Source organism: Vibrio sp. 10N.247.311.49 (genome assembly GCF_041467655.1).
GTDB classification, from domain to species: domain Bacteria; phylum Pseudomonadota; class Gammaproteobacteria; order Enterobacterales; family Vibrionaceae; genus Vibrio; species Vibrio crassostreae_C.
The window spans coordinates 113,179-170,849 of record NZ_JBFSVA010000009.1 but is presented as its reverse complement, the minus strand read 5'-3'; the positions used below and the strand labels follow the sequence as shown (position 1 = coordinate 170,849).

The 57,671-nt window shown below is 43.5% G+C and carries 50 protein-coding genes and 1 pseudogene (2 of these 51 only partly in view); 31 read left to right on the top strand and 20 right to left on the bottom strand.

Features of this window, described 5'->3' with window-relative positions; translation table 11 throughout:
- The 4 genes and pseudogenes from AB6E54_RS11570 to AB6E54_RS11555 all read right to left on the bottom strand — a co-directional run.
- A protein-coding gene (locus AB6E54_RS11570) for an AMP-binding protein (protein ID WP_086775617.1) crosses the window boundary here: on the bottom strand, nucleotides 1-300 show its 5' end (the start). Its footprint begins 1,389 nt before the window's first position; the window shows 300 of its 1,689 coding nt (coding positions 1-300); its start codon is at nucleotides 298-300; its stop codon lies off the left edge, out of view.
- Between the two features lie 93 nt (nucleotides 301-393).
- Nucleotides 394-537, bottom strand: a pseudogene (locus tag AB6E54_RS11565) (helix-turn-helix domain-containing protein); the annotation flags it as partial.
- Nucleotides 538-673: 136 nt separating this feature from the next.
- Nucleotides 674-1,360 (bottom strand): transglycosylase SLT domain-containing protein, encoded by a 687-nt coding sequence (locus AB6E54_RS11560; protein ID WP_157939983.1) that lies wholly within the window; start codon nucleotides 1,358-1,360, stop codon nucleotides 674-676.
- A gap of 101 nt (nucleotides 1,361-1,461) precedes the next feature.
- The gene (locus AB6E54_RS11555) at nucleotides 1,462-2,328 is read right to left on the bottom strand and encodes a LysR family transcriptional regulator (protein WP_017060824.1); all 867 of its coding nucleotides are present in this window, start codon (nucleotides 2,326-2,328) and stop codon (nucleotides 1,462-1,464) included.
- Nucleotides 2,329-2,649: 321 nt separating this feature from the next.
- Between AB6E54_RS11555 and AB6E54_RS11550 the strand changes: the two genes are divergently transcribed.
- Genes AB6E54_RS11550 through AB6E54_RS11485 form a run of 14 tightly spaced genes read left to right on the top strand, consistent with a single transcriptional unit; the run spans nucleotide 2,650 to nucleotide 14,261 of the window.
- Nucleotides 2,650-2,871 (top strand): Flp family type IVb pilin, encoded by a 222-nt coding sequence (locus AB6E54_RS11550; protein WP_065584035.1) that lies wholly within the window; start codon nucleotides 2,650-2,652, stop codon nucleotides 2,869-2,871.
- 34 nt (nucleotides 2,872-2,905) lie between these two features.
- Nucleotides 2,906-3,379, top strand: coding sequence for a prepilin peptidase (locus AB6E54_RS11545; protein WP_065584034.1), 474 nt, complete (start codon nucleotides 2,906-2,908; stop codon nucleotides 3,377-3,379).
- Nucleotides 3,379-4,200 carry a Flp pilus assembly protein CpaB gene (gene cpaB, locus AB6E54_RS11540; RefSeq protein ID WP_065584033.1) on the top strand — a complete coding sequence of 274 codons (822 nt, stop codon included), beginning with the start codon at nucleotides 3,379-3,381 and terminating at the stop codon, nucleotides 4,198-4,200. The genes AB6E54_RS11545 and cpaB overlap by 1 nt, the downstream gene beginning before the upstream one ends.
- Nucleotides 4,200-5,561 (top strand): type II and III secretion system protein family protein, encoded by a 1,362-nt coding sequence (locus tag AB6E54_RS11535; RefSeq protein WP_065584032.1) that lies wholly within the window; start codon nucleotides 4,200-4,202, stop codon nucleotides 5,559-5,561. Before cpaB ends, AB6E54_RS11535 begins: the two co-directional genes overlap by 1 nt.
- Nucleotides 5,558-6,034, top strand: coding sequence for a hypothetical protein (locus tag AB6E54_RS11530; protein ID WP_065584031.1), 477 nt, complete (start codon nucleotides 5,558-5,560; stop codon nucleotides 6,032-6,034). Before AB6E54_RS11535 ends, AB6E54_RS11530 begins: the two co-directional genes overlap by 4 nt.
- 2 nt (nucleotides 6,035-6,036) lie before the next feature.
- Entirely contained in the window at nucleotides 6,037-7,272 is a 1,236-nt protein-coding gene (locus AB6E54_RS11525; protein ID WP_372102534.1) for a CpaE family protein, read from the top strand.
- Nucleotides 7,269-8,546 (top strand): CpaF family protein, encoded by a 1,278-nt coding sequence (locus AB6E54_RS11520; protein ID WP_065584029.1) that lies wholly within the window; start codon nucleotides 7,269-7,271, stop codon nucleotides 8,544-8,546. Before AB6E54_RS11525 ends, AB6E54_RS11520 begins: the two co-directional genes overlap by 4 nt.
- A 2-nt stretch (nucleotides 8,547-8,548) precedes the next feature.
- Nucleotides 8,549-9,451: a type II secretion system F family protein gene (locus AB6E54_RS11515; RefSeq protein ID WP_083190212.1), complete on the top strand. Its 903-nt coding sequence runs from the start codon at nucleotides 8,549-8,551 to the stop codon at nucleotides 9,449-9,451.
- The gene (locus AB6E54_RS11510; protein WP_372102536.1) at nucleotides 9,448-10,302 is read left to right on the top strand and encodes a type II secretion system F family protein; all 855 of its coding nucleotides are present in this window, start codon (nucleotides 9,448-9,450) and stop codon (nucleotides 10,300-10,302) included. Before AB6E54_RS11515 ends, AB6E54_RS11510 begins: the two co-directional genes overlap by 4 nt.
- The gene (locus AB6E54_RS11505; RefSeq protein ID WP_372106439.1) at nucleotides 10,299-11,024 is read left to right on the top strand and encodes a tetratricopeptide repeat protein; all 726 of its coding nucleotides are present in this window, start codon (nucleotides 10,299-10,301) and stop codon (nucleotides 11,022-11,024) included. The genes AB6E54_RS11510 and AB6E54_RS11505 overlap by 4 nt, the downstream gene beginning before the upstream one ends.
- Nucleotides 11,025-11,033: 9 nt before the next feature.
- Nucleotides 11,034-11,522 carry a TadE/TadG family type IV pilus assembly protein gene (locus AB6E54_RS11500; protein WP_372102539.1) on the top strand — a complete coding sequence of 163 codons (489 nt, stop codon included), beginning with the start codon at nucleotides 11,034-11,036 and terminating at the stop codon, nucleotides 11,520-11,522.
- 5 nt (nucleotides 11,523-11,527) lie between these two features.
- The gene (gene tadF / locus AB6E54_RS11495) at nucleotides 11,528-12,058 is read left to right on the top strand and encodes a tight adherence pilus pseudopilin TadF (protein ID WP_065584053.1); all 531 of its coding nucleotides are present in this window, start codon (nucleotides 11,528-11,530) and stop codon (nucleotides 12,056-12,058) included.
- 1 nt (nucleotide 12,059) lies between these two features.
- A complete protein-coding gene (locus AB6E54_RS11490; protein ID WP_372106437.1) occupies nucleotides 12,060-13,571 on the top strand; it encodes a pilus assembly protein TadG-related protein in 1,512 nt (503 codons plus the stop codon).
- Between the two features lie 6 nt (nucleotides 13,572-13,577).
- Nucleotides 13,578-14,261: an OmpA family protein gene (locus AB6E54_RS11485; RefSeq protein WP_241910067.1), complete on the top strand. Its 684-nt coding sequence runs from the start codon at nucleotides 13,578-13,580 to the stop codon at nucleotides 14,259-14,261.
- 68 nt (nucleotides 14,262-14,329) lie between these two features.
- Here the strand turns inward: AB6E54_RS11485 and chrA are convergent, their stop codons facing one another.
- Complete coding sequence (chrA, locus tag AB6E54_RS11480; RefSeq protein WP_229647661.1) at nucleotides 14,330-15,475, bottom strand: chromate efflux transporter; 1,146 nt, start codon at nucleotides 15,473-15,475, stop codon at nucleotides 14,330-14,332.
- 101 nt (nucleotides 15,476-15,576) lie between these two features.
- Between chrA and AB6E54_RS11475 the strand changes: the two genes are divergently transcribed.
- Nucleotides 15,577-16,503 (top strand): LysR family transcriptional regulator, encoded by a 927-nt coding sequence (locus tag AB6E54_RS11475; protein ID WP_372106436.1) that lies wholly within the window; start codon nucleotides 15,577-15,579, stop codon nucleotides 16,501-16,503.
- A 233-nt stretch (nucleotides 16,504-16,736) separates the two neighbouring features.
- Here AB6E54_RS11475 and AB6E54_RS11470 read toward each other — a convergent pair whose 3' ends face one another.
- Complete coding sequence (locus tag AB6E54_RS11470; RefSeq protein ID WP_372106434.1) at nucleotides 16,737-17,810, bottom strand: LacI family DNA-binding transcriptional regulator; 1,074 nt, start codon at nucleotides 17,808-17,810, stop codon at nucleotides 16,737-16,739.
- A gap of 250 nt (nucleotides 17,811-18,060) precedes the next feature.
- Here AB6E54_RS11470 and AB6E54_RS11465 point away from each other — a divergent pair, with 250 nt between their 5' ends.
- Both AB6E54_RS11465 and AB6E54_RS11460 read left to right on the top strand, forming a co-directional pair.
- Nucleotides 18,061-20,163, top strand: coding sequence for an alpha-galactosidase (locus tag AB6E54_RS11465; RefSeq protein WP_102319934.1), 2,103 nt, complete (start codon nucleotides 18,061-18,063; stop codon nucleotides 20,161-20,163).
- Nucleotides 20,164-20,265: 102 nt separating this feature from the next.
- The gene (locus AB6E54_RS11460; protein ID WP_372106433.1) at nucleotides 20,266-21,963 is read left to right on the top strand and encodes a solute:sodium symporter family transporter; all 1,698 of its coding nucleotides are present in this window, start codon (nucleotides 20,266-20,268) and stop codon (nucleotides 21,961-21,963) included.
- A 187-nt stretch (nucleotides 21,964-22,150) separates the two neighbouring features.
- Here AB6E54_RS11460 and AB6E54_RS11455 read toward each other — a convergent pair whose 3' ends face one another.
- From AB6E54_RS11455 to ebgR, 9 genes are all read right to left on the bottom strand, one after another.
- Entirely contained in the window at nucleotides 22,151-22,453 is a 303-nt protein-coding gene (locus tag AB6E54_RS11455) for a DUF1330 domain-containing protein (protein ID WP_050647949.1), read from the bottom strand.
- Nucleotides 22,454-22,845: 392 nt separating this feature from the next.
- Nucleotides 22,846-24,186 (bottom strand): MATE family efflux transporter, encoded by a 1,341-nt coding sequence (locus AB6E54_RS11450; protein WP_017060807.1) that lies wholly within the window; start codon nucleotides 24,184-24,186, stop codon nucleotides 22,846-22,848.
- A 392-nt stretch (nucleotides 24,187-24,578) separates the two neighbouring features.
- Nucleotides 24,579-26,972, bottom strand: a complete 2,394-nt coding sequence (ygjK, locus tag AB6E54_RS11445; RefSeq protein WP_372106430.1) for an alpha-glucosidase — start codon at nucleotides 26,970-26,972, stop codon at nucleotides 24,579-24,581.
- 15 nt (nucleotides 26,973-26,987) lie between these two features.
- Nucleotides 26,988-28,052 carry a protein YgjJ gene (gene ygjJ / locus AB6E54_RS11440; protein ID WP_004734431.1) on the bottom strand — a complete coding sequence of 355 codons (1,065 nt, stop codon included), beginning with the start codon at nucleotides 28,050-28,052 and terminating at the stop codon, nucleotides 26,988-26,990.
- 427 nt (nucleotides 28,053-28,479) lie between these two features.
- Nucleotides 28,480-29,913, bottom strand: a complete 1,434-nt coding sequence (locus AB6E54_RS11435) for an amino acid permease (RefSeq protein ID WP_017069519.1) — start codon at nucleotides 29,911-29,913, stop codon at nucleotides 28,480-28,482.
- A 573-nt stretch (nucleotides 29,914-30,486) separates the two neighbouring features.
- Nucleotides 30,487-31,911 (bottom strand): amino acid permease, encoded by a 1,425-nt coding sequence (locus AB6E54_RS11430; protein ID WP_017063320.1) that lies wholly within the window; start codon nucleotides 31,909-31,911, stop codon nucleotides 30,487-30,489.
- Nucleotides 31,912-32,053: 142 nt separating this feature from the next.
- Entirely contained in the window at nucleotides 32,054-32,506 is a 453-nt protein-coding gene (locus AB6E54_RS11425) for a beta-galactosidase subunit beta (RefSeq protein WP_017066026.1), read from the bottom strand.
- Nucleotides 32,507-32,509: 3 nt separating this feature from the next.
- The gene (ebgA, locus tag AB6E54_RS11420) at nucleotides 32,510-35,626 is read right to left on the bottom strand and encodes a beta-galactosidase subunit alpha (RefSeq protein ID WP_372106429.1); all 3,117 of its coding nucleotides are present in this window, start codon (nucleotides 35,624-35,626) and stop codon (nucleotides 32,510-32,512) included.
- A 324-nt stretch (nucleotides 35,627-35,950) separates the two neighbouring features.
- Entirely contained in the window at nucleotides 35,951-36,934 is a 984-nt protein-coding gene (ebgR, locus tag AB6E54_RS11415; RefSeq protein WP_102393207.1) for a transcriptional regulator EbgR, read from the bottom strand.
- Nucleotides 36,935-37,327: 393 nt separating this feature from the next.
- On the opposite strand from ebgR, the gene galE reads away from it, so the two are divergent.
- The 4 genes from galE (at nucleotide 37,328) to galM (ending at nucleotide 42,165) form a co-directional block, all read left to right on the top strand.
- Nucleotides 37,328-38,338 (top strand): UDP-glucose 4-epimerase GalE, encoded by a 1,011-nt coding sequence (gene galE, locus AB6E54_RS11410; RefSeq protein ID WP_372106427.1) that lies wholly within the window; start codon nucleotides 37,328-37,330, stop codon nucleotides 38,336-38,338.
- Between the two features lie 228 nt (nucleotides 38,339-38,566).
- The gene (locus AB6E54_RS11405; RefSeq protein ID WP_017060800.1) at nucleotides 38,567-39,622 is read left to right on the top strand and encodes a UDP-glucose--hexose-1-phosphate uridylyltransferase; all 1,056 of its coding nucleotides are present in this window, start codon (nucleotides 38,567-38,569) and stop codon (nucleotides 39,620-39,622) included.
- Between the two features lie 191 nt (nucleotides 39,623-39,813).
- Entirely contained in the window at nucleotides 39,814-40,974 is a 1,161-nt protein-coding gene (gene galK / locus AB6E54_RS11400) for a galactokinase (protein WP_372106426.1), read from the top strand.
- Nucleotides 40,975-41,085: 111 nt separating this feature from the next.
- Nucleotides 41,086-42,165: a galactose-1-epimerase gene (gene galM, locus AB6E54_RS11395; protein WP_372106424.1), complete on the top strand. Its 1,080-nt coding sequence runs from the start codon at nucleotides 41,086-41,088 to the stop codon at nucleotides 42,163-42,165.
- 219 nt (nucleotides 42,166-42,384) lie between these two features.
- On the opposite strand, the gene AB6E54_RS11390 is transcribed toward galM, so the two are convergent.
- Nucleotides 42,385-43,383: a substrate-binding domain-containing protein gene (locus AB6E54_RS11390; RefSeq protein WP_017080052.1), complete on the bottom strand. Its 999-nt coding sequence runs from the start codon at nucleotides 43,381-43,383 to the stop codon at nucleotides 42,385-42,387.
- A gap of 197 nt (nucleotides 43,384-43,580) precedes the next feature.
- Between AB6E54_RS11390 and AB6E54_RS11385 the strand changes: the two genes are divergently transcribed.
- Complete coding sequence (locus tag AB6E54_RS11385; protein ID WP_004734420.1) at nucleotides 43,581-43,913, top strand: tRNA-binding protein; 333 nt, start codon at nucleotides 43,581-43,583, stop codon at nucleotides 43,911-43,913.
- Between the two features lie 148 nt (nucleotides 43,914-44,061).
- On the opposite strand, the gene AB6E54_RS11380 is transcribed toward AB6E54_RS11385, so the two are convergent.
- Complete coding sequence (locus AB6E54_RS11380; protein WP_017060795.1) at nucleotides 44,062-44,616, bottom strand: gamma-glutamylcyclotransferase family protein; 555 nt, start codon at nucleotides 44,614-44,616, stop codon at nucleotides 44,062-44,064.
- Nucleotides 44,617-44,904: 288 nt separating this feature from the next.
- On the opposite strand from AB6E54_RS11380, the gene AB6E54_RS11375 reads away from it, so the two are divergent.
- Nucleotides 44,905-46,089: an NnrS family protein gene (locus AB6E54_RS11375; RefSeq protein WP_102331956.1), complete on the top strand. Its 1,185-nt coding sequence runs from the start codon at nucleotides 44,905-44,907 to the stop codon at nucleotides 46,087-46,089.
- A gap of 67 nt (nucleotides 46,090-46,156) precedes the next feature.
- Here AB6E54_RS11375 and AB6E54_RS11370 read toward each other — a convergent pair whose 3' ends face one another.
- Nucleotides 46,157-47,164, bottom strand: a complete 1,008-nt coding sequence (locus AB6E54_RS11370) for an adenosine deaminase (RefSeq protein WP_372106422.1) — start codon at nucleotides 47,162-47,164, stop codon at nucleotides 46,157-46,159.
- Between the two features lie 354 nt (nucleotides 47,165-47,518).
- On the opposite strand from AB6E54_RS11370, the gene AB6E54_RS11365 reads away from it, so the two are divergent.
- On the top strand, nucleotides 47,519-47,836 hold the full coding sequence (locus tag AB6E54_RS11365) for a DUF3622 domain-containing protein (RefSeq protein ID WP_004734416.1): 318 nt from the start codon (nucleotides 47,519-47,521) through the stop codon (nucleotides 47,834-47,836).
- A 194-nt stretch (nucleotides 47,837-48,030) separates the two neighbouring features.
- Here the strand turns inward: AB6E54_RS11365 and AB6E54_RS11360 are convergent, their stop codons facing one another.
- Entirely contained in the window at nucleotides 48,031-49,077 is a 1,047-nt protein-coding gene (locus AB6E54_RS11360; protein WP_108179951.1) for a succinylglutamate desuccinylase/aspartoacylase family protein, read from the bottom strand.
- A 271-nt stretch (nucleotides 49,078-49,348) separates the two neighbouring features.
- On the opposite strand from AB6E54_RS11360, the gene AB6E54_RS11355 reads away from it, so the two are divergent.
- Nucleotides 49,349-49,888: a DUF3332 family protein gene (locus AB6E54_RS11355; protein WP_372106420.1), complete on the top strand. Its 540-nt coding sequence runs from the start codon at nucleotides 49,349-49,351 to the stop codon at nucleotides 49,886-49,888.
- Between the two features lie 138 nt (nucleotides 49,889-50,026).
- Here AB6E54_RS11355 and AB6E54_RS11350 read toward each other — a convergent pair whose 3' ends face one another.
- Nucleotides 50,027-51,499, bottom strand: a complete 1,473-nt coding sequence (locus tag AB6E54_RS11350) for an aminoacyl-histidine dipeptidase (protein WP_017060790.1) — start codon at nucleotides 51,497-51,499, stop codon at nucleotides 50,027-50,029.
- A gap of 1,064 nt (nucleotides 51,500-52,563) precedes the next feature.
- Here AB6E54_RS11350 and AB6E54_RS11345 point away from each other — a divergent pair.
- The 6 genes from AB6E54_RS11345 to AB6E54_RS11320 all read left to right on the top strand — a co-directional run.
- Complete coding sequence (locus AB6E54_RS11345; RefSeq protein ID WP_017060789.1) at nucleotides 52,564-53,853, top strand: NCS2 family permease; 1,290 nt, start codon at nucleotides 52,564-52,566, stop codon at nucleotides 53,851-53,853.
- Nucleotides 53,854-53,937: 84 nt separating this feature from the next.
- A complete protein-coding gene (tet(34), locus tag AB6E54_RS11340) occupies nucleotides 53,938-54,402 on the top strand; it encodes an oxytetracycline resistance phosphoribosyltransferase domain-containing protein Tet(34) (protein ID WP_009847475.1) in 465 nt (154 codons plus the stop codon).
- Between the two features lie 89 nt (nucleotides 54,403-54,491).
- A complete protein-coding gene (frsA, locus tag AB6E54_RS11335; RefSeq protein ID WP_017060788.1) occupies nucleotides 54,492-55,745 on the top strand; it encodes an esterase FrsA in 1,254 nt (417 codons plus the stop codon).
- 144 nt (nucleotides 55,746-55,889) lie between these two features.
- Nucleotides 55,890-56,279 (top strand): sigma factor-binding protein Crl, encoded by a 390-nt coding sequence (gene crl / locus AB6E54_RS11330; RefSeq protein ID WP_017060787.1) that lies wholly within the window; start codon nucleotides 55,890-55,892, stop codon nucleotides 56,277-56,279.
- Between the two features lie 76 nt (nucleotides 56,280-56,355).
- Entirely contained in the window at nucleotides 56,356-57,540 is a 1,185-nt protein-coding gene (gene proB / locus AB6E54_RS11325) for a glutamate 5-kinase (protein ID WP_012604650.1), read from the top strand.
- Nucleotides 57,541-57,606: 66 nt separating this feature from the next.
- On the top strand, nucleotides 57,607-57,671 hold the beginning of the coding sequence (locus AB6E54_RS11320) for a glutamate-5-semialdehyde dehydrogenase (RefSeq protein WP_017060786.1). Its footprint extends 1,186 nt past the window's final position; the window shows 65 of its 1,251 coding nt (coding positions 1-65); its start codon is at nucleotides 57,607-57,609; its stop codon lies off the right edge, out of view.

Here is a 57,671-nt window from a genome sequence, read left to right as displayed (position 1 = left end):
GATTGGGACGCTGACAAAATCTCCTAACATCATGGCAAGATCGCAGATGAACCACTCTGCACAGTTTTTCGATACGAGAGCGACTCGATCGCCAGGTTGGGCTCCGAGTCCTTCTAATGCTGACGCCAGTTTCAGAGCTTTGTCGGCTACTTCTTTATAAGTAAACTCGACAAATTGGCGGTTAATAATCTGTTTCAAATAGACTTCATCTGGGCGTTCTTCTGCCCATTTTAAAATCATGTCATTGGGTGTAGGGAGAGCTGTTGCTTGTTCTTGGCTAAACTCGTTAGGCTGAATCATTGTCTAACTCCATGTTTTTCGCTAAGTTATTTTTGGTTGTTTTTGTTAAAATCATGTTAAATGTACCATGATTTTTTCTTTTAGGGAGTAAAATTAGCGTTTTCTGTTATCTGTGCAGGCACGTCTGTAGCTTGCAGGGGTTACGCCCGTCCTTTTCTTAAAAATTCTTGAAAAATACGACACATCCTTGTAGCCACATTGATAAGAAATTACAGCTATTTTTGATTCGGTATCCGCTACGTGTAAGTCCACGGTTTATTATAAGATATTATCGAAACAACCCTGCCACTGTATTCAATTACCAGAGCTGTTATCAATTCAAATTTTAGGTTAGAAATTTAATGATCGCCATCGCCATATAAGAATATATGCATCAGTTGAGCAAGGCTTGGTATTGCTTGTTTAGTTTGTACACTTTTGCTACGTAAGTTCTTGTTTCTGCAATACGTAATTGTGTTGTTAGCATTGTATATAACTCATCAACTGATAACTTATTGATATTTTTGGAGAATGAACTGATGTCTTTATCACCGAAGGAGTATTTCATTAGATTAGATAAGCCACAGTTATAGGAAGCAATTGCTAGTAGTCTTCTCGCGCTAGAGGAGCGAATGTTGTTGAGATACTTCGTCTCCAAGAGATGCAAATAAGCGGTCCCTACATCAATATTGAATTCAGGGATAAAGAGATCTTGTGCTCTGATAGGTCTATTGTCATAAAGTTCGCGTGAAACTTCAGCAGCCCCACCATTAACAAGAATTTGCATTAATCCAATAGCAGAGGCGTGGGAAACAGCATTTGGGTCGAAGAAACTTTCGGCGTGTATCATAGCAACGATTAATGATGATGGAATTTCCCACTTTGTTGCAGAACGCTCAATGTGAGTTTGATATATTGTATATTTATTGCTGACGCTGTCAGTGATTTTATGGGATAGAAGTACGGGTGGATCGGTCTTGGAAGCTCGTATTTCGTGTATTCTTTTGCTTTTCGGAACCACAATTCGCTGCAATCTTTGATTTTCTTGCAGTTCTTCATAAGAGTTTATCGAGTCTCTCATATAAGTCACTTTCGCTGAGATCTCACTATTAAAACTAATTAATATCAATGAAGCTGAAAGACAGAGATACTTCATATTTTAATAGAGCTGTTGTTCATGTTTCATAGGTGATAGGTACTTCTTAGTCTGTTATGAATCCACTGATGATATTTTCCAAACTCACTGTGCAATGGCCAGATCATGGACGCATATATTTGCTTACCAAACAATTGAGTATCACTGGGTATTTTTATTAATTTGTTCATTACTGTTTTGGTTTCAATGATATGCTGTGGAAGAAGGGCTATCCCTTTCCCTGCGCTACAGAGTTCAAGGATAGTACTAATATCATCCAATACCCAAATGTTATGGCTTGAAATGATGGAATAATCAATAATATCTTTATATCCATCAAGCAATAACAATCGATTGTTTTTTGAATTGAATTTTGAGTTTTGAACGACTTCTTTACTCGCCACCCAAATGCAATTAACTAAAAATAATTCTTCTATATTAAAGTTATAGATGGTTTTGTGATAGGGGTTTCCTATCGCGATATCAATTTTCTTACGATTGATATAATCACCTAAAATATAGCTTGGTTTTGTTACAACGTTTATCTCAACTTCTGGAAACTCCTCAGAAAATTCAATAAGAGCATTTCTTACATTTGAATTTAGCATTAGTAGGTCAATACCTACTTTTATTTTTGTTAAATTTGAATTTGATAGATTTTTAGCAATGTTACTTAACTCTTTATGTTTGCTTATTATTGGTGTGGTTAGCGCATATATTTTTTTTCCTTTATCGGTTAATGATACCGTGTGACCACCTCTATCAAAAAGAAAATATCCTAAATCTTGTTCTAGATTTTTTATCGCTCCACTTATCGTTGATTGCGATTTACCTAGTTTCCTCGCAGCACAACTGAACGAACCTTCAGAGGCAACAGTATGAAATGAGATTAAATTGTCTAAAGTGAGCCTCATATATCCCTCCTGCAGACTTTGCACCGTAAGTATTAGGCTAATACTAATAATTTGAATTGGCATTATTTGAAATTAAAATGTGACGAAGATCACACTTTGACTTTAGGTGCAATAAACTTAATTTTCAAGGATAAATATTAATTTAGAAGCTAAATCCCTTTAAATTAATTAGATAGGTAATATGAAAAAATAACCACTTTTAAATCGCGTGTATTTTGGGTTTGGATATCGGGGAAACCGATAGTAACCGAATGTGAGAAAGTGATCTGATTACTAAGATCTAATTGCTTTGCACTAGAAGCATGAAAAAAGGATGGCATCATGATTACTAAACTTTACGTGTATACGACAAATTTTATTGCTGATCTAAGAAAAGACGAGAGAGGTGTGACAGCTATTGAATATGGTTTGATTGCTATTGCAATGGCTGTTTTGTTAGTGACAGCTTTTTTCAGCGATAAAGGTTTCGTTGATGAACTGGCTCTTGGGTTTAAAAACTTGGGTACAGAATTAGGGCAGGAAGCGAAGCTTCTTAAAGAATAATTAACCTAATATTAGTCCTTAAGAAAAATTATTTATGGGACAGATTAAATACACAGAGCACATGCTTTTGTGCTCTTTATTATTATTGCTTTCATATGTTGTATTTTCAGATTTAAAGTTTCGTCGGATTAGTAATAAAGCAGTTGGGTGTGCTTTGTTTCTATCTATGTTAATTGGTCATAATCATTTCTCTATTGAGTATATTTATTCATTAGCGTTTTTGTATTTTGTGCTTTTGATTATATATGGTTTAAAAGTGATCGGTGGCGGAGACATTAAATTAATGGCTGCATTGAGTTTAGCAACCCCCTCAAGCTTTTGGCCTTATACATATGTAGTAATAACTGTTATCGGAGGCTTGTTAGCTCTGGTTTATTTGATTCTCCAATTCATAGATAATCGGTTTCAATTAGGACTAATTAAACTTTTCGGAATTCCGTATGGTATAGCAATATCTTTCGGGTTTGTCTTTTCGATAATGCAGTACATCTATGTGGGAGAAGTGTAATGCGTTCCAGATTAGCCATTATCATTGCTTTGATTGCAATAGGTTTAGGGGTATACGGTTTACTTTTAAATCCGAACGACAATCAAACTAAAAATGCCGTTACCTCACCTAAAAAAGAAGACGTTTACGTCCAAATTTGGCGTGCGAAGACAGATCTAGATAGAGGCAAGCCTGTGTCTTCTGAGCAGGTCGTTAGAGAACAAGTCTTGTTAGATTTGGCTCTAGAAAAAGGCGTACGCTCAGACGTTGAACTCGATTTTTCCCCCTCTACGTTACTGAACCGAAATATAACTGCGGGCCGTTTAGTGATGCCTGAATTTCAAGTAGCAAAAGGAAATGCAGGCTATATAGATTTGTTGATTTCTGACGGAAAAGAGCCGTTTCCTCTCCAGGTGAGCCGTGAAAATTTGGTCGCCGGTTATATCAGACCTGGTGTCTTTGTAGACATACTAGCAATAAGCTCTCCTCAAGATAATCTCTCTGTAGAAGAAGCAACAATTGAGTATACAGGGGTACATGCAAAACATTTACTAAGAAATGCCAAAGTGCTGGGTGTAGAGCAAAACGAAGAAAGTGACTCTTTGATAAGAGCCGATACTCAGGCAAGCCAAGAAGACGCCATTATCATAATATTAGAGATAGATCCTACTGATATAGCAAGACTTTCTATCGCCGAGAAGACGATGCACCTTGAAGTATATCGTTCTTATGAATATGAAAAGCCGGTTCAGGCTGATGTACGAAATGTTATTGAAAACTACAGTGGAGTTGCAGAGCTAAGAGGGGCAAGTCGTTTATCCAATCAGGGAGATGAACTCTAATGAAAATACAAAAACTCTTAGAGTTATTACCTAAATACTGGTTGATAGTGTTATGCATATCGCTTTCATTCAAAGCGAACGCAGATACCTACATAACTCAAAATGACGGTCATCACATTCGAGTTGGTGAGCCGATATCCACAGTTTTCATTAGTGCTCCTGATATTGCTGATTATAACGTCGTGGATGAGAACACAATCGTTGTATTCGCTAAGGAAATAGGCCAATCAAAGATAATTATTTATGGAGAAGGTAAGAAGATTTTGCTTTCCGAGCGTATCGTTGTCGATATTGACTTGAGTCACGTACGAAGACAGTTGCGCGCTTTCTATCCAAATCTTGATATAAAAATAGAGTCTATTGGTGAGCAGGTCGTTGTCAGTGGTGTCGTAAATAGTGAGGAAGAGCGTGACAATATATACCGTCTAATCGCTACATTGCTGTCTAGGGATAAAGTAGCTCGATATGAAGATACTCAGCAATTCACGTATGAGAGTGAAACTATCTCTGTACCAGAATCTGAATCGCTCATATTTGCAAGAAACATGACGTGGGATGGAATCATTGAACAACTGAAAGTAGCTTCTGTACAGCAAGTTAACGTTAAAATTTCGGTGGCTCAAGTAACTGAAACCTTTGGGCAAACTATTGGTGTTGATTGGTCAAGTGTTGGGGCTAACGTTGGGGAATTTTTATTCCAACAATTTGATGCCGCAGACTTGACGACAGTTATTACTGCTTTGGGGAATGAAAATATAGCTCAAATCCTTGCTGAACCAAATTTGACGGTTGTTTCTGGAGAGTCGGCAAGTTTCCTAGTTGGTGGTGAGATACCCGTTATTGTCGCTACTGGTGACGCTATTAACATTACTTTCCGTGAATATGGTGTTCGCCTCGGGCTTACGGCAAAGGTACATAGTGACGAAAGAATTCGCATGCAACTTATGCCGGAAGTGAGTGAAGTTGAACGTTATATTCAAGCAGCAGGCATTGAAGTTCCGCAATTGGCTACCCGACGCGCAATGACAACTGTTGAGTTAGGAGATGGTGATAGCTTTGTCTTGGGTGGTTTAATGAGTAGTTCTGACTTAGAAGAGCTACAGAAAACACCGTTGCTCGGAGACATTCCATTACTTGGTGCTGCATTCAGAAAATCAAACACGGATCGTCGTCGTACCGAGTTGATCATTGTTGCAACCGTTAATCTGGTTAAACCATTAAAAAGTAAAGATGTTCAAATTCCACAAATACAGCGCACATCGACCTTTTACCGTTGGTTAAATATTGGAGATCCGACTCCGGCCATCAAAGGGAATGAGCCGGCAATTGAGTTGCTTTCTGAAGGAGGGTTTATCCGATGAGACATTGTTTATTTGCTGTTTTATTTATATTGCTGCTCTCTGGTTGTACTGAACGTTACTTCAATGGAAAAGGCGTGGAATATTTGGTTTACCCAGAAACGCACACTTATACATTTACTGTGATGTCATTGAGAGAGACGCAGGCGCAGCTTGTAGGTTTGTTGCAGAAAGTGCAGGAGGTTGATCCTGGAGCTTCATATCTATTTGAGTATCGTACCAATCAAGGTAAACAAGTTGTGACCAAAGCTGTCGCCTATTTTCCTAGTCTCCCTTTGGCAGCTGAATCATTTGTGATTCAACAAAACGGAAAACAGAGTAAAGATCTTAAAGTTACGATCACTTATCACGCTCTAGTGACCCAAAAGTGTGATATTCCCCAAATAGAAGGCTCGGAATTTAGCCGTAATTGTTTCTCTGAGGCAGCGAGAGTTCGTCAGGTCGCTCACAAGGAAAGATTGGTAGAGGGAATCTAGTTATGTTTGATCTCGTCAAAAATATAAAAGACACAACACCTCAAGTTGTTGAGCTAACGAATGGCCCTGCTAGTTGTGCTCTGATTTATCAATCAAAAGAATGCTCAGATTTAGTCAAAGAGATGTTTCAATTTGAGGGATGGAATGAGCCGCATTGCATTAAGAGGGAAGCTTTGTCTCCCAAGTTCTATTCTGAACAAACGGATAATATCGTCATACTCGATCTAACAGAATCCCAAGATATCTTGGTTGATGCTCAGGAAATAGCAAGTAAATTACCAACACGAAAAGGCGTTATTGTTATTGGCGGGCAAGACTCTATCTCGACTCTTAGAGATCTAAAAGAGATGGGATTTTATTACTTACTCTGGCCGATAAATAAGCTCGAGTTCTCTGATTTTGTTATGAATGTACATAAAAATTTAGAGACATATACCGGAGTTAGTAAAAAACGAAAAGCTAAGAGGGTAGCTGTTGTTGGTAGTAAGGGAGGGATTGGTACTTCCTTTATCACTGCTGAACTAGGCTCTAAATTATCATCGCAAAATATTGATACGATTTTGGTCGATCACCAGTACAGTGATTCGAATATTGATGTGTTAATGGGGTTAGAAGATTTTCGCTCAAAAGCAATTGATGAATTTGCTGTTCCTATTCATGAGTTAGACACCGAAGGTGCGTTGTCATATTTGACTAAAGTTCGTAAATCATTTCGCTTACTTGCTCTTCAAGGAGAGAGTAATCAAGATAAAATATTTAATTACAACCAGATATTATGTGAACTGATGAGCCGAAATACCAACTTCATTATCGAAGACTTTTCGGGCAGCATAGATTTCAGAGTTGACCCTCAGCTACTCGTGGAAACTTATGATGTTATTGTCGTGGTTTTTGAGCCTTCAGTTTCTTCTATTCGCAACGCAAAATCTCTCCTAGAAACGTTAGAGCAAAAACAGATTTCAATCGGTAAGCGAATCCGAGTCGTTACTTTTGCTAATCATCATCGTCCTGAAAGTACATTCGTTATAGAGCAGTCAGACCTAGATAAATATCTTGGTGCGAAAGTTGATCTAAATATGGTGTATTGCAAGAAGCTTTCTCATTTGCTGATTGAAGGTAAGCGTGCTCATAAGCATGAACGAAGCGTCAATAATGCGATTGAAGAACTGACGAGCCTAATTAATGGACAAAGCTCTGGCAAGCCACATGGCTGGCTATCTCGATTGGTGGGTAGATGAGTTCTAATAAAGAGATTTATTCGTCATTTCGGATGCAGATCTTTGAGGCTTTAGATGTAGAGGCTATTCAGGGTATGTCTCGAAGCGAGCTTGAAGTTCAAGTCAAAAGTGCAGTAGATGTACTTGCTCAAAGTTATGAACGTCCCGTAACCACGATGATGCGTTCTAGTATTGTCAAAAGTATGTTGGATGAGTTATTTGGCTTAGGACCAATTCAACCATTAGTCGATGATAATGCTATCACTGATATTATGGTTAATGGACCAAATAATGTTTTCTTTGAAAAGCATGGCAAGATTGAGCGTTCGGATATTACTTTTGTTGATGAGGCCCAACTATTAAATATAGCTAAACAGATCGCTTCGCGCGTTGGTCGACGTGTCGATGAACTTTCTCCAACTGTTGATGCTCGCCTAGCTGACGGGAGTCGGGTTAATATCGTCATCCCTCCAATTGCTCTTGATGGAACGACGATATCGATTCGGAAGTTCAGAGAGCAAAATATTGATTTAGAATCGTTGGTGGAATTTGATTCTATGTCATTTGATATGGCTAGAGTTCTTTCTATCGCATCACGGTGTCGACTTAATATACTTATTTCTGGAGGGACGGGCTCTGGTAAGACAACATTACTTAACGCTCTTTCACAATACATTAGCGATGACGAGCGTATTGTCACTATCGAAGATGCGGCTGAACTTCGCTTAGAACAGCCGAATCTAGTTCGCTTGGAAACGAGAGTCGAGAGTATAGAAAGTACAGGTTTGGTTACGCAGCGAGATTTGGTTATTAATGCTCTGCGGATGCGACCCGATAGAATAATTCTTGGGGAGTGTCGTGGCTCAGAGGCATTTGAGATGTTACAGGCAATGAACACCGGTCACGAAGGCTCTATGTCAACCTTACACTCCAATTCTCCTAGAGATGCTATTGGCCGTGTTGAGTCTATGGTCATGATGGCGAACCTAAACCAACCGCTAGATGCGATTAGACGAGCAATAGTTAGTGCGATCGAAGTTGTTGTCCAGGTGAACCGACTTAGAGACGGAACGAGAAAGGTCACTAGCATATCAGAAATTGTCGGCCTAGAGGGTGACAGCGTTGTGATGGAAGAAATTTTTGCTTTTCAGTATGACGAGGTCAATTACGGCGAGGTAGTTCGAGGTAAGTTCACAACAGAGGGGATAATGCAGCGGTCGCAACTGGTTAAAAAAGCGCATTTCTATGGGTTATATGATGAGTTGATGCAGTCATTTAGAGGTGAGGGTTCATGAATATATTGTGGCTGTCTCTCATACTATTTGGTTTTGCGTGCTTTTTACTTATCCCGAGTAAGAAAGGAAAAGTTAAAAACTATTTTCCGGCAGCTCAAACTGATGATGAGGGTATTGACGCGATTAATTTCCAATCTCTTATTGGCAAAAAACGCTGGTCTGAGTTTAAGCATGATCTCTCTCCCACCATAGAGGTACTTGGTCCAAGAGGTAACTTTATTGCGATTGTATATGTCATTCTCTCGGTTTGGGTTTCCTACCTTATTATCTTTAATTTCTTAACCTTAAACTCTTATCTCTACTTTGCCTTGCTGGCCTGCTTCTTAATTTTTACCGGTTATCAATACTTAAAAAATAAAAGACGTCGAAATTTTGAGCAAACGTTTCCTGATGCACTAAATATTCTTATGAGTGCGGTAACTGCTGGCGAAAGCTTGATGCAGGCATTTTGTTTTGTTGGTGACAATATGTCAGGAGAGATCGGTCGGCAGTTTAAAGATATGGGGGAGCGTTTGAAGTTGGGTGAGAATGCAGAGCATGTTCTTAAGCGATCGTGTCGCGCATTTCCTTATCCTGAGTATATCTTTTTTACTATTACTATCCGAGCTAACTTAAGTCGCGGTGGTCAGCTCAAAGGTGTATTGGCTAGGTTGATTCGAGTCCTTGTTGATGCGCGAACCATGGAGATGAAAAAAATGGCAATGACCTCGGAAGCTCGAATTTCAGCTAAAGTGGTTGCCGCAATTCCAATTATTTTTGTATTAATAATAAGTCAAATTCATCCAGCAAATATCGATTTTATTTTAAATGATCCTGAGGGTAGGTGGATTCTTTATTATGTGGTTGGTAGTGAGGTCTTGGGATTATTCATTGTTTGGTTGCTAGTTAAGAGGGTCAAGTTATGATTACCTACGGAATTGTGGCTTTGGTCATCATACTTTCAGTACTTTTCATTGATTTGTATTTTGTTAGCCGAAAGAAAAAGCGAATGGATAAGTTTTTTGGATTAAACAAAAGAAAAAGTAATACACATAAAATGGGGAGTTTCCTTGTTAAGTTTGGTAAGGAGAATCGTAAAGAGTTGGAGCAGAGACTCAAAGATGCGGGATTTCACACCAAAGGTCTCGCTATACTTTACTTCCCATTTAAAATTTTCTTGATCGCAGTTTATACAATCTATTTACTTTGGTTAGATATATCTTTAATGAACTTAGCGTTATATGGATGTTTAGGAATACTAACGATTGTAATTTTACCTGATATGATACTTGATTTAAGAAAAAAGATAGTGGTGAAAAGAATATCAAAAAACCTACCATATTTATTGGATATGATGGCTGTTTGTGTCCAAACCGGAATGACAATAGAAGCTTCATTTTCTTATTTAGCTAAGGAACTTCAAGGTTTTGATAAAAACTTATGTTATCAAGTTAAAATTACTGCCGACTCCGGGAAGATTAAAGGTATTGATAGGGCTCTTAATGATTTATCTAATCGACTTCCCGCTCCAGAAGTTTCTAGTTTTGTTTTAACCATTATCCAAAATATACAGTATGGTTCTTCCGTTGCGAATATACTAGCAGATCTTGCGGAAGATATGCGAAAGATGCAATTGCTTAATATAGAGGAGAAGATGGGGAAGTTATCTGCGAAAATGAGTATTCCATTAATTTTACTAATCATGTTCCCTATCGTGATACTTATTTTGGCTCCGGGCGTGTCACAGATGAATTTTAATTTAGGTGCACAGTTATGATTATTTTAAAAACTATGGTGTTACTATTTTTCTTTATTCTATCCGGTTGTGTGTCAAATTCACCACAACCAGGTAGTGAAGGCTATGCAGATATAGAGAGTTTGAAGAAAATAGGAAACTACGAAGGTTTAGTTGATGCTTATAAGTACGAACTTTCTCAAACCCCAAATGACTTTAAAATTATGCAATCCTTAGCGCTAGCCTACTTTGAACTTGGGGATGTTGAATCCTCTCGGTTTTATTCAGATTACTTGATTAGTCAGGGTGTAGTAAATCAAGATTTACTGCAATTAAGAGGGGAGATTTACCACCACGATGGTTTAGATAATTTGGCGGTAGACAGTTTTAGAAAATCTGTTGAGATAGGCAATGAAAGCTCTGATGTTCAAATGATGATGGGGATTTCCTATTGTATGCTGGGAAGATACCCTCACGCTGAAAATGCATTTAATAGAGCTCGAATGAAAGGCTATGATGATATTGCGGTTAAAAATAATTTAGCCATGGTTAAGTTTGCCGAAAATAAATATTCAGAGGTTGTAAGAATTCTCTCTCCTGTTTACAACAGAAACCCAGCAAATAAAAAAGTCAGAGCTAACCTAGCTATTGCATTTATTAAATTAGGTGATATGCGAAGTGCTGAAAAGTTACTCGGTGAAGAGTATTCACAAAGAGAGCTACAACAAATAGCTAGAGTGATCTCCCCGCTCAACTTAGAGTAGGTGGTTAATATGAAATGGTTGAAGTGTAAATATAAAGAAAGAGGAGTAACCACGGTAGAGTTTTCTCTTGGTGCGATTGTTTTAATTGTTGCAACTGTGATGATATTTGAAATGGGGTATCGTATTTATGCAATTAATTTACTCGAATATTCTTTGAGGGAATCAGTAAGAGCTGCAGCAGTACATCAAGGATCTTCTTCATATAATAGCTATGATACTGTTTTGAAGTCGGTAAAAAACTCCCCAGATGCCTTATGGTCATTTCTCTCCCCTAAAGACGAATTTGAGGTGTCTGGACTTTATTATAAAAGTTATGCGGATTTCATTTCAAATGTCAGTGCATCAGACGCGGAGCTCGTCCTTAATGATGAAGGGTATAATATTGCTGAGATCAAGTTAGTTTATAACCATAAACCAATTTGGCCATTTTTTTTACAACAAGAAGAGCCGATAGAAAGAACGATTGTGCTAACCCTAGAGCACGAGGGGTGGGAGTGATGAATATGACCAAACATACGTCTTTTCATAAATGTAAAGGGTCGTTCAGTATAGAGTTATTTTTGGTACTGATTGTACTTATTGCACTTTTCTACTTCATGACTGATGTAAGCCATAAGCTTATAGTTCGTGCTCAACTTGATCGAGCTTCCTTCTCTATCGTAAATGTTTTAAAAGAGCGAACACGCTTTTATGATGAGCGTTTTAATTTATCTCAACAGGACTTAACTGAGATGCAGAGTATCTCGGGGAGACTGTTAAATACAAATAGTAACAATGTTGCAATTCAAATTGAATCATTACAAGACAAAACAATACGGAGTGTATTTGCCTCGCCAAGATATGGCACTTTAGGCTGTTCATCACTTGGTATTGAGCAAAAAACACAATTGGTTCCTGAAGAGGATGGGATCATTTTTCCGCTTTACCAAGTATCACTTTGTGTTGAAAGCGATTCGTGGTTTTCGCGTGTTTGGGGAGATCCTTCATCTTCAACAATGATCATATCATCCAGTTCAGTGATGGTAGGGAGGTAGTATGAACAGACACGCGAAATCACAGTTTATCAGCTTACAAAGGCAAGCAGGCGTTGCTGCTGTCTGGCTAGGTTTGTCGTTAGTCCCTATTTTAGGAGTCACTTTTTTTGCTGTCGAGGGGGCTAGATATATTACTGAGTCAAGTCGCCTACGCGACTCAGCACAAGCAGCTGCACTTGCAATTACTATTGATGATAAAGCTGCAAGTGCACAAGAGATGGCAGAGCTTTATGTTAAAGATTATGTAAGAGAAGTTCGTAGCGTGAAGGTGACAACAAAGCGCAATTATCAAGCACCAACACTCGAAAACGATAATACAGAGATAATTGGTTATGACGTTGATGCAACGACGGTATATGACTCATGGTTTGCTCTCAACCTCGTACCATCGTTTGAGGACACTCAACCTTTATTTGGTGAGGCGGAAGCTGCAAAATACCCTGAATATCTCGGCGATAAGATCGTTGATGTCGTATTAGTTACTGATTTTTCAGGCTCTATGACACGTAACTGGTCACAGGGGACTTCAAGCATATCAAAAAAAATTGATTCTCTGAAAGTTGCGGTTGACGAGCTAGCTTTGAGAATACTTGTACCTCGGGCTGGAGATACGATTATCCTTAACCGATTAGCTATAGTTCCTTTTAATTTGAGAGTACAAGACAAAATATCAGACTCGCTCTATGCGGGTAGTCAATTAAGGTATAAAGCGGACGGTTCATTTACTAGAACCTATGAGCAGGTGGATTGGGGATATTGGGCCAATAAGTCACGAGATACTGTTCGTGCTTGTGCCAGTGATGTGGACGCTTGTCCAACTCAAGAATCTTGGCAGTTTTATGAGGCGAAAACAGTTGAAAGTGTTATGAGCATGAATGGACGAAGACTTGAGATCGCAAGCTTAGTTGACTATTCAAACTCAGTAGATGACATGTTCAATAATAAGATTGATGATGCTGAATTTAACTTTCATTTTAGGTCTGCCGACAATGTTCTCTACCACTCTGGAATGGTAAGAACAACAGGTAATGGACACTATGTACTTCCTTTAACGAGTGATATTGATGAAGTTGAGGTTGTGCAAGGTATGAATGCAGGTGGGAATACTGCAGCCTATCAAGGCTTGATTCGCGGTTTACAGGTACTCAATGATGGGCAACCAGACAGTAGCGCGACACCTGAGGAAATTGAAGAGTACAACGGAAAGTTGAAAATTATCATCATTCTTAGTGATGGTCAGGAGTTTCCTAATAATGGAATACTCCCTAACTTAGTCGATAATGGCCTTTGTGATGAGGCTAGAGAGCATTTCATGACTGAGAACGGCAGTTTGTTCATCGGCGTGATTGGCATTGATTTTAATGCAAGTGATCAAAGTGGGTTTCAAGATTGTGTGATTGACCCTGGCTCAGACATTATTGATGTTAGTGATAGGGAGGAGTTAATACAACGAATCGAAGAGCTAATTCAAAAAGGATCTCGAGGTACTGGTGTATCGAGACTATACGGGTGAGTAAAGATGAAAAATACAATGCTAGCACTAGGTATGCTTGTTTCTTTCTCTAGTTATGGGCAGGAGATTAGTGATCAGGTCGTAGAATATTGTGGGAATACTTTTTCAGAGTATTCTCACACCATCGAAATTGGTGAAGTTCAAGGGGTGGCTAGTCATCGTGATGGCTATTGGCAAATTCATGAGGGAAGTCATGATCCAGCTCTCAAGTGGGAGCTTCTTAAGCGCTCACAGTTGATCACTGATCCTAGTGATTGTCTCACTTATATATCAAACCTTGGTATTGCTAGCTTTGATAGTGACAAAGGTCAGCTTGTTGCTCGTGTTAACTTCGCCTTTGATCGTTATTATCTGACCCCTCTTGCTCGTGAAGTGCTTGCTGATGTGGCAAAACATCTCGCAGACAATGACTACCTAGTGACCGTTGAAGGCCATACCGATTGGGTGGGTAGTGAAGCTTACAACCAAGGGTTGGGGCTAGAGAGAGCTCAAAGTACGTCTAAACAGCTTTTCACTTACGGTGTTGAAAAAGAGAAAATGACCCTGAAATCATTGGGTGAGTCTGAGCCAATCGCAAGTAACAAAACCTCAAAAGGTAGAGCTCAAAACAGACGTGCTGATGTGTATATTCCCCCAGAGTCTTTTAACCAAGACGATGCCAGTCCAGCCTCTACACAGATAGAAGAATAACCACTATCTCAACGGTCTCATAATCCGAAAATTATAATGCCCACTAATTAGAATTAGTGGGCATTATATTAAATAACTCCGAGTCCAAACCCTATTGCAATAAACAGAGCTACCATCCATACGATTGGCATCTTCATTGTTTTTAGTAGCCACACGCCAACAATGATCAAAGCGAAGTCTAAACCACTGCTCACTGCGCTTGTGAAGATCGGTTGATATAGCGCTGCCAACAATAAACCGACAACCGCCGCATTCACACCAGTAAGAGCGCCAGCCACCAAAGGTTTACTCGCAATTGCTTGCCAGTTTTTCAACACACCTAATAGTAATAAGAAGCCCGGTAAGAACACAGCAATCGTTGCGAGTAGTGCGCCTGTGATCGGTGCCGATGGCATCAATACATAACCTAAGTAAGTCGCAAGTGTAAACATAGGCCCTGGTACTGCCTGTGCTGCTGCATAACCTGTTAAGAAGGCATCTTGAGACAGTTGGTCACCAATACCATTTTGTAGCAACGGAAGTACTACGTGGCCGCCACCGAATACTAAGCTACCTGCTTGGTAGAATAGGCCAAATACTTCAATACCTTGAGAGTAAGCACTGAATAGAGGCAGACCAACCAGCAAAGCAACAAAAATCACGAGAGGCGTTACCGATATTTTTTGCGTTGAAGGTATCGTTTTGAGCTCTTGAGATGTCAAGAACTTACTGCCAATCATCGCTGCAAATAGAAGCACTAAAACTTGAGGCCAGATGCCTGGAATCAGTAGCAGAACAATCGCGGTAATCACACATAAGGCGGTTGCTATCTTCGATTGGCAAAAGTTCTTGTACATACCAAAGGTTGCATCAGCCACAACCACTACCGCTAATAACTTAAGCCCGTGAATGATTGAATTGAAAAGTGGTGCTTCCAATAGCTGGTTGCTGACTAACGCCAATATCAGCATCAGAATCACAGATGGGGAAGTGAAGCCGACAAATGCAGCAATAGCACCTGTTAATCCACCTTTCTTGTAGCCAACCGCAAAGCCAACTTGGCTTGAACCTGGGCCCGGTAGAAATTGGCTAAGAGCGACAATCTGCCCGTACTCTTCGTCGGACAACCAATTCAGTTTCTCAACAAAGGTTTTACGGAAGTAGCCAATGTGTGCTGCTGGTCCACCAAAGCTAATCCAGCCAAGCCAGAAAAAGGTTTTAAAAATTGAAAGCATGATCGATTCCAGATAAATGTTTAGCGTAATTTAGGTGGAGTTGAACTATGATTCAAATTAATTATTTTAATTATAACTATGAATGAAATGGGTTGTTTGGAATGGCTGATTTTAATTGGAAAGGGATCGACCTTAACTTATTGATTGCACTGCAGGCTTTGTATAAAACAAATAGCGTGAGTAAGGCTGCTGAGCGTTGTTATGTCAGCCAATCTGCGATGAGCCATAGCTTACAAAGGCTACGAAAGTTGTTTGATGACCCTTTGTTTGAGCGGGTGGGTAGCAAGATGGAGGCAACCGACCGAGCCATTGAACTATCAAGTACCGTGGACGCGCTACTGAATACCATCCAGTCTGAAGTTCTGTTATCTAAATCGTTTGATGCAGAGACTTATAAAGGGACTTGGAAGATTGGTCTCACTGATTATGCCGAGCAGATGTTCGCTCCAATATTGTTTGACCTGATTAAGCAATCCTCTCCTTATTCCCAAGTAGCGTTGTTCAATGTAAACCGGAGTAACTACCAGCAAGTCTTTGACGATGCCAAGCTTGATATGACGATAGGCAGCTTTGGTGAGGTACCAAAGCAATATCGAACAAAGCATTTGTATACGGAGCGACATGTTTGTTTACTTGATCAATCGGTTCTATCCATTGAGGAGCCGATGTCGCTAGAACAATTTGTTGCTGTCGAGCACGCGCTTGTTTCCCCTGCAGGGGCTTTAAAGACGGGAGTGGACACTCGTTTAGGTGAACTCGGTTTAAGCCGGAAAGTCGCGATATCTTCCAGTAACTTTTTAACTGTTAAACGACTCATTCGTGGCAGAGAACTATTGTGTATTGTCCCCAAGCTAGTCGCGCGCAAGGATATGGATAGTGAAGAAACCTTACTAGCTGTGAAGCCACCAATTGATGTTCCAGATTTTGATATCCAGCTTGTTTATAGAAAGGCAAAGCATTTAGATGATAAAAATAAACTACTTAGAAAGCTGATTACTAATGCGATCTCATCTGTGATTTCCGAATAGTTTATTGTGTCGGTTAATCGTCAAATTCATATGAATTAATTTTAGAAAAATCCGGTTTATTATAAGAACCCGACTATACTTAATTTACGACTCAAGGCAGTCGTAAAGAATAGGCTTTTTGATTTACCTAAGTAAAAAAATTGGTTATATCCTCATGATATAGCTTAAAAAACTACCAGGCTAAACGGACTTAGTTGGTCTTAAAGCGCTAGCTCCCCCTAGCGCTTTTTCTTTTATGTCGATTCTGGCAAAAGGGTCTGAATTCTTTTCAGCAGTTGCTCGATCTCTTGTTTTTCATAGTGAGCCGTCACCTTAGGTTGGCTGCTTTCTCTCGGAAGCAGTGTGGTTTCGATATGATGTTGTAACAAGGCATCTTGCGAATTGGCGTTGAGCTTCTCTGCAAGTCTCACCGCTTGCTGGCCTATTTTTGTGAAATCTTGTTTGATGGTTGTAAGAGGCGGATTGAAGAATGCGCTGTCTTCAATGCCATCAAAACCGACAACAGCGACCTTTTCCGGTACGGGTATTTGCAATTCTTGCAGTGCGCGTAAAACCCCTAATGCCATTTGATCACTGGCGACCAACACAGCATCAAATTGGATTTGTTTCGCTACAGCGTCTCGAATACCAAGGTAGCCACTTTCTGCTTGCCAGTTTCCTTGATGTTGAAACTGTACCTGACAGTTTGAATCTGATAACACACCCAACCAACTTTGAAGACGGATTTGTGAGGCACTGGACTCATTAGGCCCGCTGATCAACAAGTATTCAGAGCGGCCATTTTCAATAAGATGTTGAGCTGCCAGCTTTGCGCCCTCGGCATGATCGCCGCATATATAGTTAACTTGGCTGTTAGAAGGGACATCAATGAAGATGAGGTTTAAGTGTTGATATTGTTCTACCAGCAATTCGGCATCAACACTCTTTAAAGGCACATTGAGAATGATGCTGTCGACCTGTTGGGCGATCAGTTCACGAATGGCTTCGCGGGTGTTGGCGAGGTTCGGTTCTGATACCACAGAAAAAGCGGTGCCATACCCCATATCGTGAGCCTGCATTCGCACACCATTGGCGATCATTGCGGCGCCGTGTAAGGCCATATCGAGAGTCACTAACCCTATGCTGGTGGACTTGGAACGGCTGAGCATTTGAGCCCCTTTATTGGGTACATATCCAAGCTTCTTTATCGCAGCATTCACCTTGTTTCGAGTGGATTCTGCGACATCCTGCGAGCCGTTCGTCACCCTTGATACTGTTTGAGTCGATACGCCAGCCAGCTTCGCCACATCTTTAAAAGTTACACTCATCACACCGTCCATCGAATATTCCAGTTATTCGATGAGCTTATCCAATTTAGTGAAATGAAACTCTGCTCCCTTTCAAAAAAATGTCATTTGAAACATTAAATATGTTTCCGAAAACAGTCGATCTTGTGCAAATTTTAGCAACGAATAAGTGTTTTTAGATCACATTATTTAGCCGTTTTAGTACTAATTTCAGTCTTCAAGTTCACTATTAATTTTAGTTTATGTTTACGAAAACAATATGAGATTGGCTATGAGCGAATTTATTCATCTAACAAGTAAAAACCACAGTTTGATCATCAAATCGGGCCGTACTCCAGAGGTTCTTCACTGGGGCGCAAAGATCGCCAGTATTGATGAAGATCTTTTGTTATCAACCGAGAGACCGATCTCTCAAGCACGCCTTGATGTCGATGTACCGCTTTCTCTTTGTCCTGAATTGGGTAGCGGTCATTTTAATGCGCCGGGAATAGAAGGGCATCGTGATGGCTTTGATTGGGCACCCGTTTTTAATACCGTCCGCGTGGAAGCTCAGGTTCAGCAAGCCACTTTTGTTCTAGAAGACACCGTGTCTAAGCTTGAATTGACGGTTGAAATTAAACTGGATTACGAATCGGATGTGGTTCAAAAGCGCATCACAGTAACCAACAAAGGGGGCAGTAAATACTATTTAAATAAGCTGTCATCAACGTTGCCGCTGCCAAACCACGCCAATGAATTGATGACGTTCCATGGTCGTTGGTGTCATGAGTTCCAAACGCAACGTCAGCGTTTTGAGCATGGTGGCTTCATGCAAGAGAACCGTCGCGGCCGTACTTCACATGAAAACTTCCCTGGCATGTTTGCAGGAACGCAAGGTTTCTCAGAACAGAATGGTTTGGTGTGGGGCTTCCATTTAGGTTGGAGTGGTAACCACCAAATGCGTGCTGATGTTCGCAGTGATGGCCGCCGCTTTGTACAAGCGGGAGAGTTATTGTTAGCGGGTGAATCGATTCTAGAACCAGAGGCTACTTACCAGACACCTTGGCTCTATGGCTGTTACAGCAACTCTGGTTTGAACGGTATTGCTCAACGTTTTCAGCAGTTTGTTCGTGACAACATTATTCAATTCCCTACCGATAAACCTCGCCCTGTGCACTTAAATACTTGGGAGGGCATCTACTTCGACCATAAACCGGAATACATCATGCAGATGGCAACCGAAGCCGGCGCAATGGGTGTTGAACGATTCATTATTGATGATGGTTGGTTTATTGGTCGTGATGGCGAACGAACGGCCTTAGGCGATTGGTATCTCGATGAAGTGAAATACCCAAATGGCTTAGAACCTGTGATTGAACACGTTAACCAACAGGGGATGGAGTTCGGGTTGTGGGTTGAACCTGAGATGGTCAGCCAAGACTCAAACCTATACCGTAACCATCCTGATTGGGTCCTAGGTTTGCAAGGTTATCATCAACCGTCTGGTCGTTGGCAGTATGTTTTAGACTTGCAGAATGAAGCGTGCTTTGACTACTTGTTCTCTCGCCTTGATACGCTTCTGACTACGTACAATATCGGCTACTTAAAGTGGGACATGAATCGTGAATTAGTTCAGCCGGGCCACCAAGGTAAGGCGGCGGTGCATGGTCAAACTGAAGCCTTGTATCGTCTCGTCGATCAACTGAATCAAGCACACCCTAAAGTCGAGATTGAATCTTGTTCATCAGGCGGTGGTCGCATTGATTTTGAAATCCTCAAGAGAACACATCGATTCTGGGCATCCGATTGTAACGATGCATTGGAACGCCAAGCTATTCAAAAAGGCATGAGTTACTTCTTCCCACCAGAAGTTATGGGGGCGCATATTGGCCCTGCTGAGTGCCATTCAACCAATCGTCGTCACAGTATCAATATGCGTGGTGTCACCGCTTTGATGGGGCATATGGGTGTTGAGCTTGACCCGGTTAAAGAGTCGCAACAAGAGAAACAAGCTTTCTCTCACTACATCTCTCTGCACAAGCAGTTCCGCCATATTTTGCACTCAGGGCGCAGCTTTCGCATGGATCCTGCGGACAAAAACCAGAACATCTATGGGGTGCAGAATGATGATGAAATGCTGATCACCGTGTGTCAGTTGGCGATGCCTGAGTACGCTCTGCCATCACCACTTCGTATTAGCTGCGTGGAAGACAGTGCGCTGTATCAAGTGAAGTTAGTGGAGATGCCACAAACCAGTTTCCAACTCATGAAGCAACGCCCTCAATGGTTAGATAAAACACTGACTTTAAGCGGCGATAACCTCAAAGAGATTGGATTGACCTTACCTATTCTCGACCCAGAGTCTGCCTTGATTGTGCATCTAAAAAAGATGTGAATCTCTGACTCTGAGTACCCCTACAAATAAAAATCTAAATATAAAAATTATAATCGGCAGCGAGGTATTGCTGCCGCAATAACTCAACTTAAGGAAAACAAAATGTCTATTACCGTTCTGTTGTCATTTTTGTTATTTACTGGGTTTGTAGTCGCGTTTACCTACAACAAAGTGAAAAATGATAAAAACACCTCACAAGATGGTTTCTTTCTTGGCGGAAGAAGCTTAACCGGCGGCTTAATCGCCAGCTCACTTATCTTAACAAACTTGAGCGCCACCAGTTTCGTGGGCATGAGCGCACAAGCTTATACCCACAATATGAGTGTCATGGGCTGGGAAGTGGCCTCTGGTGTCACTTTGGTGATCATCGCTTTGATGTTAGTTCCTCGTTATTTGAAGCAAGGCATCACCACTATTCCTGATTTCTTAGAGAGCCGCTACGACATGTCGGTGAAGAAGTTTGTGACGTTACTTTTCTTGTGCCAATACGTGATCAACATTTTGCCTACCACACTTTACGCGGGCGCCGTTGTTTTGGGTGAAATCTTCGATGTTCAGGCCCTGCTTAATATTTCAGAGTTTAGCTCAATCGCGCTTATTTCGGCGACGATTGGTCTACTTGGCTTCTTTTACGCAATTTATGGTGGCCTGAAAGCGGTTGTGATTGCAGATACCATTAATGGCGTAGGCTTGATTGTTGGCGGCATGATGATCCCTGTGTTTGGTTTGATGGTACTGGGCGAAGGTAGCTTTGGTGCTGGCTTAGATATTCTGCTTTATGCCGCGCCAGAGAAGCTTCAATCGGTGGGTACAGAAAGCGATCCACTGCCGTTCTCAACATTGTTTACTGGTCTGCTTTTGGTGAACTTGTACTACTGGGGTACTGATCAATCCATTATTCAACGCGCATTAGGTGCTAAAAACCTGAAAGAAGGTCAGAAAGGTGTAATCCTTGCCGGTGCGATTAAGGTTATCTCTCCGCTGTTCTTGATCATTCCAGGCATCATCGCTTTCCACATGTTTGGTGCTGATGCGGGCAACCCAGACACCATGTACACCCGTTTAGTTAATGAAGTTTTGCCTAAGCCGCTGGTGGGTTTCTTCGTTGCGGTGATGTTTGGTGCGATTTTGAGTACCTTTAATGGTGTGTTGAACAGCTCAACGACTCTGTTTGCGTTGAACGTGTATAAGCCGCTATTTGGACAAGGTAAAACAGACGAAGAGCTAGTGGATAAAGGGCGTATTTTTGGTGTTGTGATTGCGATTATCTCGGTATGTATCGCACCATTCATCATGTACGCACCAGAAGGTCTTTTCCAATACCTTCAAATGGTGGCGGGGTTCTTCAGTGTGCCAATCTTTACTATCGTGTTTGTCGGCTATGTATCTAAACGTGTACCCGCTGTAGCGGCGAAAGTGGCGTTGGTGGTGTTTGTAAGTTCATACGCAGCAATGCAGCTAGTATTTAAAACACCGATTCACTTCCTACATCAATTAGCGATTCTATTCGTAGTATGTACCGCGTTGATGTTCATCATTGGTTACTTTATGCCGCGTGAATCTGAGTACGTGATGCCAGTCAATGAGAATATTGATGTGACACCTTGGGAGTTCCGTTTCGAGGCTTCGGCTATCATTCTCTACATGGTGTTAGGTGCTTACGTGATGTTCTCTGATGTGGGCTTTGTCTCTGATGATCCAACCATCATGCAGGTTTATGGTGTGTGTGGCATCGTGATGTTAGTCGGTATTTTGGGCCGATTAGCAAAGCGTAAGAAGGGCGTTGAAGCGACGGTTTAGTTACTTGATTTAACTACCTAACTATCTGATTTAATTGTTATATGATGACTTTGTAGTAAAAGGTTCATCATAGGCTAATTACTATAAAGCGAATAACAAAAAGCCGCGCCATGAAATTATGGTGCGGCTTTTAATGTTTGGAAAGGGTCAGTTGAGATCTAAATATAAACCGAAATTGGGCTTTCGATTACGCTAGGTCGTCTTTACCTTCGATAAGCGCATGGTGGCTAACTGAGCCTGCAGTGCGTGCAGCTAAGTGTGGCACGTAACCTGGATCATTCATGAAATCTACGGCTGCTTGTTTTGACGGCCACTCGATGATGATACGAAGCGCAGGCTGCTCGGCGTCGCCTTCAAGGCGTTCGTGGCTAGAAGTACGCGCTAAGTATTTACCGCCATATTGAGCAACCAGTTTGTTTGCAGGCGCAATGTAATCGGCAACCCATGCGTCTGTAGTGGGTGTTACTTCTAGTACTGAATAGTAAGACATAGTGATGTTCTCCACGTTGTGCGCTCTGAATGAGCATGCGCACTTTAGTTATTGTCGTTATTGGTAGTGATTGAAAGCTATCTTGCTAACGTGTTGGCTAGCGAGTGAAATAATAGTAGTTCGAGCGAACCTGTTTGATAATCCCTGCGATTGCAGAATCTTTATATAGAAAACGTTGATAATAATATTTGAAAAGTCAGTATTATTACGTCAATTGAAAGCAATAATGATGTTGGATGACGATTAAGAATGGGATGTTTTTATCGGGGGTTTAGTGAAGCCTGTATAGCGATAACATGGATAGATCATCGTAGTCAGAATATGATGAAAGGTACCTCAATCATGACAATTGAGATACCTAGCGTATTGTTTAACCTATTGTATTTATAGATCTAAAAAGAGAATCGAGTCCATTTCTTAGCTCGCCAGCGATAGGCCATGATGATTCCACGGAACCACTCGTCCATCGCGATTGCCATCCAAGCCCCCAATACGCCATAACCCCAATGCACGCCAAGCAAATAGCTCATGGCAACCCCAATGCCCCACATGCTGAGAATACCCATTTTGATCGGGAATTTAATGTCGCCAGCAGCCTTTAGACAAGAGATAAAGATCAGGTTAAATACTCGACCAGCTTCAAGAATGATGGAACCTGCAATCAGTGCAGCCGTTAGCGCAATGATCTCTGGATCTTGCGTGAACAGATCGAGAATTTCGAAACGGAACACATAAACCATGCAGGTAATCGCAGTTGAGGCGATAAAGCCAACCACAAAGTAACGTTGCACGCGCTTGGTGATCTCGTCGATCCAACCCTTACCAATGTAATAGCCTGTTTGGATTTGGCTGCCTTGACCAATTGCCAGTGCAAACGCAAAAGAGAGGCGAGCGATGTTTTGTGCGTAAGTAAACGCAGCCAGTGAAGACGTACCCATCTGCACTACAAAGAAGGTAATGCTGATCTGAGCCATGTTATAAGAGAGCACTTCTCCAGCGTTCATCGAGCCGATCTTCATGATTTTTTGATAGATGGCTTTCGGCACAGATTTAAACTGCTTCACTGGTAGATAAATCCCTTTGCTTCTGACCACACCAATCAAGATCAACATTCCGATTACTTGGCTAATGACGGTCGCGGTCGCAACCCCTTGCACGCCGTATACAGGCAAACCAAAAGGTTGATATAAGGCACAGTAGTTACCGAATACGTTGATGACACCTGCAATCATATTGATCACCATCGGTGACTTTGAATAGCCATGACTGCGCAAAATAGTGGTGAGAACCACACCTATGGTTACATTGAAGGTGAGAGCACCACTGATGAACAGGTATTCTTGCGCGTACTGTTCAACTTGAGGCTCGAGTTGATAAAGCGGGATAAAATATTCAGCAACAAGAACGGCAATCACACTCAGTAGCACACCGGCAATAATGGCCAGAATGATACTTGCTACACCCACGTGAGCGCTCTCTTGAGTGCGGGAGGCACCGTTGTACTGCGCGATTAGAATACCCGTACCACTGCTGACCATGGTCGAGACAATGATCAGGAAAAAGGATATCTGAGAAATAACACCAACGGCAGACACGGCTTTGTCCGAGTATCCCGATAACATGAATACATCACTGGTGTTGAGTGCGGTTCTTAAAAGAACTTCGATAAAAATTGGCCAGGTGAGCGCAACGATTCCCATACGTTTGTTTAGGGTGGAATCAGCATTAGGCATTTAGGTTTTCTCAAAAAAGGGGTAGGCGACGCTATAGTTTAGCTATTATTTAGTAAACGACTATCAAATTAATGTCCGGAAGGCTAATAAGGATAAATAAAATTCGAATAAGTCTTCAGAATTCAATATTTCAGTGAGGGTGATGAAATTTTTGAATGGGATTTCATAGCAAGAGCACTCTTTGCTTTTTGTGAGTAAAAGCTTGCCTGTGTTAGCTGAGTACAACGAACAGAGTAAAAGGATCATGGTAGGCCAAATGGTCTAAGTGCTTGTTTTTCGCTTACGTTACTTCAGATATAAAAAAGGCACTCAGCGAGAAACTGAGTGCCAAAGTCTGAAATTTATGAGGTTAGATTTTCATTGAATTTCAGAAGACAGGTATAGGTTTTTACTTACTCTGCGTCAGTAAAGAAATCGTTGTAAAGCATGTACAAGTGAGCCGCACTCCAAGAGAAGTTTGGTGCGCCTTGTTGTTCGCCGGTTAGTGGGTTGTAGTTTTCACGGATTGGACCGTCTTGAACTAATCCATCGGCGTGGTCAAAGAACGCACCTGCCATTTCAATCGCATCGTCACGGTAGCCGTAGCTATCCATGCCTTTTAGGCCGAAGTAGAATTGATCTACCCATACACGTCCACGCCAGTAAATATTTGGGCCAAATGCAGGGCTAGAAAGCGCCGCTGTGCCTAGTGGAACGTAGGTATTGAACTCTTCTGTATCTTTCATTACAGAGACAACTGCATCAGCGTTAGCTTGAGTGGCAGCAGCATTGAACAATGGTGACCAACCTTCAGGGCCTTTACCACGCTCTACAATCGGTTTACCTGCACAGCCGTTGGCTAGTGGTTTGTCTTCGATACGAATGTCGTAGAAGAAGTTAGTGCCTTCGTCGAACATACAGGTGTTGATGTAGTTCGATAGGTGTTCAGCCTTTTCACGGAACTCTTTCGCTTCTGCGTCTTTACCTAGAATGTCAGCCATTTCTGCTAGGTACTTGTTATCGCTGTACATGTAGCTTGCTTGGTCAACGGACTCTTGCAGCAATGAATAGCCAAGCAAAGTGCCGTCTTCAGCGCGGTTTTGAGCGAATTCAACATCCCAATCACTGCGCTTGCCACCGTTAGCAACGTACGCGTCTAGCTGGTCTTTATCAATGAAGCCAAATGCGGCTGCATCGTCACGGCCTGATTCCCAAGATGCAGCCGTTTGTACGGGGCTCTCGATGTAATCGTAGTTGCCTTCTGCTACCACTTTATCCAGTGCTGCTTGTCCTACGACTGTTTCGTGCTTATCGCCACGAACCACGGTGAAGTACATTTCACCTTCAGGTGTGTTGTGTGCTTTGTCACGAGCAGCGCCATACTCTGGAACGCCATTGCCGTTGTTGTCACGGTTGCGTAGCCACCAATCATGGTATGCCACTAGTTTTGGATACATCTCTTGTAGCCAAGCTTCGTCGCTGGTGGTCTTATAGACTTCCATTACTGCCCATGCTGCTAGGCTTGGTTTGGTATTACGTTCATTCCAGTTACCGCCATCGCCGCCACGTTCTGGACTTAGGTTGTAAGCGAGTAGATCGGGCACGTAACCTTCATCCCAAGGACGAACGGCATCGTCAGCCTGAATTTGGTAAGCGAACATCGCGCGGATGTTATCTTTCGCTACATCTGGGTTGAAGTGAGCCATTGCGTAGGCTTGCTTCCATGTGTCCCAAGGCCAAGTTTGGTTGCCCGAGAACCAACGCGCCGTCACGGATGGTGTCACAGAGTCAAACTCCATCGCACCTGCAGCGCCACGCCAGTTACCGTTTAGGGTTTCCATCGCTTTAACTGCAACACGCTCTTGCTCTGGTGTCGCGTTCGGGTTGGTTAAACCCATCTCAAGATAGCCTTCCCAACGTTCTGCTGATGCCGCTAAGAAGTCGGTAGGGTTTGCCATGATCTTTTTGATTTCAGGCTGTTCCGCTTGCGCTTCTTCTGCCGTTAGAACATGCGAGTATGTGGTGTAGATAGTCGTCGATGCTTCAATGTTTGCCGTTGAAGTAAACGCTAAACCATCAACCGTGGTTTTCGTTGGAATCGACTTGTGAACTTGGTATACAGACTCACCAGAAGTCAGTAGATCCCATGTCGAACGAACCTTACCGAAGGTCACCTTTAGGCCATCGTCGGTTGCGACGATTTGACGGTCATACTCAGGGTAAGTTTCAGCGATTGTTTTGTCGGTTTGTGCCACGCCTTCTTTGGCGTGCGTCTTTTCTAGCAGTTCACCATCCCACACTAATTCAACCGGTGAGTCGGTAGTGATTTTTGTTTCTAGCAGAGAGGTACGGTTTGAAGCAAAACGCATCGTCATTTCTACGGTCACATCGTCAGATTTTAGCGTCTGAACCAATGCGCCCGGTAGGCTATAAGCTTCCATAGTGAAAGCCACTTTTTTGCCGTCTTTGAACACGCTTAGGCGGTCGAAGTTATCAGCCATGAAGTTGATATATTCTTCGGTAAGCAGTGCTGTACCTGGGAATCCGCCCATGCCTTCTGCACTGTCTGGCAGCAGATGACCGTGCCATGCACCTAGGTCGAAGAATGGGTTAAAGCGTTGGTGGTCATCGAAGTCGTAGTCACGCATGTATTCAGGTGAGCCAGTACGGTCGATAACGTTCTTAAATTCGTTGGCTTGCAGTTGCTCAGCATCAGAACTTGAGCCAGAGATGGAATTTGATGCACAACCAGTAACGACAAGGGCTGCACCGATAGCGAGAGCTGCGAATGATTTATTCAGTTTCATGATCAATTCCTGTTATTACCAGTAGAAGTATTGCATTGCGAACACCTGAGCGTCGCCGATTTCAGTGTCGCTGCCTACGCCAAAGCGGCTATCAAAAGCAGTCGCAAATGCGCCGTTTCCGTATTCGTACCAAACGCCAGCATTGATGTAAGAGGTGATCTCTTTGTCGCCATTGTCACCGTCAAAGTTTGCGTAGTTGTAGGCTGCTGATAGGTAAACGCCTTGTGCCGCTTCGTACCATGCACTGGTTTGAATACCAGACTCGCTACCGAAAGACTCTTGGTTGCCTTTATCTGTATCGTGCCAAACACGAGTGGCGAAGTTTTTGTACTCAGCACCCAATAGCAATAGTTCACCACCATCGTTGTTACGAACTTCACCACCACCCATTAGGGTTAAGTCGTCGGTCAGATCGTATTGAAGGTAACCATTGACCATGGCGTTCTTATCTTTCCATTGGTCTGCGAAGCTGTCGTATTTACCGAAGTGAACAAGAGCATCGTCTTCCGAGAAGTCAGACTCTGGCGCGAAAGAAACGCTGTAGCGAAGCTTGCCTTCTAGGTTTTGAATCTTCACACCAAGGTGCACGTCTCGCGTGTTTGAGATCGCGTAGCCGTATTCAACCGTAGGGTCACCCCACCATTGAACGTCATCTAATGAAGAGTCCATACGACCAATCATGAATTCTGTTTTGTTATCTGTGCGGTAGCCAGCGTAAAAGCGGTTGAAACCACCTTCAAAACCGCCCCAGCCGTGGCCCGTTGCCCAAGCATTGCCTTCGTCATCGGCTTGTACTGTCCAGCCCTCCATATAAGCAAGACCAAACCAATTACCGTGCTCGATAGCCAAGCCAGCTTCAATGTAAGTACCGTCTGCGTAGCGGCCTTTATCATCACCTTCGAGTGCCACGTGACCACCAAGGCCAAGCTCACCATAAAAGTTAAATAGGGTTTCAGTTTCTGTCTGAGGAGGCTGAGTATCACTGTGGTTTGCTGCGGACTCTTCCGCGTGGGCAGTGGTACTTAAGGCAGCAAGAATACAGCTTGTAATAAGAGTGTTTTTAGTAAAACTACTTTTCATTTTAATCACTTCTGTGTCGGGGTTATAAATGAAGGTTCGCAAGCAGTTCTGACTTCTAATATGGGGTGCTCTTCAAGGCGTATTGGTCAGGTTACTTACGATCGCAAAACCAATATTAATGATAATTTTGATGTTTAAAATTAATTAAGTTTAAAAGTGTGATCTATTTTTAGTAAATATTTACTTTGTTTTTATTTTGACTTTCAGTTGAATTTGCAGAGGTATGGCTAGGGTTGTAAGTATTCGGGAGGTGAATTGTTTGATGGGTGGTTAGATTGTTGGTTCGAATGTTTTGATTCTTGAATGGCTTTGATTTAATCGAGATGGTTAGTGGAAATGTACCGACAAATAAAAAGGCACTCACCAAATGTGAGTGCCTGAAGTTTAAGTCAGAGTGCCCGAAGTTTAAATCAGAGTGCAGGGTAAACTAAGCGTTCGCCGGTTCAGGTTTTGCTTCTAGTTTTTTCTCTTCTGGAGATAAGCTTTTTTCATATTTTCCGTACTTCCACCACGCGTAGCCAAGGAAGATAACAATCCCGCCCACGTTGTAGAAGATGATGGTCATGATGTCAGCACCTGTTGGGAAGGTTGACGCAAAGAAGCCAACAGTGAAAATGCCGATCAGAATCGAGACCACGGTAATGCCTGTCATACGTGAGCCCATTCTGAAATCACGAGGTAAGTGATCCAACTTCAAACGTAAATTAAGGTACGCGATCATGATGAATAGCGGTGGCAACATCGATGCTGCAGCTGTCATGTTGATAATGGTACTCATCAGATCTTGAACCGTATCGGACGCCAGTGTCGGAATGAACATCAGTGGAATCACAATCAAGAACTGAATCCAAGCCGCACGCTCTGGAACGCCTTGTTTGTTTAGAGCGACCGTTTTCTCACCGAAGATACCTTTAGGGATTTCAGAGAAGAAAATCTTAACGGGTGTTGCCGTCCACATCAGCAGAGAGCCCAGCATCGCCGTGAATGAAACCACACCAACGAAACGGTTCATCAAGATTTCAGACAGGCCAAAGTGTCTTGCTAGCCCTTCAAATACCTGAACTGAGCCGCCTGTGAATTTAAGCTCTTCACGCGAAACAAACACGTTTGCTAACACAGATCCTACCGAGTAAAGCGCACCGATGAAGATACCGGCAATGATGATGACTTTAACGAAAGACTTGTGACCGCCTTTGATGTCGTTAACGTAAACCGCGACCGATTCTGCACCGCCTGCCGCCATGAAGATCCAAGTGATTACGCCAAGGAATGCCCAGTTGAAGCTTGGTGTCATGGCTTCAATGGTGATTGGGTCAGCTGGCTCGATACCGCCTACCAAAGCACCGCCAGATAGCAAGATGTAAGACATCGTTAGCAGCAGCATCAGTGATGATGTTAGTGAGGTGATAGGGCCCAGTAATTTCGCACCGTTATTCGAGATATGAGTCGCGACCGCAAACAAAATAGTACTTAGAATTGCGGTGGTCATTGGCGTGAATATGTACTCAAAACCTAAGAACGCATACGACGCGTAAGCGATGATTCTAGGGAGCAGAGAGGTGAAGAAGAACAGGTTAACAAACCAGTAGGTGTAAGCTGAAATAAACGCCCAGCGGCCGCCTAGAGAGCTTTTAACCCAAGAGTAAACACCCGCTTCAGAGTCTTTATTCAGTGACACAAACTCTGCAACGATCAAACAAAATGGCACAAAGTAAAAGATGGTTGCTAGAAAGAACATCGGAGCCGAGGAAAGGCCGATCTCGATGTTGTTATTAATGATGTTATTGAAGCTGTATACCGCCGCGAAGGTCATAGACAGTAGGGCAAATTTGCCTATCGTACTGCGTTTATTTTCGGACATGATGTTCTCCGGTGAATCACGTTGATGATCGTTATAACTTGGTCCTAGAGAGGGAAGCTCTAGGCCGCACTTTTATTGTTATGTTGGTTTGGCAAACACCCGCTTTGTTTTGTCAGGGTTGGCTCATTGTTGTTTTTATAAATTTACGATCGGACTTCTTTGGGATTTTTTTCTTTGGTATTTCAGTAAACTTATTACCAAAACAAAGAGTTAAAGATTAAGAAGTTCATTGAAGAGATTGCTTGTTTCATGAGCGACGATTTATAAGGCGTGTAGGGGCTTTTTTGTCGCTTTCTTTATATGAATCAGTTTGTCTCTTCAGCAAGAAGATTAAAGATTAAGCGGAGGGAAGTTAATCGAAATTGATCAAATATGTGACCTTGAGTAAATAAATTTAGTTAATGTTTTACCTTGGTTTTTATTTGAGTTTTATTACCTATTAATTGGTGTTTTTCGTGAACTGAAACCTTGACGGAACGCCGTTTTATTTTTGGGGTTTTTATTTTAATTATCTGATTTAAAACAAAAAAAGCGCCAATTAAGGCGCTTTTAACTAGATGTATAGATTCTGGATTACGACTGCTTAGCCGTTTCTAGCTTTGCTTCTTTACCTGCTTGCTTCTTTTCAAAGCGAGAGATCCACCACCATGCGATACCAGAGAATACCGCTGTCATGAAGACGTTGATGAAGAAGGCTTGAACAAGGTCAACACCTGTCGGGAATGCCGATGCTGTCATGCTCACAATGAAGATACCAATCAGTACCGATACTACTGCCATACCTTGAACTCGAGTACCCATGCGGAAATCACGCGGTGTGTCGTCGTGTTTCAAGCGGAATACAAAGTAGGCCACCATGATGAAGATTGGCGGTAGCATTGCGGTACCTGCTGTTAGATTGATTGCTGTATTCATCATGTCTTGTACAGATTCAGAGCCGAAGCCGTTCACCACAAGCATCACGAATACAAACGCGAACTGCCACCAAGCTGCACGTACTGGCACGCCGTGTTCGTTAAGCTCTGTTGTCTTCTCGCCGTAAACACCTTTAGGGATTTCAGAGAAGTGAATTTTTACTGGAGCTGCTGTCCACATCATCATCGAACCGAACATAGCAACGAATAGGATAATACCGACGAAGCGACCCGTTAGAGATTGTGAAATGTCGAAGTAGTTCGCCATACCTGTGAAGATTTCAACCATGCCGCCAGCGTAGGTCAGTTCATCACGAGCAACGAATACGTTTACTAGAAGAGAGCCCACTGCGTACATTGCGCCGATTGCGATACCTGCACCAATGATAACCTTGATGAAAGACTTGTGACCGCCCTTAACATCGTTTAGGTAAGCGGCTGCGGTTTCTGCACCACCGGCTGCTTGGAAGATCCAACACATGATACCTAGCGTTGCCCAGTTGATGGTCGGTGTCATTGCTTCAAGCGTGATTGGTTCTACTGGTTCATGGTTGCCGCCCAGTGCCATTAGTGCACCGATAACGTAGATTGCAAACAGAGCGAATACACCGTAGGCCACGATCTCGGCAATCTTACCTAGCCAGCTCGCGCCTTTGGTTGAGATGTGAGTTGCTGCAGCAAACAGAGCAATCGAGATAGCCGATGTGACGACTGGCGAGAAGGCGTATTCATAGCCCAACATCGCGTAAGACGCATAGGCGATTACGTTTGGTAGCAGGGATACAAACCAGAAAAGGTTTACGAACCAGTATAGGAAGGAACCTAGGTAGGCTGCTTTTGAGCCTAGTGGTTTTTTAAGCCAGTCATACATGCCTGACTCAGAATTTTTATTTGCAGATACGAATTCAGCAATGATGAACACGAATGGAATGAAGTAAATAAGGGTAGCGAGCAAAAAGATAGGGGCTGAACTCAATCCCAATTCGATGTTGTTGTTTACAATGTTGCGAACGTTAAATACCGCTGCAAATGTCATGGAGAGTAGGGCAAATTTGCCTAACTTACCGCGTACAGATTCAGACATAGTGTCCTCCGAGGAATCACGTAATTATAGTCGTTATTTCTCAATGCTTCCTTGTAGGGAGGAAGCATTGAGGCTTTGTTCAGCATGTTGGAGCCTTGAACGGCAAGGCTCGATACATACTGTGAATAGATAGCGTTATTGTTTATTTATTGAGGAAGTAACCGTCTTCAATGGTCACTTTCAGTACCACTTTTCGAACTCGGTTATCACCGTGGAAACGGTAAGCCTGATTGTTGTCAAAGATCGCCACTTGGCCTTCAGCTAGCTCACGAGTTTCACCGTTCCCCATTAGGTGTTCGCGGTCGGTTTCATCGCTATAAGCTTGGATCTGCTCTAGCTCTGATTTCGCTGCGAATTCAACCGTTTCACGGCCTTCTAGGTAGTAGTGCACGTCGAAGTAACGACGATTACCGGTGAAGTTTTCTGTGTTACGAGCCACACCGTCTTCAATCATGTAAGCCAGTGAATCACCAATTGAATACATCACGCCATCTTTGATGTTTCCGATGTTTTCAATCGCTTCTACACAGCGTTGCCATTTACGACCATCGCGGTAGACGACTTTAAATTGTTCTAAGTTCTCTAAAACGATCATCGCTTATGCCTCGTTCAGTTGTGGTTGAGCTTTTGGTGCATTCACCGTAAAAAACTCATCGCCAAAGTTGTGATTGATTAGGTGCTGCGCATCGCAATCGCCTGCTTGGAATGGAATCAGAGTTAAACCGTAGCGGAACTCGTCCATGTAAACGCGGTAAGAATCGAGCACTTCGCTGCCCCAAGAGTTAGAGCCTAAGCCCATCACTTGGTGATCTAGGTTTAACGTGATGTAACCGCTTTTCTCTAGCTCAATGGTGTGTTGTGCTTGGTGCAGGTTTTGGTTGGTGTAGAACCATGCGCTGAAGTTGATTTCTTGCTGTGGTTTTACTGCAATACCATTACCCGCGCGGCTTGAAAGCGCAGCCCAACGAACGTGTTGGCGGTTGCCGTTGTTCTGTGGGAACGGGTAGTTCTCGAACATGTCTGCAACGGTTGATTGGTACACATCAATCATGTTGGCTTGCTTGCTGTCTTGGTAGTTCTCTTCAGGGCCGCGTCCGTAATATTGGACTTGGTCGAAGTCGCCGTTGATGCCCATATCAAAACCAATCACAGGAATTACATGAGGGTACTCACCGTAACGTTCGCCGCTTAGCTCAACGTTCAATTGGCCTTCAGCATTAACTTGGTAGCGATATTCACAACGCATGCCGAAATCGAATACTGGTGGAGCAATGATGCTGGTGGTGGTGATCTCTACCTTGCCATTTACCTGTTCAACGTTAACGCATTCAAGGTCAATGCTACGGAAGTGCTCCTGCATAATTTGCAAGTGTGCAGGCTCCCAGTAACCATCGTGCTCTTGTTTATGGTTATCGATCATTGGCTTGAAGAAGTTGATTCGTGGTTCTGACTTAATCATCTCTTCGCCATTCACTAGCCATGACGTCAGCTTGCCGTTCACTTTCGAGAAGTTCAGTGCGAAGTTGTGGCCTTTGATTAGGTAAGCTAAACGAGACTCTTCCACATTCAGTGCTGTCGCATTGTTGTTAGTGAAGGCTTCTAGCTGTGCTGTGTTCTCTTTCACTTGGAATTGATACACCGCGATGTCGTGGTTCGCTTCGCTGTAAGGCGTACGAGAATCCTTGCGCACGGTAAAGTTCACAAACACTTCGCGCTCATCAAGTTGTGGCAAGTTAAGTGTCAGTTCACGGCTCGAGTTTTCTGCCAGTTCTTCAATCTTGATGTGTTGCACAGCAATGGTTTCACCTTCAGCACGGATTTCCGCAGTGATGGTGTAGTCATCGATGTTTGAGAACCAAAGTTTGTTGTCTACCGTGAAGGTGCCCGTTTGTGCATCGAAATCGCGAAGCTTCACTGGGGCAATCACTTGCTTGTACTCTTTCAAGCCAGGGCCTGGCGTTTGGTCTGGGTAGATCAAACCGTCCATGCAGAAGTTGTAGTTGTTCGGGTAGTCACCGTAGTCACCGCCGTATTTGTAGAACTCTGTGCCTGCTTCATCACGCGCTAGAATGCCGTGGTCACACCATTCCCAAACATAGTGACCTTGAATTGCGTCATGCTTGTAGAACACGTTTTGGTATTCAGTTAAACCACCCGGGCCGTTACCCATTGCGTGTGCGTATTCGCAGATGATGCGTGGTTTTTCGTGTGGGAATTCACCGAAGGCATTCATCAGTTGAGCACGTGAGTACATGGTTGAAATGATGTCGACTACTTCAGCATCACGGTCTTCTTCATAATGAACCAGACGCGTGTCATCAATTGCTTTTGCTGCATCGTACATAGAGCGGATGTTGCAACCGTAACCAGACTCGTTACCTAGCGACCACATGATGATAGAAGGGTGGTTCTTCTGAGCGTGGATATGACGTTCGATACGTTCAACAAACACCGCTTCCCATGCGGCATCGTTAGTGATGCGGCTTAGGTCGCCAACGTTAGCAAAGCCGTGAGTTTCGACATCGGTTTCGCCCATAACGAATAGGCCATAAATATCACACAGTTCGTAGAAGCGTGGGTCGTTCGGGTAGTGCGCCGTGCGTACTGAGTTGATGTTGTGCTGCTTCATCAACACTAAGTCTTTCTCTACGCGATCCATGCCAACCGCACGACCTTTTAGGTGGTCGTTGTCGTGACGGTTTACACCGTGCAGCATCACGTATTTGTTGTTGATGTAGAACAGACCATCGCGAACTTTAATGTCGCGGAAACCAACGCGCTGTGGAATCACTTCCAACACCTTGCCGTCACCATCTTTCAGCGTAAGCAGCAGTTGGTATAGGTAAGGGTTCTCAGCGTTCCATTGGACAGGGTTAACCACATCAATAGAGAATTGAGTACTCGTATTGCCATCGACACTTAAGCTATCTACAGAGCCTTGCGAGATAACTTGGCTGCCATCGAGCAATGCGTACTCAAGGGTTGCGTTTGCCGCTGCTGCTAGGTTTTCTAGTTCCACTTTGCATAACAGGGTCGCGCTTTGGTAAGCGTCGTCGAAGTCAGTGCGAACGGTAACGTCTTGAACGTGCAGTTGTTCTTTACCTACTAGGTAAACGTCACGGAAGATACCGCCCGTCCACCACATGTCTTGGTCTTCAATGTAGGTAGAGTCGGCCCACTGCATCACTCGAATAGAAAGTAGGTTGTTGCCTGCTTTTACCTGGCTAGAGATATCGAACTCAGCGGTTAGGCGGCTGCCTTTGCTGAAGCCCACGTACTCGCCGTTTACGTAAACTTCGAAGTAAGTTTCAACGCCATCAAATTTGATGATGGTTTGTTTCTCGTCCCAGCTTTCGCCAAGGAAGAAAGAGCGTTGGTATGCGCCGGTTGGGTTGTCTGATGGTACGAAAGGCACATCAATTGGGAATGGGAAACCTTCATCTGTGTATTGAAGATCGCCGTGGCCTTCCATTTGCCACATGTTTGGAACCGTGATGTTTCCCCAGTCGCTCATTTCCTGAGAATAGAACTCTTCAGGAACCAATAGCGGATTGGTGAAATAGCTGAAATTCCATTGGCCACTCAATAGTTGGAAGTGGCTGCTCAGTTCACGCTGAAACGTTTTTGCATTTTTTTCTGATGCGTACGAGAAGAAGTATGCACGCGGTGCCATACGGTTCTCATGTAAGTTCAGGAAGTTTTCCCAGTTGTTCACGTTGCCTCTCTCTCGGTCTGAATGCAGTTTGCTGACCGACGTTCTTATGCGTAATTGGGTCGTAGTGAATACGAGTATTTTTGGATTGAGGTAATTATTAGTAAAAGTTTTACTAAATGAAAATGGTGAAAACGTTTTACTTTAACTTCATCACGTTTTTTATGGTCTTTTTACGGTGCTGTGTGATCCACTTAAAAGAATGCTATTGGCTGATTTATGTAGCAGATTAAAGAGGGGGATACGTGGAGATTGATGTATGTGACGGGCACAAAAAAGGCCACCTTCAACAAAGGTAGCCTTTATTTATCTACTTGATATATTTAATTATTTTGTTGTATCGCGCAGCTTGAGTTTGCTTGGTACATAGACACGTAGTGGGATGGTTCGGCCGTCGCGTACTTTCTCAATCAGCAGATTAACGCCTTGAATTCCCATCAATTCAGAGTGAATACGAACAGTTGATAAAGATGGGAAGGTAAATTTAGCTGTTGGGATGTCGTTTACACTGATCAGCGCAATATCTTCAGGGATGTTTAATCCGTGCTCATGAACTGCTCGTAAAACGCCAATTGCGATGGAATCTGACGCAATAAACATGGCTTTAGGGTAGTCGCCCGTCGCGAGCATCTGTTTTGCAAGCTTGTAACCTGATGAGCTAGAGAAGTCACCACGGTAGATGTCTTGCTCACTGACAACGTTCTTGAGGCCACCATATTCAGCAAAAGCGACTTCACGAATATCAGGGGTATTGACGTCGTCTTGGCCACCAATAAAGCCGATGCGCTCATAGCCTTGGTTGATAAAGAAGTTGGTGATCTCTTTGCTGATCAAAGCCAGGTCTATATCGACAGAGTCATAAGGTTCTGAGTGATCGGTAAAATCGACATAACAGATATTATCGCTCAGCTTTTTAGCTTGCTCGATAACCTCTGGTGTCATTCTACCCACCAACAAAACACCTGTGATTGGTGCTGAATTGATCTGTATTTTACTTTCATAACAGTTGGTTAGCTTAACTTCCATCTTTTCACATTGGGTTTCAATCCCGTGGCGAATCGATAGATAGTAAGGGTCGTTAACTTCCGCTTCTTGCTTGTAGTTATACAGTGCTAGGAAGTGATGGTTTTGTTTTTTACTGCTAACGGTTTTTCGTGAGCTGCTGGTTTTGTATTCCAACTTCTCTGCAATTTCAAAGATACGCCTTTTGGTCTCTTCCTTGACGCTTAATGTTGGATCTTCATTGAGAACCCTTGAAACTGTAGCCAATGAAACATGTGCTTCAGTCGCGATATCTTTTAACGTTGCCATACTCACTTCCTGTTATTGGAACATTGCGCTGCTTTGAAATTGGTATTTAGTAAAAAAGCAATGCACCTCTTTATTCTACAGACCTATTGTAATCAAACTGGAAGTCATTGCATTAACTTTTAGTAAAATAAATGCTCAACTCCTCTATGATGTCTCAAATCTAACTATCTATAATTATCTTATTAAAATTCAATGAATTAGATGTGTTTGTTTATAGGTTCTCCCTATGTCACGTTAAGTAACAATGATATGAGTTAGTGTAAGCGTTTACACTTCGTGGTTTTGATCACAGAATTATAGTCAAAATGGCTGCTACTATTTCTGGCATACGGTGCTACTGAGCTGAATGTCAGTTCGAGTTAGTCCAAGAATGACGACAAAGAGAGGTTGATTGTGAAAGTACTGGTTACGGGCGGCATGGGTTACATCGGAAGTCATACATGCATTCAAATGATACAGGCAGGTATGGAGCCGATCATTGTTGATAACCTTTGCAACAGCAAAGAGCTAGTGCTGAAACGAATCGAATCGTTAACTGGCAAGCGACCAACGTTTTATCTTGGCGACATTCGTGACCAATCTTTTCTAGATGGCGTGTTTTCAGAAAACGATATCCAAGCGGTGATTCACTTTGCTGGCCTGAAAGCGGTTGGGGAGTCGGTGTCTAAACCTTTGGAGTACTACGATAACAACGTCAATGGATCATTGGTGTTAGCTCGCAGCATGAAGAAAGCGGGTGTGAAGAGCATTGTATTTAGCTCTTCGGCTACCGTTTACGGTGATCCAGAAGTGGTGCCAATTACTGAAAGCTCTCCAACGGGTGCAACAACTAATCCTTATGGTCGCAGTAAGTACATGGTCGAAGAATGTTTGAGTGATTTGTTCAACGCCGAAAACGACTGGAGCGTGACGTTACTGCGCTACTTTAACCCAGTTGGCGCACATCCATCGGGCACTATGGGTGAAGACCCACAAGGTATCCCAAACAATCTGATGCCGTTTATTGCTCAAGTAGCGGTAGGTCGTCGCGACAAATTGGCTGTTTTTGGAAACGATTACCCAACAGTCGATGGCACAGGCGTTCGCGACTATATTCATGTTATGGATTTAGCGGACGGACACGTAGCCGCATTGAAAGCGGTTGGCGAGAAGGCTGGTTTACACATTTACAACCTAGGTACGGGCAAAGGCTCAAGTGTACTCGAGATGGTTGAAGCCTTCGCACAAGCATCGGGCAAACCGGTTCCTTATGAACTTTGCCCACGCCGCGCAGGTGACATTGCCGAATGTTGGGCAAGTACTGAAAAAGCAGAGCGCGAGCTTGGCTGGAAGGCGACGCGTAGCGTGATGGAGATGACGGCGGATACATGGAATTGGCAGTCGAATAACCCACAAGGTTACTAAAGAACTTTTAAGCTATTGAAAAAATAGAGATTCCAGATATCTCGTGCCTTTATTCTGGAATGACGGATGAGCATAAGGCTATGAAGTGGTGGCCTTTGCACAAATAGCACAACGAGATTACACGTCATTCCCTACAGCGAGGCACGAGCGTGATAGGGAATCTCCTTGTAGAAGAATTATTCATCTTGGTGAATTGACCAAGACACAAAATTTGAGAGCAATCTAAACATGTCAAAAGTTGAATTTAACCCAGTAGACCACCCGCATCGTCGTTATAACCCATTAACGGGTCAGTGGATCTTAGTATCACCGCACCGAGCAAAACGTCCTTGGAGTGGCCAAGATGAAAAACCATCGACTGCGCAGCTTCCTGCGTATGAGAAAGAGTGTTTCTTGTGCCCAACCAATACGCGTATCTCGGGCGACGAAAACCCAGATTACGACGGCACTTATGTATTCAGTAATGACTTCGCGGCGTTGATGCCTGATTCACCTGACGCTCCAGAGTCTGATAACCCTCTATTCAAGACTCAAGGTGTTCGCGGGTTGAGCCGCGTGATCTGTTTTTCTCCGGACCACAGCAAAACGCTGCCAGAGTTACCAGTAAACAAGATTCGCGGTGTTATCGACACATGGAATGAACAGATTGAAGAGCTAGGTAAAGACTACCTATGGGTTCAAGCGTTTGAAAACAAAGGCGAGACCATGGGCTGTTCTCAGCCTCATCCGCACGGTCAGATATGGGCAAACAGCTTTTTGCCCAACGAGATTGAACGCAAAGAGAAATTGTTAAAAGAGTACTTCGAACAACAAGGTTCGAATCTTTTAGTGGATTACGTTGAAGCTGAAATGAAAGACGGCTCTCGCACTGTGGTTGAAACTGAACATTGGATTGCGGTGGTGCCTTACTGGGCGGCGTGGCCATTTGAAACCATGTTGCTACCAAAAACACACATTCGCCGTATGAGCGAACTGACTGACGAGCAGCGTGATGATTTAGCGCTTGCGATTAAGAAGCTGACCAGTCGTTACGACAACTTGTTCCAGTGTTCATTCCCTTACTCAATGGGCTGGCACTATGCACCGTTCTTCGAAGAAGGTACGGACATCGATCACTGGCAACTGCATGCGTTGTTCTACCCGCCGCTACTACGCAGCGCATCGGTTCGTAAGTTCATGGTCGGCTACGAAATGTTGGCTGAGTCTCAGCGTGATTTAACTGCAGAACAAGCCGCGCAACGTCTGCGTGATTTGAGTGACGTTCACTATAAAGAGCAGGAATAGCCTACTTCGTAGATAACGAGCGAGATTCCTGATATCTCGTCCCTCGATTCTGGAATGACGGCAGGTGAAAGGCTGATGTTGTCATTCCCTACCGTGAGAGACGAATGAGATAGGGAATCTAAAAGAATTAAAGTGGTGCCGTGAAGGGGCCATAACCAATTGAACAAAGAGTTTAACCAGAGAGTTTACTTATGTCTGACCTAATCCAAAACGTGAAAGCATCTTTTGAGCAAGTCCTTGGTTACCAAGCGACTCATATTATCCAAGCACCAGGTCGTGTGAACCTGATCGGCGAGCACACTGACTACAACGATGGTTTTGTTCTACCGTGTGCCATTAACTACCAAACGGTAGTCGCCGCGGCTAAGCGTGACGACAACATTGTTCGCGTAGTATCAGTGGACTACGGTAATGCAGTCGATGAGTTCGATTTAACTCAAGAGATCACATTCCAACAAGACAAGATGTGGGCGAACTACATTCGTGGTGTGGTGAAGTGCTTAAAAGGTCGCGGCTTTGAATTTACAGGTGCAGACATCTCTGTAACGGGCAACGTGCCTCAAGGTGCAGGTTTAAGTTCTTCTGCGGCGCTGGAAGTGGTGATTGGTCAAACATTCAAGGTGCTTTATAACCTAGAGATCAGCCAAGCTGAAGTGGCGCTAAATGGTCAGCAGGCCGAAAACGAATTTGTGGGCTGTAACTGCGGCATCATGGACCAAATGGTCTCTGCAGAAGGTCGCGCAAACCACGCGATGCTTTTGGATTGTCGTAGCCTAGAGACTCAAGCGGTTTCAATGCCAGAAGATATGGCTGTGGTTATCATTAACTCAAACAAGAAACGCGGCTTAGTCGACAGCGAATACAACACACGTCGTGAACAGTGTGAAGAAGCGGCGCGCATCTTTGGTGTTCCGGCACTTCGTGATGTGACCATTGAGCAATTCAAAGCGAAAGAGTCTGAATTGGATGAAATGGTCGCGAAACGTGCTCGTCACGTGATTACTGAAAATGACCGTACTGTTGAAGCGGCTCAAGCTCTACGCACTCATGATATGAAGCGTATGGGCGAGTTGATGGCTGAATCGCATGCATCAATGCGTGATGATTTTGAAATCACGGTGAAAGAGATTGATGCGCTGGTTGATATGGTCAAAGAAGTGATCGGTGAACAAGGTGGCGTGCGTATGACTGGCGGTGGTTTCGGTGGTTGTATTGTGGCATTAGTTCCACCTGCATTGGTTGATGAAATCAAAACAACCGTTGAACAGAAATATCAAGCGGCGACGGGTCTAAAAGAATCTATTTATGTGTGCCAAGCGAAAGACGGAGCAGGCTTAGTTGAAGTAATCTAACGGCTTCGAGATTTAATATAGAGCTTACCAAGTAAAAAGATCATGGTAGGCCAAATGCTAAAGCCTTTACTTCAGGTAGAGGCTTTTTACTGGCACTAGAAGGAATTTAGAATGACACAAGAGCAAAACCTGCATCAATCCATGACGCAGACTCCTGCCTATGATGGCCAACCCGCTCAGTTAGTGACGCTATCAAATACGCATGGCATGCAAGTGACATTCATGGATATTGGTGCAACATGGTTGAGCTGTATCCTGCCAGTAAAAGGAAACAAAAGAGAAGTTTTGTTGGGTGTTAACTCAATGGAGAACTTCGATAAACAAGCCAGCTATATGGGCACAACTGTTGGCCGTTATGCTAACCGCATTGCTAATGGTCGTTTCAAAATTGATGGTCAGAATTGCAAGCTGGAAACCAACCAAGCGGGCAATACCTTACATGGTGGCCCGAACGGATTTGATAAACGCCGTTGGAATATTGCCGAGCAAACCGAAACGTCAGTGGTGTTCAGTCTAGAGTCTGCTGATGGCGACCAAGGATTCCCGGGGAATTTGAATGTGTCGGTACGTTATGACATCACCGAAGACAATCGAGTGTCCATTAATTACTCTGCAACCACAGACAAGCCGACTGTAGTCAACCTAACGAATCATGCGTACTTCAATCTACTTGGCGCTGAAGCTGGACACGATTGTTTGTCACACATTGTCAGTATCAATGCTAATCAGTTCTTACCGACCAATTCGGTGGGTATTCCGTTAGGTAACCTTAAATCAGTGAAATCGACCAGCTTTGACTTCAATCAGCCTATGATGATCTCAGAGCGTTTGTTGGGCGATGAACAGCAGAAAGCAGCAAAGGGTTACGACCACTCTTTCTTATTGGCTGATGGCTGCAAACGCACTCAATGCGCCGCGACCGTAACCTCACCGGATGCGCTCGTCACACTAAAAGTATTTTCAACCAAACCTGCGATGCAGCTATACACCGGAAACTGGCTTGGTGGCACACCAAACCGAAGTGGTGGCAGCTATGAAGACTACGCTGGTTTGGCGCTAGAAACCCAGTTCTTACCTGACTCTCCTAACCACCCAGAGTGGAAGCAGGACAGTTGTATTCTCAAGCCTGAACAAGAATATAACTACAGTACCTGTTACCAGTTTGAATTTTCGGGGGATTCTTCAAACTAGTACGCTCTAGCTCAAAGCGGTTACGTCAATATCTTTTGTTTGTGAATAGGACGATGTGAATTATCGCGTTGTTCTTGGGGGATGAGCAAAAGTGGCGCTCAACAAGTGTGTGATTTATTAAGCGCGATTGTTGGGTATCCGAGTAAGGTAGGAAAGCCCTAACAGAAGCGATTCTGTTAGGGCTTTTTTTTGTTTGTTGTTTGGTGAGTTGACCAGAACTTAGATTTTCTCTACCGAATTACGGCGCACCAAAGTCGGAGAGAACATCATTGGCTCCGTTGAGGTGTTTTCACCTTTGGCTAAGTGCAACGCGAGTCGTGTCGCTTTCTCTGCCATCATCTGAATCGGGTAGCGAATGGTGGTTAGCTTTGGATGAACATAGCGTGCAATCAAGCCATCATCGAAGCCGATGATCGACATTTTGTCCGGCGCTTGAATACCGTTTTCATCTAGGACAGACAAAGCACCTGCCGCCATGTAATCGTTGTACGCAACAATGCCTGTGATCGGCAGAGACTTGGTTAATAGGTTAGTCATCGCGTATTCACCACCTTCACTGGTGGGAGCTGAGTACTCAATATAGCTGTCAGATAACGCTATTTTGTAATCCGAGAGTGCTGACAAGTAACCTTGTACACGCTCATCAGCATCTTCAATGCTGTGCGATGAAGCGATACAGGCAATATTTTTATGACCATGACGGATCAGATATTCAGTCGCAAGATACGCGCCTTTCTTGTTGTCCAAGAAAATACAACGGTTGGCAATCTCAGCAATATAGCGATTGATCAGCACTAAGCCTTTTACTTCTTTTGCATAGGCAATCAGTTCTTCGTCTGTCAGGCCTTTTGAGTGGATCACTAAGGCGTCGCAACGGCTATTGATCAGTAACTCAATCGCTTGTCTTTCTTCTTCACGATCGTGTGAGCCATTACCGACGAGGATATGCTTTCCGTTCTCACGAGCGACATTATCGACAGCCTTAACCAGCGTGCCAAAAAAAGGATCGGAGATATCACCAACCAACACACCGACGGTATTGGTGCTCTGGCTTACCAGCGCACGAGCATTGGCATTCGGGCGATAGCCGAGTTTAGACATCGCTTTGGTGACGGATTCAATTGAGTTCGCACTTGCCTTCGGAGACTTATTCACGACTCGAGATACGGTTGCAACAGAAACACCTGCTTCCCTTGCGACATCTTTAATTGTTGCCATTTTTAACCTCTATACATTGCTGCATCTATTTAACACCGACAATGAGTGCAAGGCAACGAAACTCTCATTTTACTTCCAGTAATGAGATCTTTACCGCTTGTAATTATTAGGCTTAATGCTAGTGTAAACATTTACATTTTACTTAATTTTAGTAAATGATTTAATGAGTGAAAATAAATCAATATAGGAAGTGAGAAATGGATACTGTCTCTTATGGTGACTTTGCTAAGTTAGAAATGCGTGTGGGTAAGATCATTGAGGTTGTGCGTCATGAAAACGCAGACAAGCTTTACATCGTGCAAGTGGATATCGGCGAGAAGACGCTACAAACGGTGACCAGCCTAGTGCCTTACTACACCGAAGAAGAGTTGATGGGTAAGCAGGTTGTTGTTTTGTGTAATCTAGCGAAGGCGAAGATGAGAGGCCACACTTCTGAGTGCATGTTGTTATGTGCCGAAACGGAAGATGAATCTGAAAGTGTATTGCTGACCCCGGAACGTGCGATGCCTGCAGGTATTCGTGTCGTTTAAGATCGCTTTAGGTTGGTGAACGATCGAGCTCACCAACCTAGATTAACTGGCGATGTAGATTAATTAACGATGTAGATTAATTAACTGTGTAGATCAATTAACTATCTACATCCATTAACAACGTATATCCATTAATAACGTACATCAACTAGCTTCGAACAGTCAGTATCAAGCCATCAATCACACTGTGGTGGTGATCTGAAACCCCAGCAAGATTGCCGTATTTAGGCTGGTGGCGATCATTTTCTAATGGGTGATGCCAACCTTGTGTGTGTTTAACGAAGTGCGCCGCAAAGCTTTCAGACACCTCTAAACATCCTGCTAATACAGTATCGACGTAGGTTTGAACGATAGGGCTGTTTTCGCAAGGTGCTTCAATCTCGTCTTTGATGTAAACCCAGATCGGTTGATCCTGTTTGAATTCATCTTGGCTTTCTATCTGAGAGGCCTTTAATTCGATACGGTGATAACCACGCTCACGGCGATCAAACTCAGCCAGTGCAATATCATCCACCTCAAGCAACACACCATTCACTTGTCCCTCGCCGAGATTGACGATCAAAGGTGATAACACATAGCTGTCATCGATCTTGCTCCAATGGCGAATTAAGCCATGAACAATCGCAGGGATCGCTTGCCCTGTCTGACCGGTAAGCTGGCGTGAAGATGAGTTGATTAAACTGCCATAACCAAAAATATACATCGCATTCCTTGTCTGAGTTGTTCCATTTAAGTCTAGTCTTACTATATGTGGCGAGATACCAAAAGTCAGTAAGTTTCTATTTATACATCTATATGTCCTTATGACTCTTTTGGTTGTGTTTTTTTGACTTGTTTATTGGCTAGTGAATCTCGTGAGTCGCTGTTTTTACTGGTTTTATCTAATTGGCGCGTTTCATGCAGTGTTATCTGCATATTGCATCGGATTTGATGCATACAAAATTTGGTTTAGGTAATACCTTGGCCGCTTATCTGAGAATTAGGAGCGAGTTTGTTAAATATCACAGATAAAAGTGTAGAAGACGCGATTCCAGCCTACCTGCGTTTAGGCTTTCGACCTTTCTTCTTTTTAGGCAGTCTCTATGCAGTGATCGCGATTGTCGCTTGGGTCATCATGTTCCAAAACGGTCAGCCTGAGATTTTAAAAGTTCCCGCACTGTGGTGGCACGTGCATGAGATGCTGTTTGGTTTCTCAATGGCGATAGTGGTCGGTTTTGTGTTAACGGCAGTACAAACGTGGACGGGTGTCAATGGCACCAAGCATTATCGATTAGCTGCGCTAGTCGGTTTGTGGCTCGCACCTCGTATTCTGTTTTGGACACCCGCTCCGTTATGGCTGATCTCGTCGGTTGAGGCGCTGTTCTTAATCTTCGCCGCCTACGAAATTGGTTTCCGAGTCGTGAAGTCGAAAGGCTGGAAGAATCTATTCTTTGTGCCACTGTTTATATTGGCTATCGTGGCGAACTTTGCTAGTTACGCGACCATTAAGGGGATGCCTCCATTCCCATCGTCTGCAGTTTGGCAGGCTATGTTGTGGTGGTTTACCTTGCTCTTATCAGTGATGGGTGGGCGAGTAATCCCATTCTTCACAGCGCGTCGTTTTGATTTCGAAAAAGCGCAGCCCTTGGTTTGGTTGGAATGGTTAGCCAATCTACCTTTGGTTGGCTTATTTGTGTTGAGCTTCTTCCCATTGACCTTTGCTCAAGTCGGCAATGAGTTGATGGTATTTGCAGGTGTGACACAGTTGGTGCGCTTTATCCGCTGGAAGCCTTGGACAACACTATCAGAACCCTTGGTGTGGTCGCTGCATGCGGCTTACCTATGTATCCCTCTCAGCTTGCTGTTACGCGGTTTGCTAGATAACCCGTTCGCGAGCCATAACATGCTGCACCTGTTTGCGATTGGCGGTTTGAGTGGGTTAATTCTGGCGATGATCACGCGCGTGACAATGGGACATACTGGCCGTGCTATCTATAAAGGGCCAAGTATGGCTTTGGCGTTCTCGGCTATATTTATCGCGGCATTCGTTCGTAGTTTAGGTGTGACATTCTTCCCGGCGTATTTATTTGAGATGGTCAATATCAGCGCGGGTTTATGGACGTTAGCGTTCGGTCTATTTATCTGGAAATTTGGGATGATGCTGTTAACGCCAAGAGTGGATGGTCACCCGGGCTAAGCCAATTAGTTATCTATTGATATAGATAGGGAAGCTCAGAGCTTCCCTTTTTGATCTTGATAACTCATTAAGTACTCGCAGCAAGGTATTGGCGTACCTGTGTGATGAGATCTTCCTTGGCGTGAGGCGAGATAAAACTGGCTTCGATGGCATTAATACTGAACTGCGCCAATTCGTTTTTGGTCACTGGGTGAGCATTGGCGACGGCGAGGAAGTTATCATTCATATAGCCGCCGAAGTAAGCCGGATCATCGGAATTGATGGTGACGCACAGCCCTTTTCTCAGCAACTCGACGATGTTGTGCTCTTGCATGGTCTCAAACACCTTGAGCTTGGTATTCGACAGCGGGCAGACGGTCAGTGGTGTACGTTTTGCTATTAGCTGTTCCATCAACTCTTCATCTTCTACACAGCGAACGCCATGATCAATTCGGGTAATGCCTAGCAAGCTCAGCGCGTCACTAATATTTTGCGCAGGGCCTTCCTCTCCGGCGTGCGCGACGGTCAGGAACCCTTGGTTGATCGCCTCTTGGAATACATGCTTAAACTTCTCCGGCGGGTTTCCTTTTTCCGACGAATCCAGCCCGACGGCAATGATCTTATCTTTATAGGGAAGGGCTTGTTTGAGCGTTTCAAAAGCGCTGTCTTCATCAAGGTGGCGCAGAAAGCACATGATCAGTTGGCTGCTGATGCCAAGTTCTTGCTCCGCTTGATTCAAAGCTCGAGTAATCCCGCCGACGATGACTTCAAAGTCAATGCCGCGTTCAGTGTGAGTCTGAGGGTCGAAGAATATCTCAGTATGAACCACATTATCTTGCTGGCACTTCAACAGATAAGCACACGTCAGGTCGTAGAAATCTTGTTCATGAATCAGTACGTTAGCGCCTTGATAATAGATATCGAGAAAAGACTGAAGATTGTGGAACTGGTACGCGTCTCTTACTTGGGCTGGGTTATCAAAGGGAATCGACACGTTATTACGCTTGGCGAGTTGGAACATCAGCTCAGGTTCTAGCGTGCCTTCAATATGTAAATGCAGTTCAACCTTGGGTAAATGTTTGATGAAGCTATCCATAGCAACTCCTTAGCTATTTTAATTATGGGCGGAGTAGGCGAGACAGTAGAGTCTGTAAACCTGAGCCTGCAGGTTATCTCTTTCATTTATCTCTGTTTGAGCATAGTTCATTTCATTGTTGTCGATAAAGTTGCACAGAAGTTGATGATGAATCGAGAGTTACGAACCCATTGAAATCCGGCGCAAACGATTTGCAGCATGGGAGTGTGATCCGCTGCAAATATTTGCAGCAATATTCATTGATTTGTGCTCTAATACCGCGCTTACCAAGGGATGGTGTTAAAAGATGCTCACTTAGATGGAGTTATCAAAGTGACCGATCCCTTAATGATCTCCCTTAGGAAAAAATAGAACATGTCTAAGAACAAAAAATTTGATATCCGCCTTACAGAAAAACGCAACGGTTGGTGTGCAGAGATTACTCGTCAAGTAACGTCTCGCAGCACAACAGTATCTAAGCGTGAGTCTGGTTTCGAAACTGAAGCTCTAGCACAAGAGTGGGCAGAGAAAGAGCTAGCATCTTTCATCTCAAACCAAGCTGAACGTAACGAGCGTAAATCAGAGCAGCGTAAAGAGCGTGACGAACTACGTCACACTAAAGAGCTTAAAGCTGAGCAAGCACGTGAAGCACGCGCAAAAGCTCGTGAAGAAGAGCAAGAAGACGCTGAGTAATCCAGTGCACAATTAATTTACAGGTCCCTTAATTTTAAGATAAGGGACAAGTAAAAAAAGCCCCGATATAGCTTTTCTCTTTCTAGTTAAAAGTTTATCGGGGCTTTTTCATTTGTGGCGTACTAGTCTGGATTACGTAACCACTCATGGCTGGTGGCTACGTATCTGATTCACTAATTACCCGAATTCGGTCCTTAGTTGTTTAGCGATGTCAGCCAATCGTCTTCCGCGACTTCTTCAATGTAACTCTCAACAGACTGTCCCACTTCATCATCATCTTGCTTGAAGTAAGCAATGTGGAATACTGCGTCACCTTCGTTTACCAACGGTAGAGTTTGCTGACCAATCACGATACCGCCTTTAGTGGTAATTACTTGGCCTTCTTGGTGACCCAATGGAGAACTGATGTAAGCCAGGGTTTGTCCTGCTTCAACTTGTTCGCCAAGCCTTACCATATTACGCAAAATGCCGTCTGATTCAGCGCGGATCCAACTGGTCGATTTACTCAATACTGGCTCTGGTAACTTCTTACGGTTAGGGCGCAGCATGCCGATTTCTTTCATCACTTGATGCACGCCAAGGTAACCCGCACGAATCGCTAGGTGATCAAAACGCAGCGCTTCACCACCTTCGTAAGTTAATACAGGAATACCCAGTTTTTCCGCTTCGCTGCGCAATGAACCATCACGCAGTGGAGAATCTATGATCACGGGTGTTGCGAACGCTTTTGCGATGCGCAGTGTTTCAGGGTTCGACAGGTTTGCACGGATCTGTGGCAAGTTAGTACGGTGAATCGCACCTGTGTGAAGATCCAAAATGTAATCACAGTGCTTCGCTACGTTCTCAAAGAAGGTGTGAGCGATGCGTGATGTCAGTGATCCTTTTTCACTTCCTGGGAAGCAACGGTTCAGGTCACGACGGTCTGGTAGATAACGAGACTTATGGATAAAACCAAATACGTTAACGATAGGCACAACAAGTAGTGTTCCTTTCAGTTTCTTTGGATCAATCGCATTGGTCAGCTGTCGTGCAATCTCAACACCGTTTAGTTCATCTCCGTGGATCGCCGCGTTTACCATCAGTGTTGGGCCCGCTTGGCGACCATGAATAATTTCAATCGGGATTGAAAGTGGAGAATGCGTGTAAAGCTGAGCCGCTTGCAGTTCAATCTCCATTCTCTGTCCTGGCTGAACAGTATAACCAAGTAATTCGAAGGGTTGATTAGGTTTTAGTCTTGCCATTTAGGTTGTTCTCAACATGGTGATAATTCGTTAACACGGAATGTATCAATCGTTGATTTTTAGTACGAATCAATCGCTTTACGGTGACGACAAAACTTTTTTATGGAGGGGTTTCTTAATTGGTTTCTGTTTTTGATTTGGCTAGTTAGAAGGGGTTTATAATTGTGAATTTCCTGACAATACATTGATTTAACGCTGATATTTATTGTTCGATTGGTTGGTATTATCCATCGCCATTTTTTGGCGGCCAAATTCAAATATCGAGATCAAAATGAAAAAAACAATTTCAAAAGTTGTAGCACTAGCAGTGGTATCTGTTGCTCTATCTGGTTGTGTGGGTAGTAACGCAGTAACCGGTTATCTAATGAAGTTTAACGTGAAGGCTGTTGATAACCGTTACGCTCGTGGTGGTTTGAACATACTACTTGCACCTGCGTATGGTCTAACGGTTGCTGCCGATTACCTAGTATTCAACTCACTAGAGTTCTGGACGGGTAGCAACCCACTAACAGGTGCTCCGCACATCTTTGATACTAAGACTGATACTTACCTTGATATCAACGATCAGCTTGATAAGTCACTGACTGAAGCGCCAGTAGGCCCGATCACGAGTGCCGATATGATTGAGAAAGGTCAAATGCAGCAGATCGACGAAAACACTATCCAAATGGACATCACTTACCAATCTGGTGAGCGTGCGACGTTAATCGGTGTTCGTGATGGCGAGATGGTGACGTACTTCATCGATGGCGAAGTTGTGGCACAAACTTCAATTGATGAGCTAGAGAGCTACGCGGCTTCACGCGCTTAATTGTTTATTTAGTCACAAGTAGTAGCTACAAAGATTAGATACAAAAACAGGTACTCATTGAGTACCTGTTTTATTTTGTCTCAGATAAACGGTGTTTACTGTAAAACACCATTTACTGAACAAACATAGCTTATCGAATTAAGCTTTTTCTGGGATCGCTTCAAGCAATGCAACCATTTGGTTCCAGAATAGCTCAACGGTGTCGATCTTCACTTTCTCATCAGGAGAGTGCGGAAACTTGATGGTTGGGCCGAAAGAAACCATATCCATGTTCGGGTAAGGTTCTTTGAATAGACCACACTCAAGACCAGCATGGATAACCATGATGTTTGGCTTGTGACCGTAGATACCTTCGTACATGTCACGGAAGATATGCATGATTTCTGAATCTGCGTCTGGTTTCCAACCTGGGTAAGCACCAGAGAACGCGATGTTAGCGCCTGCTAGTTCAGCAACAGAGTGAAGCATGCTTTCTACTTGGCTACGACCTGAATCGATAAGAGAGCGGATCAGGCAAAGTACTGTGATTGAGTTCTCTTCTGTTGTGATAACACCTACGTTTAGAGACGTTTCCACAACACCTTCAATCTCGTCACTCATACGAATCACGCCGTTTGGACATGCGTTAAGTGCCGCGATAAAGCGAGCTTGGTCTGCTGACGCAAGTGCGCCCATTTCTACAGAAGCTTCTTCATTGAAAGTCACGATGCTGTCTTCTACTTTACCTAGCTCTGTTGAAAGCAGCTCAGTGTAGTAGTTGTATAGTGAAGCCAGTTTTTCTTGGTTTGCCGCAGGAACAGCAACCGTTACGAAACCTTCACGAGGGATCGCGTTACGAAGGCTACCACCTTTGAATTCGACGATGCGAAGGTCTAGCTCTTTTGCGTGACCCGCTAGGAAGCGAGCAAGCAGTTTGTTTGCGTTTGCACGACCTGTGTGGATGTCACAACCAGAGTGACCGCCTTTTAGGCCTTTTAGCGTTAGCTTACGTGTTACGAAGTCAGCTGGAATCGCATTACGAGCAATTTCAAATGTCATTGCGCCGTCGATACCGCCAGCACAACCCATGTACACTTCGCCTTCTTGCTCTGAATCGGTGTTAAGAAGGATATCGCCTTCTAACCAACCCGCTTCAAGACCGAAAGCACCAGTCATGCCTGCTTCTTCATCTACTGTTAGTAGAACTTCGATAGGGCCGTGTTGGATTTCGTTTGAAGCAAGAACCGCTAGGCAAGAAGCCATGCCCATGCCGTTATCAGCGCCAAGCGTTGTGCCTTTAGCTGTAACCCACTCACCATCAATGTATGGTTGAATTGGATCTTTAGCAAAGTCATGAACTGTGTCTTCGTTCTTTTGTGGAACCATATCGATGTGAGCTTGTAGCACTACACCTTTTTTGTTTTCCATACCCGCCGTTGCTGGCTTTTTGATGAATACGTTACCCGTTGGGTCACGACGTACATCTAGGCCTTGCTCTGTTGCCCAAGCAATAATGTATTGAGCAAGCTCTTCTTCATGCTTAGAAGGGTGTGGGATTGAGCAAATCTTATCGAAGAACTGCCAGATAGGGGCAGGGGATAATTTACTGATCTCAGAATGGAATTCAGACACGGATGACTCCTTTTTTATTTAATAACCATATATTTAGGTTTTGTATGGGGAAAAACCTAGAACAAAAATCTAAAATATGGGTCTGTTTTGATGGCAACAGCATACCACTTGAGCGTTTTGACGAGTAGCGGTTCTAAACCTCAAATAGCTCAAATTTTGAAAGCGATCTTGTCCATCTGATCACAGCTAAGCGCCTTGATGCTTATAAATGGAGCAGGCAAACGTTTGTTTAATTCTATTATGTAATTTTATTACAAAAATAAGTTTGCAAAATAACCGTAAATGGCCAAAAATGTGACGTATAGCAAAAAATACTTGTAATCTTCTTTCTTTAGGGTATATTAATAACCAACTTCTGAGATGAAGAGTAAATGCTCAAAGGATGAGTCCGTTTTATCGCCTCCAAGGAACCGAGAAATCAAATTCGTTTTTTATTGATTTATTAAGGTGATAGTTATGAAAGGTTTACCATCTGCAATGTTCTGGATTAACAGCTCTGTTTACACTAGCAACTTTGCATACCCTACAAGCTTTGGTTACTAATACCGTAAGCATGTAACTCGAACAGTTTTGTTCACCCCTATATATTGGAATTCTTTTACAGCCCTTTTGGTTGACAGATTCTACCGCCACTCAGTTTTGAGTGGCGTTTTTTTTGCCTGCTACTTTTCCAAACCGCTTTCGCTTGTCACTTTCCTTGCTGTTCTGCGTGGTTGTTTTTTAAACGCCGAAATATCAATTTGCGCCTTATTACTGATCCTGTTGAAAAATACATAACTATTGTGAGTTTGAATTCAGAATTTACTGGCTAGATTATCAATGAAAATAACCGATGGTAGAAAAAACAACCAACTAGTTTTAGTGAGTCTATTGTTGTTAATTGTTTGTTTTTAATGGTTATTTATCGATGATATCTTCATTTTTAATCGCTTTGTTTCATACGGCATTCTGATAAATATCGATTAGAGCCTTAATTCTATCTGGAATTTGTTATTTGATAACTTTATAATCCACAGCCAATCGATTACGCAACCGTTTACTCTTTACCCTTATAGGATTCGATAATGTTCGAAAAGCTATTCAAACTCAGTGAAAATGGCACCAATGTGCGCACTGAAATCATCGCAGGTCTAACAACCTTCCTAACAATGGCTTACATCATTTTTGTAAACCCAATGATTCTAGCTGATGCTGGTATGGACCATGGCGCTGTATTTGTAGCAACCTGTTTAGCGGCTGCTATTGGCTGTTTCATCATGGGCTTTGTTGCTAACTACCCAATTGCTCAAGCTCCAGGCATGGGTTTGAACGCATTCTTTACCTACGCTGTTGTAATGGGTATGGGTTATACGTGGCAAGTTGCTCTGGCAGCGGTTTTCGTATCAGGCGTAATCTTCATCTTCTTAAGCATCTTTAAGATCCGTGAATGGATTATCAACTCGATCCCTATGTCTCTGCGTGTTGGTATCTCTGCAGGTATCGGTCTTTTCCTAGCGTTTATTGCGCTTAGCAATGCAGGCATCGTTGTTTCTAACCCAGCAACTAAAGTTTCACTGGGCGACATTACCGCGATTGCTCCTATCCTAGGCTCACTTGGTTTCTTCCTAACGATTGCTCTTGTTCACCGTGGCGTGAAAGGGGCAGTAATGATTGCGATTCTAGCTATCACAGCTCTTGGCATTGTTATTGGTGACGTTCAATACGGCGGCATCATGTCTACACCACCAAGCCTTGCTCCTACATTCATGCAGCTTGATTTCTCTGCTGTATTTGAAATCGGTATGATTTCAGTGGTATTCGCGTTCTTGTTCGTCGATTTGTTCGATACAGCGGGTACTCTGGTTGGTGTTGCAACGAAAGCAAACCTAATCAAAGAAGACGGCAAACTACCTCGCTTGAACAAAGCACTGCTTGCTGACTCTACAGCAACATCTATTGGTGCACTGCTAGGTACATCAAATACTACTTCTTATGTTGAGAGTGTTGCGGGTGTTGCTGAAGGCGGCCGTACCGGTCTAACGGCTGTTGTTGTTGGTATCTTATTCCTACTGGCTCTTTTCTTCTCGCCACTTGCAGGTATGATTCCGGCTTACGCAACATCAGGTGCACTTTTCTATGTAGCAATTCTGATGATGTCTGGCCTAGTTGGCATTGATTGGCGTGATCTTACGGAAGCAGCACCAGTCGTGGTAACATGTCTGCTTATGCCGCTGACGTACTCTATCGCTGAGGGTATCTCACTAGGTTTCATCGCTTACGCTGCAATTAAGCTGCTAAGTGGTAAAGGTCGCGACGTTTCACCTGCTGTGTGGGTAATGTCGGCTATCTTTATTCTTAAATACATTTTCGCTTAATCGTCTAGATTTCTGCTTAATCGCTGAAGAGGCTATGTTTGAAATAGCCTCTAATAACATGACAAAATTATTAGGTTTTATACTATGAGCAACAAATTCGTTATCACTTGGGACAACATGCAGACTTACTGCCGTCAACTTGCTGAAAAGCAAATGCCAGCAGAGCAGTGGAAAGGCATCTGGGCAGTAAGCCGTGGTGGTTTGGTTCCTGGTGCAATCTTGGCTCGTGAGCTAGGTATTCGTCACGTAGATACGATTTGTATTTCTAGCTACGACCACGATCACCAACGTGATATGACAGTAGTTAAAGCACCTGAAGGTGACGGCGAAGGCTTCCTAATCGTTGAAGACTTGGTTGATAGTGGTGACACTGCACGTAAGCTTCGCGAAATGTACCCTAAAGCGAAACTGATCGCTGTATGTGCAAAACCATCTGGCGCTGATTTGCTAGACGAGTACATTGTTGATATCGCTCAAGACACATGGATTGAGCAACCTTGGGATACTAGCCTAAGCTACGTAGAGCCAGTAAATCGCAAGTCAAAATAAGCGTAAACTTAGTTTTTTGAGAAATGACCCTTTATAGGGTCATTTTTTTTTATATTATTAGTGACAACCATTTCTTATTAAGTATCCCAATGTCTGAACCAGAAGAAACGAGCTCGAACCTTTCGGAAACTTTGTTTGTAAAGCACAAGCAAGCGAAAGAGACCTCAATGTTGACACAATACATGCCAAGCTCTGAAGCGCTATTGGATGAGAAACGTGAACAGCAAAACTCATCATGGTATCGAAACCTAAGACGTCTTCAGTGGGTATGGCAAGGCGTTAATCCAATAGAGCAGGAAGCGGTATTGGCTCGCATCGCGTCATCAGATAACTCTCGTACAACCGATGAGTGGCTTGATACGGTCATGGGTTACCGAAGTGGTAACTGGGCATACGAATGGACCAAGCTGGGTATGCAGCATCAAAATCGTTCTAATGAGAAGAATGGTGAAGAGATGGCTGAAGAGCTATTTTCCGCATCGTTGTGCTTCAGTATTGCGGGTTACCCACACCTCAAGAACGACAACTTGGCAGCTCAGGCTCAAGTGTTGGCCAACGCAGCCTATTCTGAAGCGATCAAGCACACTAAGTTGATCGTCAAACAGATTGATATCCCATACCAAAACAAGAAGATCAAAGCGAACTTGCATCTAACCAAGACAGATAAACCACAACCGGTTGTGATTGTCAGCGCGGGTCTAGATAGCTTGCAAACCGATATGTGGCGCCTGTTTAGGGATTATTTAGCACCTAAGAACATTGCTATGTTAACGGTAGACATGCCATCAATAGGGCACAGTGCACATTGGCCGTTAACAGAAGACTCATCTTGTCTTCACCAAGCAGTGCTGAATGAATTGCCTAACATCCCATGGGTCGATCACCACAAAGTCGGCTTGTTTGGTTTCCGCTTCGGTGGCAATGCGATGGTGAGATTATCTTTCCTTGAGCAACATAAGATTAAAGCGTGTATCTCTTTAGGCGCGCCAATTCACGACATCTTTGTTCATGCCGACAAACTGAAACAGATGCCTAAGATGCATCTAGATGTGTTGGCTTCGCGTCTTGGTAAAGGGGCGGTCGATATCAATAGCCTTTCTGGGCAGTTGATGGCGTGGTCACTCAAGGTACAAGGCTTGCTGTCAAACAGTAAAACCAGTGTTCCTATCTTGGCATTGGCTCTGGAAGGTGACCCGGTTTCACCGCCAATGGATAATCAACTGGTTGCTATTTACAGTGATTACGGAAAAGCGAAGAAAATCAAAGCTAAGTCAATTACACAAGGTTATGAGCAATCCCTCGAATTGGCGATAAAGTGGCTTGAGGATGAATTATTTAGATGACATTTCTCCTAAATTAGTTAAGCATGAAAAGTGTACAAACTAAGTACCTGATACTCAGAGATAATTTATAAAATCCAAATGCGTAGTTTCTACGTATAACAGTCTGAGTAACGTCATTCTTAACATTGAAAATGGAGATTCAATATGTCAGAAGTGACACAACAACCTACGCATTACCGCTTGTTGAATGTTTTAAAGGCGATCGGGCCTTACTTAAGGGAACCGCAATCAGAAGAAGGCCACTATATCTTTGATTGCTTGTCTGTATGTGTGAACGATAAAAAATCACCAGAAGAACGCGAGTTCTGGGGCTGGTGGCTGGAATTGGATAAGTCGGAAGAGGGATATTCGGCGAAGTACAATATCGGCAAGTACAACATCGATGGTAACTGGGATTCTTTGCCGTTACCTAAAAAGGCGGTCGCTGAGGTCTCTCGAACTCAAGAAGCCTTCCACAAGAAACTGGTTGATGAACTTCAAAGTAAGTTTGAAATCAGTATCCAATTAGACGAAGAGTCTGTCGAATTCGTCTAATTTTAAAGGTTACTCTTCTATACAAAGCAAAAAGGTGCGATTTCGCACCTTTTCTGCTTGTGAATTCCCCTTTTGATTGCTAAAACATCACCTCTTATTTGTTTTATCCATAAAAGACTTCATGACAACAAATCATCAAAGCGGGACAACAACACAGCGTAAAACTGTCGTTGTTAAACTGGGTACCAGTGTCTTAACTGGTGGAACATTGGCATTAGACCGCGCTCATATGGTTGAGCTGGTTCGTCAATGTGCTGAATTAAAAAAACAAGGCCACTCTGTGGTTATGGTTTCGTCTGGTGCAATTGCAGCAGGACGTGAGCACCTTGGTTACCCCGCACTTCCCAACTCAATGGCGAGCAAACAGTTGCTTGCGGCAGTTGGGCAAAGTCAGTTGATTCAAGTTTGGGAGTCTTTGTTTGCTATCTATGGCCTTAAGATTGGCCAGATGCTACTGACTCGTGCTGATCTCGATGATCGCGAGCGTTTTCTTAATGCACGTGACACGATCAACGCACTGGTTGAGCACGATATTATTCCGGTAGTAAACGAAAACGACGCAGTAGCAACCAACGAAATTAAAGTGGGCGACAATGATAACTTGTCGGCCTTAGTGGGTATTTTGTGCGGTGCTGATAAGCTTTTGCTACTAACAGACCAAAAAGGCCTGTTTACGGCTGACCCTCGTAAAGATCCAAATGCTGAGCTCATCAAAGAAGTGAAAACCATTGATGACACGCTGCGTAAGATCGCAGGTGGCAGCGGTACTACGTTGGGTACTGGCGGCATGGCGACAAAACTGCAGGCGGCTGACATTGCTCGTCGCGCAGGCATCGAAGTGATTATTGCTGCGGGCAGTGCTGAAAATGTGGTGTTTGATTCACTGAGTGATAACCCACAAGGCACACGTTTCTTGCCTTTAGCGGAAGCGCTTGAAAACCGTAAACGCTGGATTTTAGCGGGCCCTGCTTCAGCAGGTGACATCGTGGTTGACGACGGCGCAGTAAACGCAGTCAACACCAAAGGCAGCAGCTTGTTGGCGAAAGGGGTTGTTCGAGTTAAAGGCGAATTCTCTCGTGGTGAAGTTACCCAAGTCACAGACAGCAAAGGCAAAGTAATTGCGCGTGGTATCGCCAGTTATTCAAGCCAAGACCTAGCAAAAATTGCAGGCAAGCACAGTAAAGATATTGGCGACATCCTTGGATACGATTATGGGTCAGAAGTCATTCACCGTGACGACCTAGTTGTAATCCAAGAGTAGCTCGTGATGATAAGGTGAATCACCTTTTTGCATCCAAAGACAGACAGAATTTAGGGAGAGTTAAACGTGGATTTAACTAACATGGGTATCGCAGCAAAAGACGCTGCTTTCCACCTAGCGACCGCATCTAC

Coding starts and splice junctions, on each gene's coding strand:
- AB6E54_RS11370 (WP_372106422.1), bottom strand. CDS start 47,164: ATGGATAGCTTCATCAAACATTTACCCAAGGTTGAACTGCATTTACAT.
- AB6E54_RS11360 (WP_108179951.1), bottom strand. CDS start 49,077: ATGGCAAGACTAAAACCTAATCAACCCTTCGAATTACTTGGTTATACT.
- AB6E54_RS11345 (WP_017060789.1), top strand. CDS start 52,564: ATGTTCGAAAAGCTATTCAAACTCAGTGAAAATGGCACCAATGTGCGC.
- chrA (WP_229647661.1), bottom strand. CDS start 15,475: ATGCTTTCAATTTTTAAAACCTTTTTCTGGCTTGGCTGGATTAGCTTT.
- AB6E54_RS11430 (WP_017063320.1), bottom strand. CDS start 31,911: ATGTCTGAATCTGTACGCGGTAAGTTAGGCAAATTTGCCCTACTCTCC.
- AB6E54_RS11510 (WP_372102536.1), top strand. CDS start 9,448: ATGATTACCTACGGAATTGTGGCTTTGGTCATCATACTTTCAGTACTT.
- AB6E54_RS11500 (WP_372102539.1), top strand. CDS start 11,034: ATGAAATGGTTGAAGTGTAAATATAAAGAAAGAGGAGTAACCACGGTA.
- galM (WP_372106424.1), top strand. CDS start 41,086: ATGACACAAGAGCAAAACCTGCATCAATCCATGACGCAGACTCCTGCC.
- frsA (WP_017060788.1), top strand. CDS start 54,492: ATGTCTGAACCAGAAGAAACGAGCTCGAACCTTTCGGAAACTTTGTTT.
- AB6E54_RS11390 (WP_017080052.1), bottom strand. CDS start 43,383: ATGGCAACAATTAAAGATGTCGCAAGGGAAGCAGGTGTTTCTGTTGCA.
- AB6E54_RS11450 (WP_017060807.1), bottom strand. CDS start 24,186: ATGCCTAATGCTGATTCCACCCTAAACAAACGTATGGGAATCGTTGCG.
- AB6E54_RS11490 (WP_372106437.1), top strand. CDS start 12,060: ATGAACAGACACGCGAAATCACAGTTTATCAGCTTACAAAGGCAAGCA.
- AB6E54_RS11505 (WP_372106439.1), top strand. CDS start 10,299: ATGATTATTTTAAAAACTATGGTGTTACTATTTTTCTTTATTCTATCC.
- ygjK (WP_372106430.1), bottom strand. CDS start 26,972: ATGAAACTGAATAAATCATTCGCAGCTCTCGCTATCGGTGCAGCCCTT.
- AB6E54_RS11555 (WP_017060824.1), bottom strand. CDS start 2,328: ATGAGGCTCACTTTAGACAATTTAATCTCATTTCATACTGTTGCCTCT.
- AB6E54_RS11380 (WP_017060795.1), bottom strand. CDS start 44,616: ATGTATATTTTTGGTTATGGCAGTTTAATCAACTCATCTTCACGCCAG.
- AB6E54_RS11405 (WP_017060800.1), top strand. CDS start 38,567: ATGTCAAAAGTTGAATTTAACCCAGTAGACCACCCGCATCGTCGTTAT.
- crl (WP_017060787.1), top strand. CDS start 55,890: ATGTCAGAAGTGACACAACAACCTACGCATTACCGCTTGTTGAATGTT.
- AB6E54_RS11385 (WP_004734420.1), top strand. CDS start 43,581: ATGGATACTGTCTCTTATGGTGACTTTGCTAAGTTAGAAATGCGTGTG.
- AB6E54_RS11355 (WP_372106420.1), top strand. CDS start 49,349: ATGAAAAAAACAATTTCAAAAGTTGTAGCACTAGCAGTGGTATCTGTT.
- AB6E54_RS11545 (WP_065584034.1), top strand. CDS start 2,906: ATGGGACAGATTAAATACACAGAGCACATGCTTTTGTGCTCTTTATTA.
- AB6E54_RS11465 (WP_102319934.1), top strand. CDS start 18,061: ATGAGCGAATTTATTCATCTAACAAGTAAAAACCACAGTTTGATCATC.
- AB6E54_RS11365 (WP_004734416.1), top strand. CDS start 47,519: ATGTCTAAGAACAAAAAATTTGATATCCGCCTTACAGAAAAACGCAAC.
- tadF (WP_065584053.1), top strand. CDS start 11,528: ATGACCAAACATACGTCTTTTCATAAATGTAAAGGGTCGTTCAGTATA.
- AB6E54_RS11475 (WP_372106436.1), top strand. CDS start 15,577: ATGGCTGATTTTAATTGGAAAGGGATCGACCTTAACTTATTGATTGCA.
- AB6E54_RS11560 (WP_157939983.1), bottom strand. CDS start 1,360: ATGAGAGACTCGATAAACTCTTATGAAGAACTGCAAGAAAATCAAAGA.
- ebgR (WP_102393207.1), bottom strand. CDS start 36,934: ATGGCAACGTTAAAAGATATCGCGACTGAAGCACATGTTTCATTGGCT.
- AB6E54_RS11425 (WP_017066026.1), bottom strand. CDS start 32,506: ATGATCGTTTTAGAGAACTTAGAACAATTTAAAGTCGTCTACCGCGAT.
- AB6E54_RS11530 (WP_065584031.1), top strand. CDS start 5,558: ATGAGACATTGTTTATTTGCTGTTTTATTTATATTGCTGCTCTCTGGT.
- AB6E54_RS11485 (WP_241910067.1), top strand. CDS start 13,578: ATGAAAAATACAATGCTAGCACTAGGTATGCTTGTTTCTTTCTCTAGT.
- AB6E54_RS11520 (WP_065584029.1), top strand. CDS start 7,269: ATGAGTTCTAATAAAGAGATTTATTCGTCATTTCGGATGCAGATCTTT.
- AB6E54_RS11460 (WP_372106433.1), top strand. CDS start 20,266: ATGTCTATTACCGTTCTGTTGTCATTTTTGTTATTTACTGGGTTTGTA.
- AB6E54_RS11550 (WP_065584035.1), top strand. CDS start 2,650: ATGATTACTAAACTTTACGTGTATACGACAAATTTTATTGCTGATCTA.
- ygjJ (WP_004734431.1), bottom strand. CDS start 28,052: ATGAAAAGTAGTTTTACTAAAAACACTCTTATTACAAGCTGTATTCTT.
- AB6E54_RS11525 (WP_372102534.1), top strand. CDS start 6,037: ATGTTTGATCTCGTCAAAAATATAAAAGACACAACACCTCAAGTTGTT.
- cpaB (WP_065584033.1), top strand. CDS start 3,379: ATGCGTTCCAGATTAGCCATTATCATTGCTTTGATTGCAATAGGTTTA.
- galK (WP_372106426.1), top strand. CDS start 39,814: ATGTCTGACCTAATCCAAAACGTGAAAGCATCTTTTGAGCAAGTCCTT.
- AB6E54_RS11435 (WP_017069519.1), bottom strand. CDS start 29,913: ATGTCCGAAAATAAACGCAGTACGATAGGCAAATTTGCCCTACTGTCT.
- AB6E54_RS11535 (WP_065584032.1), top strand. CDS start 4,200: ATGAAAATACAAAAACTCTTAGAGTTATTACCTAAATACTGGTTGATA.
- AB6E54_RS11455 (WP_050647949.1), bottom strand. CDS start 22,453: ATGTCTTACTATTCAGTACTAGAAGTAACACCCACTACAGACGCATGG.
- AB6E54_RS11470 (WP_372106434.1), bottom strand. CDS start 17,810: ATGAGTGTAACTTTTAAAGATGTGGCGAAGCTGGCTGGCGTATCGACT.